We start from the raw sequence: 56,636 nt of genomic DNA, 5'->3' as shown, positions 1-56,636 counted from the left end.
GTCATGCCGTCCGTGGTGCGGTGCACGAGGGCGTAGTCCCGCACTCGTCGCAACAGGCGGTTCGCGATCCGCGGGGTGCCCCGGGAACGCCCGGCGATCTCCCGGAGTGCCGAGCGGTCGATCGACAGCTCGAGCAGGTGGGCCGCACGGATGAGGACCTGCTCGAGCTCGTCCTTCTCGTAGAACTCGAGGTGGGCCGTGAACCCGAAGCGGTCGCGCAGGGGGTTGGGCAGGAGTCCGGCGCGGGTGGTCGCCCCGACCAGGGTGAACGGCGCGAGGTCGAGCGGGATGCTCGTCGCGCCGGCGCCCTTGCCGACCATGACGTCGATGCGGAAGTCCTCCATGGCGAGGTAGAGCATCTCCTCCGCCGAACGCGCCATGCGGTGGATCTCGTCGATGAACAGGACCTCGCCCGGCACGAGGGACGAGAGCACCGCCGCGAGGTCGCCGGCGTGCTGGATCGCCGGGCCGCTCGACATGCGCAGCGGTCGGCCCGACTCGTGCGCGACGATCATCGCGAGGGTCGTCTTGCCGAGTCCGGGCGGGCCGGCCATCAGGATGTGGTCGGGCGTCCGCTCCTGCAGCGCCGCGGCCTTGAGGAGCAGGTCGAGCTGACCGCGCACCTTGCGCTGCCCGACGAACTCGTCGAGCGACTTCGGCCGCAGGGCACCCTCGAACGCGAGCTCCTCCTGTGACTCGGCGCCGGCGGAGGTGATGCCGCTCACCGGCCGGCCCCCGCGGGACGCAGCGTGCCGAGCGCGGCACGGAGCAGCGCCTGCGTGCCCATGGCCGCAGCGGCCGGGTCGTCCGCGACGACGGCGTCGACGGCGGACTGAGCCGCGTCCTCCCGCCAGCCGAGCCCGACCAGCGCCGAGACGACGTCGACGGCGGCCGGGTGCGTGGCAGCGGTGCCACTCGCGACACCCGTCGGGGCCTGCTCGAACGCGACCAGCTTGCCCGACAGCGCGACGGTGATGAGCTTCGCCGTCTTCGGGCCGATCCCCGACACCTTGCGGAAGGCCGCGTCGTCCTCGCTCGCGACGGCGTTCGCGATCTGCGCCGGGTCCATGTGCGCCAACACGCCGAGCGCGGACTTCGGGCCGACCCCGGACACGCTGCGGAGCAGGTCGAACACCTGCAGCGCCTCGTTCGACTCGAACCCGAAGAGCAGGTGCTCGTCCTCGCGCACGATCATCGCCGTCCGCAGGAACACCTCGGCCCCGTGACGCATCGTCAGCGCGTGTGCGGGCGTGACCGTCACGGCGTAGCCCACTCCCCCGACCTCGACCACGACGGCCGATCCGGCGACGTCGATGCAGGTGCCCCGGAGACTCGCGATCATGCTCACGAGCCTAGGGCCGCCCACCGACGAAGCCGGACCGCCGCGCGGCGGCGGCCTCGGCACGGGCGAGCGGGGTGTCCGCCGCGCCGGCCTGCGCGTCGCGCCAGGCGCGCTGCGCGGGGGTGAGCGTCGACGGGCCCGGGCCGACCCGGTCGGGTGAACCGAGCCTCCAGGCATGACACACGGCCAACGCGAGCGCGTCCGCGGCGTCGGCGGGCTTCGGGGCCTCGTCGAGACCGAGCACGCGGGCGATCATCGTCTGCACCTGGCGCTTGTCGGCGTTGCCGTAGCCGGTGACGGCGGCCTTCACCTCGGACGGGGTGTGGAGGCCGACGGGCAGGCCCCGGGCCGCCGCCGCGTGCAGGGCGAGACCCGAGGCCTGCGCCGTCCCCATCACCGTGCGGACGTTCGCCTGGGCGAAGACGCGCTCGACGGCGACGGCGTCCGGGCGGTGCTCGTCGATCTCGGCCTCGATGCCCTGCGCGATGCGCAGCAGGCGTTGCTCGAGGGCCATGTCCGCCGGTGTGCGCACCACCGTCACGTGCACGAGCCGGGCACGCCGGTTCGGTGCGACCTCGACCACGCCGACGCCGCACCGGGTGAGCCCGGGGTCGACCCCGAGCACCCGGAGCATCGGACTAGTCCTCGTCCTCGTCGAGCTCGGCCTGGACGTCCGCGGGGATGTCGAAGTTGGCGTAGACGTTCTGCACGTCGTCGCTGTCCTCGAGCGCGTCGATCAGCTTGAAGACCTTGCGGGCGGTCTCCGCGTCGACCGGGACCTTCACGCCGGGCACGAACTCGGCGTCGGCCGAGTCGTAGTCGATGCCGGCTTCCTGCAGCGCCGTCCGGGCCGCGACGAGGTCGGTCGCCTCGGTGATGACCTCGAAGCCGCCGCCCTGGTCGATGACGTCCTCGACACCGGCGTCGAGGACGGCGCCCATGACGGTGTCCTCGTCGAGACCGTCGACCTTCGTCACCGAGATGACCCCCTTGCGGGAGAAGTTGTAGGCGACGCTGCCCGGGTCGGCCATCGTGCCGCCGTTGCGGGACATCGCCGTCCGGACCTCGGCCGCCGCGCGGTTCTTGTTGTCCGTGAGGCACTCGACGAGCATCGCCACACCGTTCGGGCCGTAGCCCTCGTACATGATGGTGGTGTACTCGATCGACTCACCGGTCAGCCCGGCGCCGCGCTTGATCGCGCGGTCGATGTTGTCGTTCGGCACCGAGGTCTTCTTGGCCTTCTGCACGGCGTCCACGAGCGTGGGGTTGCCGGAGAGGTCGGCGCCGCCCATCTTCGCGGCGACCTCGATGTTCTTGATGAGCTTGGCGAACGACTTGGCACGGCGCTGGTCGATGACCGCCTTCTTGTGCTTGGTCGTTGCCCACTTGGAATGCCCGGACACGGTGCTCCTTGCGTCTAGCGGAAGATCCGGTCCAGCTTACCGGGCCGGGCCCCTGCGGGGCGTTCCCGGCGCGCCAACGGCCCGCGCGGTGGCTGTTCCGTCGACGGCGTCGCCTACGATCGGGAGGACGGACCAGCAGGGGGAAGCATGACCGATCCGCTCGCGGCGCTCGCAGCCGCTGTCGAGGTACTGCCCGACGACGTCGGACTCCGGCTGCGGTACGCGGAGCTGCTCGTCGAGGCCGGACGCCCCACCGACGCCATCGAGCAGGCGGCGGTGGTCCTGCGGACCGACCCGGCGCACGCGGCGGCGCAGGCCGTCGTCCGTCGTGCCGCCGCATCGGCGACCGACGGCGGCGCCGTCGGGTCCGTCCCTCCCGGGGGTACGGACGAGGTGGGGGGTTCGACGGCCGAGACCGGGTCGGGGCCGGTCCGTGACCCGAGCGGCTCGGGGTCCGTGTCGGACCAGACGGGGTCGGCGCAGGACGGTGTCGACTGGCACGCGTTGGAGCGTGAGCTCGCCGACGACACACCACCGCCCTTCGTCGCCGAGGAGGGCACCCGGACCGTCGACGCCGCGGACCAGGTCGTCCCCGCGTCCGAGATCCACCGTGAGACGACGACGCTCGCCGACGTCGGGGGCCTGGATGCCGTCAAACGCCGGATCGACGAGTCGTTCCTGCAGCCCATGGCGCACCCCGAGGTCGCACGGGCGTTCGGCAAGACGCTCCGTGGCGGACTGTTGCTCTACGGGCCCCCCGGTTGCGGGAAGACGTTCATCGCGCGTGCGATCGCCGGCGAGCTCGGGGCGCACTTCCTGACGGTCAGCCTCAGCGACGTCCTCGACCGGTTCCTCGGCGAGAGCGAGAAGAACATCCACCGGGTGTTCGAACAGGCGCGCGCCGCAGCCCCGGCCGTCCTGTTCTTCGACGAGATGGACGCCATCGGCGGAAAGCGCAGCGCCGGGCAGTGGTCCTCGTTCCGGACCGTGGTCAACCAGCTGCTCGTCGAGATGGACGGGATCGACGCGCAGAACGACGGTCTCTACGTGCTCGCTGCGACGAACCACCCGTGGGACGTCGACGCGGCCCTGAAGCGCCCCGGGCGGTTCGACCGGATGGTGTTCGTCGGGCCACCGGACGACGAGGCGCGCGAAGCGGTGCTGCGCGTGCACCTGCGGAAGCGTCCGATCGAGGGCATCGACCTCGGCGCCCTCGTGCGCAGGACCCGTGGGTTCTCCGGCGCCGACCTGCAGCACCTCGTCACGACCGCGGCGGAGAAGGCCATGGCCGACTCGATCCGCGCGGGCGCGGTCCGTCCGATCCGGATGCCGGACCTCCGGGACGCCCTGCGCGAGGTCAAGCCCTCGATCGGTGCCTGGACCCAGGCCGCGCGCAACGTCGCCGAGTTCGCGAACACCAGCGGAGAGTACGACGAACTCGCGGAGTGGTTGCGGACCGAGAAACCCCGGGCGTGAACGACGACGTCGCACGGAGGATCGAGCGCGCCCGGGCGCTGCTGGACTTCCGCCGGCCGGACGACGCACGGACCGAACTCCGACGTGCCCTCGCGGACGCCCCTGACGACCCACGGCTCTGGGGAGAACTGACACGCGTCGAGCGCATCCGGGAGGACCACGTCGCCGCGGTGGACGCCGGACACCGAGCGCTGGCGCTCGACCCCGACCAGGTCAGCGCGATCGACATGCTCGTCACGTCGTGCGGTGCGACCGGCCGGGACGCCGAGGCGAAGCGACACGCCGACCGGCTCGTCGAGCTCCGGCCGGAGTGGGGCCGCGCCCACCTGCAGTGGGCGTTCGCCCACACGTGGTGGTCGGCGCTCGAACGGCGGGCCCAGCAACTCCACGACTGGCCGTACGCGGACGACGACCGGGCGCGGAAGGCGCTCGAGCGAGCTGTCGAGCTCGCTCCGGACCAGCCCGACCTGCTCGCTGACGCAGCCCGCTGTGCTGCCCGACTCGGACGGCCGGACGAGTCGCAGCGGTGGATCACCGCGGCACTCGAGCTCGCGCCCACCGACGAGCGGGTGCTCGTGACGTCAGCCGAACTGGGCGACGAGCGGACCGCCGTCGAACGCTCGCTCAGGGTGCTCGCCGCGGAGCCCACGTCGGCGGGAGCGGCGGAACAGCTCGACAGGGTGCTCTGGCGACGGATCGGTGCACCGGTGCTGTTCGTGCTCGTCGTCGCGTCCGCCACCGTGCTGGGCATCGAGGCGCACGCCGCCATGCCGAACGCCGGGACCGTCGTACTCGGCTGGGTCGTGACGGCTGCCGCGGTGTTGTCGTACACCGCCACCGTGGTGCAGAGCGTGCGGTTCTACCCAGCGTCCGTGTGGCGTCGCGTCCTGCGTGCCGACCCGCACGTCGCCGTGGCCGTCGGCCTCGCATCGGTGGGCATGGCCCACAGCGTCGTCACCGCGGTCACCGTGCTGGTGGGTGGGGGTGGTGACGCCGGCGCGGCCGCCGGGACGGTCGCGGCGGTCGCGCTGGTCCAGGCCCTGGCGGTCGCCGTGCTCGCGGTCACCCGAGCCGCGGTCGACGTCCGGGCGGATCGCTTCCCCGACACACCTGTGGGCCGACAGCGGGTGCGGGCCCGGGACCCGTGGGGGAAGCTCGCGTTCCTCGCCGGCTGTGCGGCGCTCGTCCTGTGGCTCGCCCAGGCGTTGGTGGGCACCGAGGCGACCGAGGCAGCCGGTCGGGTGCTGCCGTGGGCCTGGGCCATCGTGCTGTTCGCCTGCTCGTGCGCCAGTGAGGTCCTGCGTCGCAGGCAGCACCGCTCCCCCGTGCTCCTGGTGCTGTGGGCGACCCTCGGTACCGGTGCTGCGGTACCGGCCGCGATCGCCCTGCTCGGGCAGTTCACCGCGTCGTGAGGTGACGCGGCATCGCAGCACGGAGCTCCGCCCGGCTCCGGAGGCGTCACCGATCGGGACGACCGGCGGGACCTCAGGCGGAGCGGACGAGGTCGAGGAAGCGACGGTGGAAACGGTCCTCGCCGGCGACCTCGGGGTGGAACGCGCTCGCGATGACGTTGTCCTGCTGCACGGCCACCACCTGCCCATCGGTCAGGGCACCGAGCACCTGCACGCCCGCGCCGTGCTCCTCGACCACCGGAGCACGGATGAACACCGCGTGCACCGGGGCCTCGCCGAGCGCCGGCATCGGGATGTCGGTCTCGAAGGAGTCGTTCTGGCTGCCGAACGCGTTCCGACGCACGGTGGTGTCGAGCACGTCCAGCGTCTGCTGCCCCGGTATCCCGGCGGCGATGCGGGAGGACAGCATGATCATCCCCGCGCAGGTGCCGTAGGTCGGCAACCCACCACGGATGGCGTCGGTCAGCGGCTCGGCGACGCCGAAGGCGCGGGAGAGCTTGTCCATCACGCTCGACTCGCCGCCGGGGATCACGACGCCGTCGAGGGCGCTGATCTCCTCCGGCCGGCGGAGCGGCACGACGTCGGCACCGAGCTCCGTCAACGAGGCGATGTGCTCACGGAAGTCACCCTGCAGGGCGAGGACCCCGATGCGGGGTCGGGCGCTCACCATCCGCGCTCGGCGAGGCGGTGCGGCGCGGGGACGTCGGCGACGTTGATGCCGACCATGGCCTCGCCCAGACCGCGGGACACCTCGGCGATGACCTTCGGGTCGTCGTGGAACGTGGTGGCCTTGACGATCGCGGCGGCGCGCTTGGCCGGGTCGCCCGACTTGAAGATGCCGGACCCGACGAACACGCCGTCCGCACCGAGCTGCATCATCATCGCGGCGTCGGCCGGGGTGGCGACACCGCCGGCGGTGAAGAGCACGACCGGGAGCTTGCCGGTCTGTGCGACCTCCTTCACGACGTCGAACGGGGCCTGCAGTTCCTTCGCGGCGACGTAGAGCTCGTCCTCCTTGAGGTGGCGCAGCGCTGCGATCTCCTTCGAGATGGTGCGGATGTGCTTGGTGGCCTCGGACACGTCGCCCGTTCCGGCCTCGCCCTTGGAGCGGATCATCGCCGCACCCTCGGTGATGCGACGGAGCGCCTCACCCAGGTTGGTCGCGCCGCACACGAACGGCGTGGTGAAGTTCCACTTGTCGATGTGGTTGACGTAGTCGGCGGGCGAGAGCACCTCGGACTCGTCGATGTAGTCGACGCCGAGCTCCTGCAGCACCTGGGCCTCGACGAAGTGCCCGATGCGGGCCTTCGCCATGACGGGGATCGACACCGCGGCGATGATCTCCTCGATCATCGACGGGTCGGACATGCGGGCGACGCCGCCCTGCGCCCGGATGTCGGCCGGGACGCGCTCGAGGGCCATGACGGCGGTCGCGCCGGCCTCCTCCGCGATGCGGGCCTGCTCCGCGTCGATGACGTCCATGATGACGCCACCCTTGAGCATCTCCGCGAGGCCGCGCTTGACGCGGTCGGAGCCGGTGATCGAGGTGCCGTTGGTGCCCGAGGTGCTGGTGCTGTCGCTCATGATGCCGACAGTCTAGTCCGCAGTGGGCCAGCCTTCGGCGACGAGTCGGCGGGTGTCACCGAGCAGCTGGGACATCGACTTGGTGCGGGCGATGATCGGGAAGAAGTTCGCGTCGGACTGCCACCGCGGCACGATGTGCTGGTGCAGGTGGGCGGCGACGCCTGCGCCGGCGACCTCGCCCTGGTTCATGCCGATGTTGAAGCCGTCGCAGTGCGACACCTGGCGGAGGACCCGCATCGCGGTCTGCGTGAGCTCGGCCATCTCGGCGGTCTCCTCGGGCGTCGCCTCGTCGTAGAGCGGGACGTGCCGGTAGGGGCAGACGAGCAGGTGCCCGTTGTTGTACGGGTACAGGTTGAGCAGCACGTAGGCGTGCTCGCCCCGGGCGACGATGAGGGCGTCCTCGTCGGACATCCGGGGCGCCTCGCAGAACGGACAGTCGTCCTTGTGGCCGCGCCCGTCGCCCTCGCGCCCGGCGTCGATGTACGCCATCCGGTGCGGGTTCCAGAGCCGCTGGAACGCATCGGGCACCGCGGCACCGGTCGCGGCGTCGCGGATCACCAGCGGGTCCTCGGCGGAACCCGTACCGGCCGAGCCCGCGCCGGCCGGACCCGCGCCGACGGGCCCCGGGCCGGCCCCGTCGACGACGTGACCGGTCCCGGGGACGTGCTCGGTGCCTCCCGTTCGGTCCATCAGACCTGCGCGCGGTCGCGGATGGCGGTGAGGATGCGCTCGACCGCCTCGTCGACGGGCACGCCGTTGTCCTGGCGGCCGTCGCGGAAGCGGAACGAGACGGCACCGGCGTCGCGGTCGTCACCACCGGCGATGAGCTGGAACGGCACCTTCGCCTTGGTGTGCGTGCGGATCTTCTTCTGCATGCGGTCGTCGGAGTGGTCGACCTCGGCGCGCACGCCGTGTGCCCTCAGCTTCGCCACGACCTCGTCGAGGTAGTCGCCGTACTCGGCCGCGACCGGGATCGCGACGACCTGCACCGGGGACAGCCACGCCGGGAACGCACCCGCGTAGTGCTCCGTCAGCACGCCGAAGAAGCGCTCGATCGAGCCGAACAGGGCGCGGTGGATCATCACCGGACGCTGGCGGGAGCCGTCGGGCGCCGTGTACTCGAGCTCGAAGCGCTCGGGCAGGTTGAAGTCGAGCTGCACGGTCGACATCTGCCACGTGCGGCCGATCGCGTCGCGGGCCTGCACGGAGATCTTCGGGCCGTAGAACGCCGCGCCGGCGGGGTCCGGGACGAGCTCGAGCCCGGACTCCTCGGCGACCTCGCGCAGGGTGTTCGTCGCGACCTCCCAGACCTCGTCGTCGCCGACGTACTTCTCCGGGTCCTTCGTCGAGAGCTCGAGGTAGAAGTCGTCGAGGCCGTAGTCGCGGAGCAGCGAGAGCACGAACTGGAGCGTCGTGGTGAGCTCCTCCTTCATCTTCTCCTGGGTGGTGAAGATGTGGGCGTCGTCCTGCGTCATGCCGCGCACGCGGGTCAGGCCGTGGATCACGCCGGACTTCTCGTTGCGGTACACGGTGCCGAATTCGAACATCCGCAGCGGCAGGTCGCGGTAGGAGCGGGCCTGCGAGCGGTACGCCAGGATGTGCATCGGGCAGTTCATCGGCTTGAGGTAGTAGTCCGCGCCCTGCCGCGTGACGTTGCCGTCCTCGTCGCGTGCCTCGTCCATGTGCATGGCCGGGAACATGCCGTCCTTGTACCAGCCGAGGTGTCCCGACTGCTCGAACAGGTCGCCCTTGGTGATGTGCGGCGTGTAGACGAAGGAGTAGCCCTCCTGCTCGTGCCGACGGCGCGAGTAGTCCTCCATCTCGCGGCGGATGATGCCGCCCTTCGGGTGGAAGATCGCCAGCCCCGAGCCGATCTCGTCCGGGAACGAGAACAGGTCGAGCTCGGCACCGAGCTTGCGGTGGTCGCGCTTCGCCGCCTCCTCGAGACGCAGCTGGTACGCCTTGAGCTGGTCCTTGTCCGGCCACGCGGTGCCGTAGACGCGCTGCAGCTGGGGGTTCTTCTCCGAGCCACGCCAGTACGCGGCCGCCACGCGCATGAGCTTCGAGGCGTTGCCGATGATCCGGGTGTGCGGCAGGTGCGGGCCGCGGCAGAGGTCCTGCCAGACGACCTCGCCGGTTTTCGGGTCGACGTTCTCGTACACCGTCAGTTCGCCCGCGCCGACCTCGATGCTCTCACCGGCGTCGCCGGCCTCCGCTGCGCCCTTGAGGCCGATGAGTTCCTGCTTGTACGGCTCCCCCGCCATGCGCTCGCGGGCTTCCTCGTCGGTCACGACGACGCGGCGGAAGCGCTGGGCCTGCCGGATGATCCGGTCCATGCCCTTCTCGATCGCCTTGAGGTCCTCTGGAGTGAAGGGCTCGGCGACGTCGAAGTCGTAGTAGTAGCCGTCGGTGACGGGCGGGCCGATGCCGAGCTTGGCGTCGGGGTTGATCTGCTGCACGGCCTGCGCGAGCACGTGCGCGGCGGAGTGGCGCAGGATGTCGAGGCCGTCCTGCTCCTGCAGCGTCACGGCCTCGGCGGTCTCCCCTGCCTGCACGTCCGCGGCGAGGTCCTTGAGGACGCCGTCGACGCGGATGGCGACGACACCGCGCTCGCCGTCGAAGAGCTCGGTGCCCGTCGTGGCCGTCGTCGCGGTGCGGGGCTCGGGTGCCTGGGGCAGGTCTGCGGGCTCGGGTGCGACTGCGTCGGTCACGATCGTGGTGCTCCTCGGTTCGTTCAGGGGTGGGTCAAGACTAGTGCGCGGCCGCGGCGGTTCAGGCGGGGACGCGGCCGAGCGTGGTCACGGGCAGGCGCGGCTCGAGGCGCTCCCGGCCGGCGAGCCCGTCGAGCTCGAGCAGCGAGGCGAACCCGATGGCCTCGTACCCGGCGCGCTCGAGCAGCGTGATCGTCGCTGCAGCGGTGCCGCCGGTGGCGAGGACGTCGTCGACCACGAGCACCCGCGTGCCCTGGGGCAGCTGGCCAGGGCGGAGCTCGAGCTCCGCCTCGCCGTACTCCAGCGCGTACTGCTCGCTGAGGACCTCGCCGGGGAGCTTGCCGGCCTTGCGGACGGTCAGCACGCCGACCTGGTGCTGCGCCGCGATGCCGCCGGCCAGGGCGAACCCGCGGGCCTCGATGCCGGCGACGGCCTGGAACCCGGCGCCGATCGCGAACGGCGCGGCGAGGGCTTCACACACACGGCCGAACGCCACCGGGTCGGAGAAGACCGGGGTCACGTCGCGGAACAGGATGCCCGGCTTCGGGAAGTCCGGGACGATGGCGGTCAGGCGTTCGACGAGTGCAGCTGCGGTTTCGGTCACCGCACAACGGTACGGGAGGCGCGACGTGCGTGTGCGCGCCGGCCCGGCCCACACGGGCGAGCGGGCGCGCGGCCCGGGGAGTGGTGTGCCAGAGCGACAGTCCCCCGCCGGATCCTTCGGCGGAGGACTGTCGCTCTCGCGGAGTGGTCGCGCATGCGGCGTGCGGCGCAGCGCAGTGCAGCGGCGTCAGCGCCACATGCGCATCGCGGCGGTCTGCACGAGCAGGGCGAGTTCGCGCTCGCGCCGTTCGCGCTCGAGCCGTTGCCGGGTCGCGTGGTCCACGGAGGGCCGGACGTGGCGTGTCCGACGGCTCCAGATGATCAGCGACATGCCGATCCGGAGGGCGATGCGGTCGGCGAGCGTGACCCGGCGGCGCACCGCGCGGGTATCGGGGGGACGGACGTCGATGTCGTTCGACACGGTGGTGCCTTTCGGGAGTGCCCGGTCGTGGGCATGACGGAGTACCCGCATCACCCGACGCGGAATGCATCGGAACGGGTCCGGGAAACGACCACGGAATGCGGGCGAGAATGGTCGCAGGGCGCGCAGGAATGCATGCGGCTGCATTGTCGGGGTGACCGGTTCCGGCCACCGCGTGGAGTCGTCGCGGGAGACGTCCGCCGCTCGCGGTCCGTCCTCGATCCGCCCGCTGCACCCCGCCGGCCGCCGTCAGGAGGACGGGCAGCCGCGGAGCGCGCGGCGCAGGAAGCCCGTCACAGCGGGGCTGCGCAGACCCGACCGGTACGGCGCCTCCGCACTGTCAGAGCAAGGGGTGCAGGTGCCTCGGTCGATCGAGGGAGAACGGCTGGAGCGGGACGTCCCGCGTCAGTGCGAACGGAGCGGGGTGCCGCCGATCCCACGGATTCCACGGAACGGGTTCATCGCGGTGATCATCATTGTCGGCCCCCTCTCGGTCTCGTACAGCCGGTGATGCTCGTGAACACTATCGGTATCGAGAATGCGAGCGCAACCCCTTCCTCGAACATTTCTGGAATTGCATCCGCGAACACTCCCGATGTCGCCGGACGCAGGACGGCCCCGGTACCGCTGGGGTACCGGGGCCGTTCTCGTGTGGGTCGGACTAGACCGCAGCGGGGGCCGACGCCCGGGCCACGATCCCGCCGTCCTCGACGTCGATCCGGACGGTGTCACCGTCGTGCGCCTGCTCGTCGACCACCAGGGTCGCGATGCGGTCGTCGACCTCGCGCTGGAGGAGCCGGCGGAGCGGACGGGCGCCGTACTCCGGCTCGTAGCCGTGCTCGGCGAGCCAGTCGGTCGCCGCGTCGGACACCGACAGGGTCATGCCCTGCGCGAGCAGTCGGAGCGCGGTGTCCTGCAGGAGCAGGTCGACGATCGCGCGGATCTGCGTGCGCTCGAGCTTGCGGAAGAGCACGATCTCGTCGATGCGGTTGATGAACTCGGGTCGCATCGACTCGCGCAGCTTGCCCATCACACGGGCGCGCAGGTCGTCCTCGGAGTAGCCGCCGTCCGCCGATGCCGAGAACCCGAGCGCACCGGAGCGCGACGCGAGGAACTCGGAGCCGAGGTTCGACGTCATGATGACGACCGTGTTCCGGAAGTCGACCGTGCGCCCCTGGCCGTCGGTGAGCCGTCCGTCGTCGAGCACCTGCAGGAGCAGGTTGAAGACGTCGGGGTGCGCCTTCTCGACCTCGTCGAGCAGGACGACCGAGTACGGGTTGCGACGAACGCGCTCGGTGAGCTGACCGGCCTCGTCGTAGCCGACGTACCCCGGAGGGGCACCGACCAGGCGGGAGACGGTGTGCCGTTCGCCGAACTCGCTCATGTCGAAGCGCAGCATCGCGGACTCGTCGCCGAACAGCGACCCGGCCAGGGCCTTGGCGAGCTCGGTCTTGCCGACGCCCGTCGGGCCGAGGAACAGGAAGCTGCCGACCGGACGACGCGGGTCGCCCATCCCGGTCCGGCTGCGCCGGACGGCGGTCGCGATGGCGCGCACGGCGTCGTCCTGGCCGACGACGCGCTCGTGGAGCTCGTCCTCGAGCGCGGCGAGCCGGGAGCGGTCGCCCTGGGTCAGGCGGGTGGCCGGGATGCCGGTCGCGCGGGACACCACCTCGGCGATGTCGCCTTCCGTGATGACACGGTCAGCAGGTGCCGGGCGGGAGGGTCGACCAGCGTCGCCGTCCGCGGCGGCGGTGATCCGCGCCTCCAGTCCGTCGATCTCGTCGCGGAGGCGCGACGCCTCCTCGTACAGCTCCTCGGCCACCGCGCGGTCCTTGTCGGCCTGCAGCTCCGCGACCTGGTCACGGAGCGTCTCGACGTCGACATCGCCCGACAGGGCGAGGCGTCGACGGGCACCGGCCTGGTCGATGAGGTCGATCGCCTTGTCCGGCAGGTGACGGTCGGTGACGTACCGGTGCGAGAGCTCCACCGCGGCGCGCAGGGCGTCGTCGGTGTAGGTCACGTCGTGGTGCTCGGCGTAGCGCGGCGCGAGTCCGCCGAGGATCGCGACGGCGTCCTCGACGCTCGGCTCCCCCACGGTGACCGGCTGGAAGCGGCGCTCGAGCGCGGCGTCCTTCTCGATGCGGCGGTACTCGTTCAGCGTCGTCGCACCGACCAGGTGCAGGTCGCCACGGGCGAGGCGGGGCTTGAGGATGTTGCCGGCGTCCATCGATCCGCCCTCACCGCCGCCACCGGCACCGACGACGGTGTGGAGCTCGTCGACGAACACGATGAGTTCGTCCGCGTGCGCGGCGATCTCGTCCATCGCCTTCGTCAGACGCTCCTCGAAGTCCCCGCGGTAGCGGGTCCCGGAGAGCATGCCGGGGAGGTCGAGCGCGACCACCCGCTTGCCCTGGAGGAGTGCGGGCACGTCGCCGTCGGCGATGCGCTGGGCGAGGCCCTCGACGATGGCGGTCTTGCCGACGCCGGGCTCGCCGATGAGGACGGGGTTGTTCTTGGTCCGGCGGAGCAGGATCTCGACGGTCTGCTCGATCTCGTCGGCGCGGCCGATCACCGGGTCGATGCGGCCGCCGCGGGCGCGCTCGGTGAGGTCGGTGCCGAACTGGTCGAGCGTCGGGGTGTCGCTCTCGGTGGTCTGCGTGTCGGTCGTCCCGGGCATCGGGCGCCCCTCTCGTGCTGCTGCCGCGGCCTGCTGGGCGTGGTCCTGCATGTGCTGCGGGGTGACACCGGCGCTCGCGAGCAGTTGCCCGGTGACGGTGTCCTGGTCCATGACGAGCGCGAAGAAGACGTGCTCGGGGTCGGTGTACGTGCTGCCGAAGCCCTTGGCGGCCTGCGTCGCCTCGAGCAGGATCCGCTGCGCGGTCCCGGTCAGCGCCGGGCGGCCGGTCTGCTCGGGACGGGCGTCGGCGGCGACGGGGAGTCGCTCCTCGACCTCCGCGGCGAACTGCTCCGGGTCGACCCCGGCGCTCCGGACGACCGCGGTGAACGGTTCGGTGCGCACGAGGACGTGCAGGATGTGGAGCGCGTCGATCTCGTGCTGACCCTGCGAGACGGCGTACTCGGCGGTGCGCTGGAGCATCTCGTGGGTGCGACGGCTGAGGAGCCGCGTGATGTCGACCGGTCGTCCCAGCGGTACGGATCGCTGGGCACCGGCCTGCTGGGCCGCGAGGAGCCGTGCGAGGAACGCGTCGAACGCGTCGTCGCCACCGGTCGGGCCGAACGTTGCTGGCAAAGGGACCTCCTGGGAACTTGAGTGCCTTCGACTCAATGCAACGCAGGGGGGCCCGCTCCATTCCCGACGGGCAGGAAAAGTTGCGTCGGTCTGACTCAGGTACGTGCGATCAGCGCGGTCGAGGCCTCCGTCACGCGGACCAGGTCGGCCGGGGCGACCTCGATGTCGAAGCCACGGCGGCCTCCCGACACGAAGATGCTCGGGTACGTCAGCGCTGACGCGTCGACGACGGTGCGGAGCCGGGTCTTCTGCCCGACCGGACTGATGCCGCCGACGACGTAGCCGGTCCGCTTCTCGGCGAGGGCCGGCTGCGCGAGCGTGGCCTTCTTGCCACCGAGGGCCGCCGCGATCGCCTTGAGGTCGAGCCGGTTGGCGACGGGGACGACCGCGACCGCGAGCTGGCCGTCGACCGAGACGACCAGGGTCTTGAACACCTGCTCCTCGCGGAGGCCCAGCGCTGCGGCCGCCTCCTCGCCGAAGTTCGTGGCCGTCTCGTGGTGCTCGTACACGTGCGGAGTGAACGGGATCCCCGCCCGCTCGAGGGCGAGGGTCGCTGGGGTGCTCGGCGATCCTGCGGTCATGCCTGCGATCCTGCCCGCCCGCACCTGCTGGTCCGCGGCGGCACGCGGGGTTACGCTGAACCGACCATGACCGTCGTCGAACTCCTGCTGCGTGCGCTGGCCGCACTGCAGCTCGGCGACGCCTCGGTGCTCGCGCCGGTGCCACTGCTCGCCGTGGCCGCCGTCGGACTCACCGCCGTCGCCGTCACCGTGCTCGTCGTCCGTCTGCTCGCGACCGCACTCGGGATCGATGGCGACCCGACCCGCGCGGGGAGCCCCGGCGCGGCCGTCGAGCGGCCGACGCGCATCGCGTGGAGCCACCCGGACGCCGACGGCCAGGTGCGGTCGCGGGCGCCGGGAGCGGTCACACCCGCCTGACCACCCGCGGGTGGTCGGGTCACGTCGCCGCGTACCCCCTCCACCGAACGGATCGTCATGGACCTCTCGACCCTGCCCGTCGTCGGCAGCCTGCTGCACGCGGGCGCCGACCTGCTCACCGCCCTCACCGTGGGGCTCTCCCCCGTCGCCGGCGGCACCGCCGCCGCCCTCGCCGTCGTCCTGCTCACGCTCGGCGTGCGGACCGCGCTCGTGCCGCTCGCCGTCCTGCAGGTGCGCGCCGAACGGGACCGCCGACGGCTGGCGCCCCGGGTCGCCGCCCTCCGCCGCCGGTACGGCTCGGACAGCCGTCGTCTGCAGGAGGCCGTCCAGCGGCTCTACACCTCGGAGCGGGTCTCGCCCCTCGCAGGCTGCCTGCCGGTGCTCGCCCAGGCGCCCGTGCTCTCGCTCGTGTACTCGCTGTTCACCCACGCGTCGATCGCCGGCACCGCGAACACGCTGCTCGACGCCACGCTCGTCGGCATCCCGCTCGGGCACTCACTGCTCGTGGTCCTGACGTCGCCGCTGTGGACGCACGGATGGGTGGTGCTCGTGCTGCTCGCCGTCCTCGCCCTCACGGTCGAGCTGACACGCCGGTCAGCGGCACGGTGGAGTCCCGACGAGGCGGCGTCGGGGACCCCGGGCACCGGCGCCGCGGCAGCGGTCGCCCGCTGGGTGCCGTTCGTCTCGGTGGTGTTCGCCGCGGTGGTCCCACTCGCCGCCACCGTGTACATCGTGACGAGCGCGGTCTGGACGCTCGGCGAGCGTGCGGCCCTGCGGCGCCTGGTGCGGTGAGCGCAGGTCAGCCGCCCTGGCCCTCCTGCTGCGGCCCCTGGTCGACCGGGTCGTACTCCGTGCCGCGACCCTGTTCCTCGTCGGCGGTCGGCACGTGTCGCTCGGTCCCGGCGCCGTTCGGGCTCGTCGCGACGTAGTCGGCCTCACCGGACTGGGTGTCGTGCGAGAGCGGTTCGAGGGTCTCCGGGTCGGCATCGTGCCGGGAGGCGTCGTGGCGCTCGCCGGTGGCGTCCGTCCCCTGCTGGCTCGTCGGAGGCGTCGTCGGAACGTCGTCCGGGGAGGTCTGGTCGCGGGCCGCTGCGTCGTCGGTGTCGGAGGTCATGGGTCTCGTCTACGCCTCCGGGACTGGACAGCCACCGCATCCGACCGGACGCGCGTGCGGCGCGGTGGGAGCATGGGCGGCGTCCGGCGCGTCCGGACCAGGAGGGCGCATGGCCGACGAGGGCCGCACGGCGGAGCGGGCACGACTCGAGGCACTCGCGTGGGGTGTCGGGGCGTCGCCCGAGGATGCCGCACGTGCTCGGATCGCGCTCGGGGAACTCGACGACCCGGGGCGCTCGGTCCCCGGTCCCGTCGGCGGAGGGGAACCCGCCGGACCGGGTGCCGCGCCCGGGTCGCCGGTCGACACGACCGCCTCGTCCCCGGCCGCCCCCGTGCCGCCCACCGGTCCCCACGATCACGCACCCGGTCCGGGACCGGCCGAGGCGACCGCCGGGGACGGCACGGGCCTCCCGGCAGGCGCCGCGTCGTGGCGGACGTGGGCGCGTGGCCTGCTCTGGACCGCGCGACCACGCGCGTGGATCGCGCTCGGTGCCGCCGCCGCGGTCGGGCTGGCGTTCGCGGCCGGCACGCTGGTGGGCACGTCGCAGGGGCAGCGGGTCGCAGCGCCGAGCACGACACCGACGCCCGGCACCGTCACGCTCGAGGAGCTGCTCGACCTCCCGCAGACCTACGCCGACCAGCTGCCCGGGCCGGTCGAGGCGCCGGTGAGCCTGCGGACGACACGACTCGTGTTCACGAACCGCGCGCTCGACGGGAGCGCCGCCGAGACGCCGTGGAACGTGTGGGCGGGTGTCGGCACGGACCGCGGGACGATCTGCCTGGTGGCGACCGCGAACCGGCTCCAGTCGACCACCGCGTGCTACCCGCGCGACGACGCGTTGCACGGGAACGTCTCGCTGACCGCGCAGTCCATGAGCGGGACACTGACGGTCACGGTCCGTGGAGGCGGCGTCCAGGGGACCGTGACGAACGAGGGCTGACCTGGATGCGCCGCGCCGGGACCGCGTTGGAGCGCTCCGAGGATCTGCCGGGCCCCTCTCGCGCGATCCGGACGGACCGTGCAACACTGGAGGAGCGCACTCGCCGTGGAGTCGTACACAACACCACGTCCGGGTCGACCGGCCCGGACGACGAACCGCGAGCGCGCACCGCACCCCCGCTGACCTGACGGCGGGCTGACGCGTGCTCCGGCATCCCCGGAGGAGGTCAGCAGCGTGTCCACCAACACCACCACCTCGGCCGTGTCGACGCACACGCGGCCGATCACCGTCACCACCCAGTCCGTGGTCGGCATCGCCGTGCTCGGACTCGCGACCTTCTTCGCGATCACCACCGAACTCATGCCGGTCGGGCTGCTCGGGACCATGAGCCGCGACCTCGGCGTCTCCGAGTCGACGATGGGGATCGTGGTGACCGTCTACGCAGGGGCGGTCGCGCTCCTCGCGCTGCCCCTCACCTCGGTCACCGCGCGGCTCCCCCGGAAGGCCGTCCTGGTGTCGACCCTCGTCGGGTACGCGATCTCGAACGTGCTCATCGCCCTCGCACCGTCCTTCGCCGTGGTCTGTGCCGGTCGCGTGGTCGGTGGGGTCGCGCACGCCCTGTTCTTCTCCGTCGCGTCGGCCTACGCCACCCGGATCGTGCCGCCGCGCCTGGCCGGTCGCGCGATCGCCTTCGTCTACTCCGGCAGCTCGCTCGGGTTCGTCCTCGGTGTGCCGCTGGCCACCTGGGTCGCGCAGACCATCGGGTGGCGGCCGGCCGTCGGCGCCGTCGCGCTCGCCGCCGGTGGCCTCGCCGTGGTCGCCCTCGCCTTCCTGCCGAGCGTGCGCGGGACCGCGTCGCCGCACATCGGGTCCCCCCGCGCCTGGGCGCGGACGGGTCTGCTGTCGGTGGTCGTCGCCGACCTGCTGCTCTTCGCCGGGCACTACGTCGTCTACACGTACATCGGGCCGTACGCGATCGATGCCGGGCTCGACGCCGGCATGGTGAGCGGCGCGCTCCTGGTGCTCGGCGGCACCGGGGTCGTCGGGCTCTGGCTGGCCGGGATGTTCGTCGACCGTGCACCACGCCAGACGCTGCTCGCCGCCGTCGCCGTGATGGCCGCCGCCTTCGCGGTGCTGCCGTTCGTGCACGCGTCGCTGCTCGGCACCATGGCCGTCGCGGGTGTCTGGATGGCGGCGAACGGCACGACGGGCACGCTCTTCATGGCCGCCGCGATCCGGACCGGCGGCGTGTCCCCGGACATCGCGGGCGCGCTCGTCAACGGTGCGTCGAACATCGGCATCGCGGGCGGTGCGGCGATCGGCGGGCAGGCCCTCGGCGTCGTCGGACTGCAGTACCTGCCGTTCGCCGGGGTGGTCGTGCTGGTCGGCTCGCTCGGCGTCGTCCTGGCCGCACGCCGCGGCTTCCCCGTGCACACCCACACGCAGGAGCACCTGTCGACGTCGTCCCTCGAGGCCATCACGTCGTCGCTCGCGGTCGTCACGACCTCGGTGCCCGTGGTCGGTCGGGCTGTCCAGACCATCACCGGGTCGGTCGGCGTCGCCACCGGGACGGTCCAGACGGCCACGGGGTCGGTGCGGACCCAGCGTCGGCGCTGACTCCGGTCCGGCGCTGACCTCGCTCCGGCGCTGGCCTCGCTCCGGCGGGCGGACCCGCCGGGACCGGGCCGGCGCCGACCCGCCGGGTACGGGACGGCCGCAGCGCGGGGCTGCCGGGGAGCGCGCAGGGCGGGCGTGTCAGCGAGCGCCCTCCGCGGCGAGCAGCAGGTCGAGTGCCGCGACCTGCCCGGCCACGAGCAGTGCGCGGGCCTCGGCGATCGACATCCACCGCGCGTCGTCCACCTCCGGGACCTCGACGTACCGGCCGGAGCCCCGCGGGAGCTCGAGGCGGACGGTGTTGCTGCGGACCCGGTCGACCGTCAGGTCGTCCGCGTGCAGGGCGAAGACGCGGACACGCTTGCCGGACGCCTGGCGGACCTCGCCGAGGTCGACCACGTCGCCCTCGGGGGCGGGCACGCCGATCTCCTCGGCGAACTCGCGCCGAGCGGCGGCCAGCGGGTCCTCGCCGTCCTCGAGCAGCCCCTTCGGGATCGACCACGCCCGGGGCCGCGTCCGCCAGAACGGTCCGCCCATGTGCGCGACGAAGACCTGCAGGTCCGAACCAGCCGTCGAACCCCGGTGCAGCAGGAGTCCAGCACTGGTGACCACGCCCCCACGGTAGTCCGCCCGGTGCTCCACGACCCGGACCCGCCGAGTCCACCGGACGGCTCGAGCCCACCGGTTTCCACGCCCCCTGCGTCACGGCTCGTCGCACCCACACAGGTCACGTCCGTGAGGGCGAGCCCGAAGCGGGCGGCGATGCGGTGCGGGTGGTCGCGAGCGGACTGCCCGCACGCGTTCGTCGGCAGGTGCGTCGGGTCGGACAGCCCGTACCCGGCGGAGGAGGAGTCACCGAGCGCGACGTACTCGCTGCCGGGGACGCGGCGGCGGGACGGGCGAGGCTACCGGCCCGTCCCGACCGTCGCGGTCAGCGGCGACCCAGGCGCCGCTCGCCCCCGCTGCCGGTCTGGTACTGCAGGCCGTAGTGCTCGTAGAGCACCGGCTCGGTCGACGCCTCGAGCTCGCCGTCGGTCGGGATCGTCGGCGAGTCCTTCACGAGCTTCTTCGGGAAGGCGGTGCGGAGGTGCTTCGGCGCGACCGTGGCGCCGGTGAGCGGGACGAAGAGCAGCTTCTGGAAGCCCGGCAGGCCGGTGGTGACGGCACCGAACGCCGGCTCCGAGGTCGCGGTGTCGTAGTAGATGCTCTCGAGCGTGCCGATCTTGTCCTCGGTCTCGTCGACGACGGGCAGGCCGATCCAGTCACGGATGTTGGCGGCTTCGAACACGGGGTGCTCCCTTCGAGCAGGACAGGTCGCCGCCGAACCTACCGGGCGGTGACCGGCACGTTCACGGCGAAGCGGCAGCCTGCACGGGCAGGGAGTCCACCGCGGCGAGGACGTCGTCCACCCCGACGGCGAGGAGCGCCGGGTCCGGGTCGTCCGCGAAGACGTCGCCGCGCCGGACGGACGCGTCGGTGAGCACGACGTGCGGACCGGACGCGGGCGGGCCCCATGCCTCGGGCGGGGCCGGGCCGAAGACGACGACCGACGGGATCCCGTACGCCGAGGCGAGGTGCGCGGCCCCGGTGTCGACCGTCACGACGAGGGCGGCGGACGCGATGACGCCCGCGAAGGCCTGCAGTTCGAGCGCGCCCGCGAGGACGGCCTCCGGCGGCAACCCGGCCGCCTGTGCGACGGCGGCGGCGCGGTCGACGTCGTCCGCGCCTCCCGTCAGGACGACGTCCAGACCACGCTCCCGCAGCCCGCGCACCACCTCCGCGAAGCGGTCCGTGGGCCAGTGCCGCGCGCCGTGGAAGGCACCGATGTGCACCACGGCCGCTCCGGGCGCGACCGACGGGGTCGCGGGACGGGCGATCGCCACCTCGTCCGGGTCGGCGGGGATCCCGTGCCAGGTGAGCAGGTCGGACCAGCGTTCACGCTCGTGCACGTCGTCCCGCCACGCGGGGCCGTCGTACCCGTGGGTCGGGTCGGCGTGTCCGATCACGCGACGGGCGTCGAGCGCGGCGACGAGGTCGGACGACTCCGGACCCGCGCCGTGCAGGTTCACCGCCACGTCGACGGCCCCGGCGGGCGCGGCGATCGGGTGGTCGAGCCCGTGCTGTGCGAGGTGCACGTCGACCGGGAGCAGCTCGACCACCGGGGCGAGCCAGGCGGTGGTCGCGAGGGTGATGCGGTGGCCGGGGAACGCGCGACGGAGCGCGTGCAGGGCCGGCACGGCGACGAGCACGTCGCCGAGCTTGATGGCGCGGAGGACGAGCAGGTCCGGGCGCCCGTCGGACGGGGGCAGAGCGGGGACGGCGGTCACGGATCGACGCTATCCGCATCCGGCTGTGGCGGTTCCCGGGCGCGGACCGGTACCAAGGAGCATGGCTCTCGCGAAGGACCGTGCCGTGCGCGGTCTGCTCTTCGACCGTGACGACACGCTCGTCATCGACGTCCCGTACAACGCCGACCCGCGCAGGGTCGTGCCCGTCCCCGGTGCCCATCGCGCCGTGGAGCGAGCCCGGGCCGCCGGGCTGCGCGTCGGTGTCGTGACGAACCAGTCGGCGATCGCGAAGGGACTGGCGACCCGCGAGCAGGTCGACGCGACGAACGCCCGGGTCGACGAGCTCGTCGGTCCGTTCGACGTCTGGTGCGTGTGCCCGCACGAGGCCGCGGACGGGTGCTCCTGCCGGAAGCCACGACCCGGCATGGTGCTCGACGCGGCGGAGCGCCTCGGGCTCGATCCGGCCGAGCTGGTCGTCGTCGGCGACATCGGCGCCGACGTGGGCGCCGCCGTCGCCGCCGGCGCACAGGGCATCCTGGTCCCGACGCCGCGCACCCGCACCGAGGAGGTCGAGGCCGCCGGGACGGTCGCCGGGTCCCTCGACGAAGCGGTGTCCCTCGTGCTGGCCCGCGTCCCGGCGGCCCAGGCGTGAGCCCGGGCGAGCGCCCCCGCGTCCTGGTCGTCCGACTCGACTCCTTCGGCGACGTCCTGGTCGCCGGTCCCGCCGTCCGTGCGGTCGCCGCCGGCGCGTCGCACGTCACCATGCTGTGCGGTCCGCAGGGCGCTCCCGCCGCGGACCTGCTGCCCGGCGTCGACCGGGTTCGCGTCTGGGCCGCCCCGTGGGTCACGGAGACCGCCCGTCCGATCGACGACGCCCTGCTCGGCGAGTTCCGTGCGCTCGTCACCGAGGAACAGCCCGACGAGGCGGTCGTCCTCACGTCGTTCCACCAGTCGCCGCTGCCCGTGGCGCTGTTGCTCCGGCTCGCCGGCGTCCCCCGCGTGTCCGGAGCGTCCGTCGACCACCCGGGGTCGCTCCTGGACGTGCGCCTCCGGCCGGGCGAGGACCTGCCCGAGGACCTCCCGGAGCCCGAGCGTGCCCTCCGCATCGCGCAGGCCGCGGGCTTCACGCTGCCCCCGGACGACGACGGGAGGCTCGCGGTGCGTCACGACGCCGTCGCACCGCCCGAGGTGGTCGCCCTGGAGCGGTACGTGGTCGTCCACCCGGGCGCCAGCGTTCCCGCCCGGTCGTGGCCGGAGGGCCACCACCGGGCGCTGGTCGCGGCCTACGCCGAGCGCGGCCTGCCGGTCGTGGTCACCGGCAGCCCGGGTGAGCGCGCCCTGACCGCCGCCGTCGCCGGTGACACCGCGATCGACCTCGGCGGCCGCACGACACCCGCGGAACTCGCCGCCGTCCTCGCGGGCGCCGAGGTCGTCGTCGTCGGCAACACCGGCCCGGCGCACCTCGCCGCCGCGGTGCGGGCCCGCATCGTCAGCCTGTTCTCCCCCGTCGTGCCCGCCGTGAAGTGGGCGCCGTACGCGCCGGACGTCGAACTCCTCGGCGACCAGTCCGCGGCCTGCCGGCTCAGCCGGGCCCGCGAGTGCCCCGTGCCCGGCCACCCGTGCCTGTCCGGAGTGCGCGTGGAGGACGTCCTGGCGGCGCACGAGCGGCTCCTCCTCCGCGCTCAGCGGACAGACGAGGAGAAGCTGCGAGGAGCAGGAGCAGTCGGTGCGTAGCGTGCGGCACTGCTCCTCCTGCTCCTCCTGACCGCTCGGACGCAGCCCGCGCAGGCCGGTCGGGGCAGCTGTCCGGAGGGGCACCGAACCGTCGAAAGGCCCTGCATGCGGATCCTCGTGTGGCACGTGCACGGCGGCTGGATGGACGCCTTCGTCCGCGGCCCCCACGAGTACCTCATCCCGACGACGCCGGCCCGCGACGGCTGGGGCCTCGGTCGGGGCGGCCGGGACTGGCCCGGATCGGCGATCGAGATCGATCCGGCCGACGTCGCGGAGGCCGAGGTCGACGTGGTGGTCCTGCAGCGCAGCGAGGAACTCGAGGAGGCGCGGCGACTGCTCGGCGGTCGACGGGTGCCGATGGTCTTCGTCGAGCACAACACCCCGCGGGTGGACGTGCCGAGCAGCCTGCACCCGATGCGGGACCGCGACGACCTGACGATCGCGCACGTCACGCACTGGAACGCACTGATGTGGGACTGCGGCACGACCCGCACGACGGTGATCGAGCACGGTGTCGTCGACCCGGGCCCGCTGTACACCGGCGAGCTGGAGCGCTTCGGCGTCGTCATCAACGAACCGGTACGCCGCGGTCGCGTCGTCGGCACCGACCTGCTCCCCCGCTTCGCCGAGGTCGCCCCCGTGGACCTGTGGGGCATGGGCCTGGAACGCCTGCCGGAGCTCGGGTTCGGGGACCGCGTCGTCGCGCTCGGCGACGTGCCAGCCGACCCGATGCACGCGGCGCTCGCGCAGCGACGCGCGTACGTGCACCCGAACCGCTGGACCTCGCTCGGCCTGTCGCTCATCGAGTCGATGCACATGGCGATGCCGGTGCTGGTCCTCGCGACGACCGACGCGGCGCGCACCGTGCCCGCCGAGGCCGGCGCGATCGCGACCGACGTCGAGGAACTGGTCCGTGCCGCCAGGACGCTCCTGGAGGACCCCGAGGAGGCCCGCCGCCGCGGGTCCGTCGCCCGTGAGGCCGCACTGGCGCGGCACGCGCTCGGCCGGTACCTCGCCGACTGGGACGACCTGCTCGACGACGCCGTCGCGCGGGGTGCGCGGCGGGAGCACGCGGCGACCGCCGCGCTGGAAGGGAGCCTCCGATGAAGATCGCGATGGTGTCCGAGCACGCGAGCCCGCTCGCCGTGCTCGGCGGTGTCGACGCCGGTGGACAGAACGTGCACGTCGCCGAGCTCTCCGGAGCCCTCGCCGACCGTGGGCACCAGGTGACCGTCTACACGCGACGCGACGACGCCGACCAGCCCATCCGCGTGCTGCTGCGCCCGGGCGTCGAGGTCGTGCACGTCGACGCCGGGCCCGCCCGACCCGTGCCGAAGGACGACCTCTTCCCGTTCATGGACACCTTCGCGTCCGTGCTCGCCGCCGAGTGGTTCATCGACCGACCGGACGTCGTGCACGGACACTTCTGGATGTCCGGGCACGCTGCGCTCGAAGCCGTCAAGCAGGTGCAGACGCGCGCGGGCGGCGTCCGGATCCCCGTCGTGCAGACCTTCCACGCCCTCGGTGTCGTGAAGCGTCGCCACCAGGGTTCCGCCGACACCAGCCCCGCGGAGCGCGAGTGGGTCGAGCCCGCCGTCGGCCGGAGCGTCGACCAGGTCGTCGCCACCTGTTCCGACGAGGCGTTCGAGCTCAAGGCGCTCGGCGTCCCGCTGCACGCCATCTCCGTCGTGCCCTGCGGCGTCGACACGGAGCTGTTCCGCCCGGACGGCCCCGTCGAGGAACGGGGGCGTCCGTTCCGGATCCTCACCGCGTCGCGGCTGGTGCGCCGCAAGGGCGTCGGCACGACGATCGCCGCGCTCGCGAAGCTCCTCGACGAGGGACGTGACGCGGAGCTCGTCGTCGTCGGCGGCGCCGGGGTCGCCGGTGCCGACCTGCCCGACGACCCGGAGTACCAGCGACTCGACGCGCTCGCCCGCTCGCTCGGGGTGCGCGAGCACGTCACCTTCCGCGGCCAGTTGAGCCAGCAGGACATGCCGGCCGTCTACCGCAGCGCCGACGTCGTCGTGTGCGCGCCCTGGTACGAGCCGTTCGGCATCGTGCCCCTCGAGGCCATGGCCTGCGGCCGACCCGTCGTCGCCTCGAGCGTCGGCGGCCTCATCGACACGGTCGTCGAGGACGCGACCGGCCTGCACGTGGCGCCCCGCGACGAGAGCGCGGTGGCCGCGGCGGTCGGTGCACTGCTCGACGACGCCGAGCGCCGGGAGGCGTACGGCCGGGCCGGCCGCGCCCGTGCCGAGTCCCGCTACACCTGGCACAAGGTCGCGGCGGACAGCGAACGCGTCTACGAGCGCCTGATCGCCGGTTCGGTCGGGGGCTCGACCGCTCCGAGCGTCCTCGCCACCGCCAACGGCGGCTCCCCCGCGGCGCCGACCGCGCCCGCCACCCTGACCCCGGGCTCCCGCCCCGGACGCGCCGGACGGACCGCCCGCCCGACGCCCGCGGCACTGCCGCACTCGACGGAGAGGACCGCACGATGACCATCGAGCAGCAGACCGGCACGCGCGAGCCCGGCACCGAGAGCGCCAGCGTCCGCACCGTCGTCGACCACGTCGCCGCCTCCGTCCCCGTGATCGCGTCGCTCGTCGACCACAAGGACCACATCGCCGCCTGGGCCGACGACATCGCCGCGCGCCTGGTCGCCGGACGACGACTCCTCGCCGCGGGCAACGGCGGGTCGGCTGCCGAAGCGCAGCACCTGACGTCCGAGCTGACCGGCCGCTTCGACGGTGACCGCCCCGCGTACTCGGCGATCTCCCTGCACGCCGAGAGCTCGGCCGTCACCGCGATCGGCAACGACTACGGATACGACGAGGTCTTCGCCCGCCAGGTCACCGCGCACGCCCGCGCCGGCGACGTCGTCGTGCTGCTCAGCACGAGCGGGAAGAGCCCGAACCTGCTGCGCGCGGCCGCCGCCGCTCGTGCGGTCGGGGCGCGGTCGATCGCGATGACGGGGCCGCGCCCCAACCCGCTCGCCGAGGCGGTCGACGACGCGATCTGCATCGACGGTCCGTCCGCCAACGTGCAGGAGGCGCAGCTGGTCCTCGTGCACGCGCTCTGCCGGGCGATGGAGCCGGCCCTCCGTCGGGGCGGCCGCCGGTGAGCGGCACGCAGCGCCCCGTCGCGTCCGGCCAGCGGACCGCGGACACCGCGCGGCGTCGGATCGTCGTCGTCGGGGACACCCTGCTCGACGTCGACGTCTCCGGCACGAGCGAGCGGCTGAGCCCGGACGCCCCCGTGCCCGTCGTCGACGTCCGCACCGACGACCGTCGAGCGGGCGGCGCGGGGCTCGTGGCGTCGATGCTCGTGCGCGACGGCCACGACGTCACGCTCGTCACCGTCCTCAGCGACGACGACCGCGCCGACGAGATCCGCGCCCTGCTGCCCGACGTCCACGTCGTCGCCGGTCCGTCCGGGGCGCCCACCCCCGTGAAGACCCGCGTCCGCGTCGTCGACCACGCCCTGGTCCGCATCGACGAGGGCTGCGCGACGCCGCCCGTGCCCGCGACCACCCCGGAGATGACCGCCGCGCTCGAGGGCGCCGACGCCGTCGTGGTCGCCGACTACGGCCGCGGGGTCGCCGCGTCCGAGGGGCTCCGCGAGGCGCTCACCGCCGTCGCACGCACCACCCCGGTCGTGTGGGACCCGCACCCCAAGGGCGCGGCTCCCGTCCCCGGCACGGCGGTCGTGACGCCGAACGCCTCCGAGGCGCGCCGGTTCACCGACCTGCCCGGCGAGGGCGTGCCCTTCGCCACCGACGCGGCCGCCGCACTCGTCGAGACGTGGGGCGTCGACGCCGTCGCCGTGACCCTCGGCGACCGCGGAGCGCTCGTCGCCTCCCGTCGAGGAGGTCCCGGCGACGCGACCCCGGCCGCGCTCGACAGCCGCTTCGTGCCCGCCCCGTCCGTGACCGCCGGCGACCCCTGCGGCGCCGGCGACCGGTTGGCCTCCGGCGTCGCGGTCGCCCTGGCCGACGGCGTCGCCGTCGCCGATGCCGTCGCCGCGGGCGTGCTCGCCGCCTCCGAGTACCTGGCGGCCGGTGGCGTCACCGCGCTCTTCGCCGACGACGGCCCCGCCCCCGTGCAGGTGCCGGGCGCCGACCGCGACGCGATGCGGGTCGTCCACGAGGTCCGGAGCGCCGGCGGCACCGTCGTCGCCACCGGCGGTTGCTTCGACCTGCTGCACGCCGGTCACGCCCGCACCCTGTCGGCGGCGCGGGCGCTCGGCGACTGCCTGGTCGTCTGCCTCAACTCCGACGACTCGGTCCGCGCGCTCAAGGGACCCGAGCGGCCGATCATGAGCCAGGACGACCGCGTCGAACTCCTCCTCGCGCTCGACTGCGTCGACGCCGTGGTCGTCTTCGACGAGCACACGCCCGACGAGGCCCTGCGCCGCTTCCGCCCGGACGTCTGGGCGAAGGGCGGCGACTACGCCGCGAGCGAGCTCCCCGAAGCGGCAACGCTGGCGGAGTGGGGCGGCCGGGTCGTCACCGTCCCGTTCCACCCCGGCCGGTCCACCACCCGGCTCGCGGCGGCACTCGCCGCCGTCGGCTGACCCGGCACCGTCCCGACCCCGCACCGGACGGGAGGCACGGCGCACCGCCGCCGCGTGCCTCCCGTCCGGCGCCCGTCACACTCGTCCCGTCGGCACCGCCGACGGACCCGCACCACGCACCTCCCGGAAGGAAGTCCATGCCCGTCCCCACCACCCCCATCGGCCGCGTCCTCGTCACCGGCGGCGCCTCGGGTCTCGGCGCGGCGGTCGTCGCCGCCGTCGCCGAGGCCGGCGGCACCCCGATCGTCCTCGACCTCCGCGTCGACGCGGTGCCCGAGGGCACCGACGCCGTCGCCGTGGACGTGACGGACACCGCGGCGACAGAGCGCGCCGTCCGCGAGGCAGCGGAGCGCCACGGCGGTCTCGACGCCGTCGTCACCGCTGCGGGCATCGACACGCCGGCTCCGATCGGCGGCATCTCGTCGGGTGACTGGGAGCGCATCGTCGGTGTGAACCTGCTCGGCACCGCCGCGGTCGTCCGCGCCGCGCTCCCCGCGCTCGAGGCCGCGCACGGCCGCGTCGTCACGATCTCGTCGTCCCTCGCGCTGCGCGGCGTCGGCGACGGCACCGCGTACTCGGCGTCGAAGTTCGGCGTGCGCGGGTTCTCGCAGGCGCTCGCGGCCGAGACCGCGGGCCGCATCGGCGTGACGAACATCATCCCCGCCGGCATGCGCACGGCGTTCTTCGAGGGCCGCACCGAGCAGTACAAGCCGGGCCCGGACGCCCAGCTCATCGAGCCGGAGTACGTCGCGAACTCGATCCTGTTCGCGCTGTCGCAGCCGGCCGGCTGCGAGATCCGCGAGCTGTCCATCATGCCCGCGACGGAGCCGAGCTGGCCGTAGGCGGACGCTGACGCGCGGACGGGAGGCGCGGTGCCAGCCGGCACCGCGCCTCCCGTCCGCATGCGCGCCGGTGCACGCGACCCGCTCCCGCCCCGTCCCGCTACCCCGGCTTCTGGTCGCACGACCCGCCGCTCACCTCCCGTCCGAGCGGCGGGTCGTGCGACCGGAACGCCCGCGGGCGGCGGGTCGTGCGACCGGAACGCCCGCGGGCGGTGCCCCGGAGGTCGGGCCTCAGGCGATCGGTACCGCCACGCGCGTTCGCGGACGCACCGTCGCGAGCAGGTCGGCCACGTCGGCGAGCACGGCCTCGGGCTGGACCTCGTCGACGTACGACGGGTCGTGCTCGCAGCGCTCGGCGGACCAGCCGACCTGGGTGACGTCGATCCCGCACACCGGGCACCGGGTCACGAACGACAGGTGCACGCGGTGCCGCCCGCGGTCCACGGGTCCCGCGTTCACGACGTTGCCGAACCAGAACACCCCGACCGTCGGGGTGCCGACCGCCACCGCCAGGTGGCGCGGGCCCGAGTCGTCGCCGACCAGGACGTCGGCGGCGGCGAGCACGGCGGGCAGCTCGGCGAGGGGCAGCGCGTCGGTCAGGTCGTGCAGCCGTTCCTGCAGCGCGGCGGGTACTGCTCCGCGGATGGCCTGCGCCGCCGGCACGTCCGAGGCATCCCCGACGAGCACGACGTCGTCGCCGGCTTCGAGCCGGGCGGCAACGACGGCTGCGAAGCGCTCGGGGCTCCACCGTCGGCGGGGGTCCGTCGCGCCGGGGTGGACGGCGAGCAGGCGCCCGGTCACGCCGAGGCGGTCGCGGACGGCCTGCCGTTCCCCTGACCCGACGTGCACGCGCGGGTCGAGGGTGACGGGAGCGGCACCGGCGAGCGAGACGACCTCGAGCCCCCGGAGCACCTCGTGCTGGTAGTAGACGTAGCGGACCCAGCGCTCGAGGACCTCGGCGTCCTCGGTGGCCGTGCCGACGGTGTGGCGAGCACCGAGGCGGAGCAGGAACGGGTTCGAGTTCCGGCCACCGCCGTGCAGCTGCACCGCGAGGTCGAACCGGCCGCGCAGCCGTCCCACGAAGTCCTCGAGGGTCGGAGCACCCTCGCCGCCGTCCCGCACGCCCGGCACCACGGGCAGCTCCTCGAACGCGTGCACCGCGTCGGTCCGGCCGCGGAGGACGGCCGGGGCCAGTGGACTGCCGAGGAGGGTGATGCGGGCGTCGGGGTACGCGGCGTGCAGGGCCTCGACGGCGGGGACCGCGAAGAGCAGGTCCCCCAGGCCGCCACCGCGGAGCACCGCGATCTCCCGGACGTCGTCGAACCGTTCTCCACCGTTGCCGATCAGTTGCACCCCACCCGTCTACCGGAGCGGTCCCGAGAGGACTGTCGGAGCAGAGCGGTGACGGTCGGCCGGGTGCGCTCCCCGGACGAGCCGCGCGAATCCGTACCGGCACCCAGGAGCAGCAGAGGAACGTGGAGGAACTGCCCGTCTCCCGGAAGGACACCATGACGCTCGCCTCCCCGTCCCCCACCGCGACCGACGCCGACCACCTCGTCGTCACCGACCCGGTCGACGGTTCGATCGCCACGACGACGCCCCGGTCCACGCCGGAGGACGTCGCGAACGCGGTCGCACGCGCACGGGCGGCCGCGCCCGCATGGGCACGCACGGCACCGGCGGAGCGCGGCGCGCTGCTGCACGCGGCAGCGGAGCACCTCCGGGCGCACGCACAGGAGCTCGCCGACCTCAACACGCGCGAGACGGGGAAGGTCCCGGGCGACGCGCTCGGCGGCGTGCAAGCGGGCATCGGGACGCTCGTGCAGTACGCCGAGCTCGGACCGGTCCACCGTGGCGAAGCCCTGCGCGGCCAGTTCGGCGCGGCCGACTGGTCGGTGCCGCACCCCCGCGGCGTGGTCCTCGCCCTGACGCCGTGGAACGACCCGGTGGCGGTCGCGCTCGGGATCCTGGGTGCCGCGATCGTGACGGGCAACACCGTCGTGCACAAGGGCAGCGAGCGGTGCCCGGGGACCATCGCCCGGCTCAACGCGCTGCTCGCCGAGGTCCTGCCCGAGGGCGTCCTGGTCGGCGTCGACGGGGATGCGGCGACCGGTGAGGCACTGCTGCAGCAGGACGGCATCGACGTGTACGCCCACGTCGGCTCGACCGCGACCGGGGACCGGCTCGCCGAGGTCGCGGCGACGACGCGCGCGCACGTCATCCGTGAGAACGGCGGCAACGACGCGGTCGTCGTCGACGCCGACGTCGACCCGGCGTGGGCCGCGGCCCAGGTCGCCCTGGGGGCCTTCGCGAACACCGGGCAGATCTGCACCAGCGTCGAGCGCGTCTACGTGCACCGCGACGTCGCCGAGGAGTTCACGACCGCGCTCGTCGACGAGGCGGAACGTCGCACGGCCGCCCCCGCGGCCGAGTTCGGCCCCCTCGTCGACGACCGGCTCCGCCGCACCGTGCAGGAGCACGTCGACGAGGCCGTCCAGCGCGGCGCCACCGTCCGGACCGGTGGGGTCACCCCGGGCGGCACGGGGACCTTCTACCCGGCGACCGTCCTGACCGACTGCTCGGACGACATGCTCGTGATGACGGAGGAGACGTTCGGACCGATCGCACCGGTCCGGGTCGTCGGATCGTTCGACGAGGGTCTCCGCCTCGCCGCGGCCGACCGCTACGGCCTCGCCGCGACGGTCCTGACCGGTGACACCGGCCACGCCCTCCGTGCAGCGGCGGAGCTGCCGGTCGGCACCGTCAAGGTGAACGCCGTGTTCGGCGGTGCACCGGGTGGCAGCGCCCAGCCCCGCGGCGCCTCGGGCGCCGGCTTCGGGTACGGCCCGCACCTGCTCGACGAGATGACCACCACCACCGTGGTGCACCTCGAGGCGGCTCCCGCCCGGACCGCCACCGGAGGCACCCGATGACCGCCGACGTCCGTCTCGTCCGCGACCTCGTCGCATCCGTCGACGACCGCGAACCCCTCGTCGTCGTCATCGGCGACTGCATCCTCGACCGCTGGACCGTCGGCGAGGCCGAGCGTGTCTCGCGCGAGGCCCCGGCACCCGTCGTCCGCGTGACCGAGACCGTCGCCGTGCCCGGCGGCGCCGCGAACACCGCGGTCAACGCCCGCGCCCTCGGCGCCAGGGTCCGCATGGTCGGTCTCATCGGAGACGACGAGTCCGGTCGGGTGCTCCGCGAACGGCTCGACGCAGCCGGCGTCGACACGACCTTCCTGGTCGAGGTCGCGGGAGCCCGCACCACCACGAAGTCCCGGGTCGTCGGGGGCGACCGCGTGGTCGTCCGCGTGGACGAGCTCGCTGCGACGCCCGACGCGCACGCCGGCACGCGCCTCGGCGAGGCCGTGGCCCGCGCGGTCCGGTGCGCCGACGCCGCGGTGGTGTGCGACTACGGGCTCGGTGTGCAGCCCGAGGACATCGTGCCGGTCCTCGACCGCGATCGCCCCGGCGCCGTCGTCGTCGACGCCCACGACCTCAGCCGCTGGGCGGACCTGCACCCCGACCTCGTCACCCCGAACGCCGGCGAGACCGCCGGGCTGCTCGGTCGCGAGCTCGGTGCGGGCTCCGCGCGGGTCCCCGTCGTCGTGGATGCCCGCGACGAGGTCCTCGCCCGCAGCGGTGCACGCGCCGCGGTCGTCACACTCGACCGCGACGGCACGGTGCTGCTCGAGCCGGGCGACGACCAGGCCTTCCGCACCCGAGCGACCCCCGCCTCCGAGCAGCAGGCCTCCGGTGCCGGCGACACGTTCTGTGCGGCGGCGACGGTCGCGCTGGCGGTGCAGGCGCCGCTGCGCGACGCCATCGCCGTCGCCCAGGCGGCCGCCGACGTCGTCGTCCGCGAGGCCGGCACCTCGGTGTGCACCGCAGCCGCCCTGATCGACTCGGTCACGGCACCGGCGGCCACCGTGGTCGACCACGACGACCTGGCGCTCGCCGTCGAGGCCGCCCGCGCCGCCGGCCGTCGTGTCGTCTTCACGAACGGTTGCTTCGACGTCGTCCACCGCGGCCACACCACGTACCTGCGGCAGGCACGCGAGCTCGGCGACCTGCTCGTCGTGGCCCTCAACGACGACGACTCGGTCCGTCGGCTGAAGGGTCCGGAGCGGCCGATCAACACCGCGGAGGACCGTGCCGGCGTCCTCGCCGCACTCGCGTGCGTCGACCTGGTCACGGTCTTCGCGACCGACACCCCGATCCCGCTCATCGAGCGGCTGCGTCCCGAGGTGTACGTCAAGGGCGGCGACTACTCCCCCGAGATGCTCGAGGAGACGGGCGTCGTGCGTGCGTACGGCGGCGAGGTCGTCATGGTCGACTACGTCCCGGAGCACTCGACGACCGCGGTCGTCCGTCGCATCCGCGAGGCCACCGCCGCGGCCGCGGGTCCCACCCCGGCACCGGAGCCCGCGCCGGCGTCGACGAACGACCCCGACCCGGCACCGTGACGGCGCGCTGGTCCGGCGCCTGGGGCCGCCCGCTCGAGGGCGAGCCCGTGGCGGCCGAGGTCGACGTCCTGGTCCCGACCGTCGGTCGGCCCGCCGAGCTGGCGACCACCCTCGCCGGGCTCGCCGCGCAGACGGACGTGGCGTTCCGCCTCGTGCTCAGCGACCAGTCCGCGGGCCAGGACGCCTCCGCCGAACCGGCGGTCGCCGCGATGCTCCGCGTCCTGGAGGCGCAGGGTCGCCCGGTCACGCTCCTCGCCCACCCGGAACGGCGTGGGCTGGCCGAGCACCGCCAGCACCTGCTCGACCACGCCACCGCTCCGGCGGTGCTGTTCCTCGACGACGACGTCTGGCTCGAGCCGGGCACGGTCCGACGCATGCTGGACGCCCTGCGCGACCTCGGGTGCGGCTTCGTCGGCAGCGCCGTGCAGGGCCTGTCGTACCTGCAGGACCGCCGCCCACACGAGACGGCGGTGTTCGAACGGTGGGACGGTCCCGTGGTGCCCGAGGTGGTCCGCCGCGGGTCCCCCGGGTTCGACCGGCTGTCGCTGCACAACGCCGCGAACCCGGCACACGTCGCCGCGGAGCTCGACGTCGAACCGGGCGGCTGGGTCCCCTACCGGGTGGCGTGGGTCGGCGCGTGCGTGCTGTACGACCGGTCCGCACTCGAGGCGGTCGGCGGGTTCGGCTTCTGGCCGACGCTGCCCCCGGAGCACTCCGGCGAGGACGTCGTCGCGCAGTGGCGGGTGATGGAACGCTTCGGCGGCGTCGGGATCATGCCGTCCGGCGCCGTGCACCTCGAGAGTCCGACGACGGTGACCGACCGCCGGGTCGACGCGCCGGACGTGCTCTTCGCCGACCACGAGACCGCGCCGCACCAGCGCTGACGCCGCGCTGCCACGGGACAGACCGGAGGCACGGGCGGGCTGGAGGCACGGGGCGGGCCGGCGCCGCGCCTCCAGGCCGTCCTCCGGTCACGTCGGATCCGGTGTCGCCCCCGCGATCGTCGTGGCCGGGACCCCCAGCTCCTGGGACAGGAACCGCCACATCCAGGACAGCGCGACCGCGTTCGTGAGCGAGGGCACGCCCTGCGCGATCTGTGTCGCGACACCGTCGCTGTACGCGGCGAGCCGCAGCGCCACCACCTCCGGAGCCTCGTCAGTGCGGAAGACCCCGGCTGCGAGCCCACGCTCCAGTACCCGGACCAGACACGCCTCCCAGACGCGGATGCGTTCGGCGTACTCCGCCGCGACCTCGGGGCGGCGGACGACGGCCGTCCAGTAGTCGGACCAGATCCGCCAGTGCTGCCGGACCTGCTCCGTGTCGCCGAACAGCGGTTCGACGAGCATCCGCAGCCCGGCGACGGCGTCCGGCTCGGCGTCGACGGCGGCGACGATGGCGCCGTAGAAGCGCTCCGTCTCGAGCACCACCACCTCGTTGAGGATCTCCGCGACGCTGCCGAAGTGGTAGGTCACGGTCCCGACCGACACGTCGGCCGCGGCGGCGATGTCGCGGAGCCCGGTCGCGCCGACGCCGCGCTGCACGATCACGGACCGTGCCGCGTCGACGATCATCGCGCGTCGCACCTCGGGTCGCTGACGGACGCGCGCGGGTCCGCTCGCGCCGGCGTCCCCGCTCACGCCGACGTCCGGGGCACGTCGTCGGTGAAGGTGTGCTCGGCGACGAGCACCTCGGGGGTGCCCGGTGCGCCGTCCCGCGCCCAGGCGCGCACGGTGTTCACGAGGTGGAACGCCTCGGCGGAGGCGGTGACCTCCGACGACGTCTCGAGCCGCGCCCTCCAGTCCGGCTGCTCGAGGCCGATCGTCCACCGGGACGACGCCCGCGCACTCGTCGGCTCGTCCTCCCGGATCCGGTAGGTCTCGCGGGCGTCCTCGGTGAAGACGAGCCCGTCCGGGTACACGCGGCCGCCCCCGTAACCCGGGTCGACGTCGAGCGTCCACTCCCCGGTCTCGACGTCGTGCGTGACGGTGCGCTGCGGCATCGGGTCCGCCGGTGCGATCCGCTCGACCGCGAGGGGCGTCGACCGGACCGGCTCGGCGAAGCGGACGCCGTCGTCGGTCGCCCGTGTCCAGGTCGGCAGGGACACCGAGGACGTCGCCGGGTCGATCGTCACGGTCGGTGCCGCGGGGTGCGGCCACACCCACGGCCAGTACGCGGTCGAGACGGCGAGACGCAGGCGGTGTCCGGCGGCGAAGCGGTGGCCCGTCGAGACGAGCCGCACGTCGACCTCGGTCGGGACACCGGTCTCGAGCGGGTCGTCGCGGTCCGCGCCGGCACGCTTCGCCGCGTTGCACACCCCGCGGGTCACGAGCGTCGAGGAGCCGTCCGGCGCGACGTCGCACAACCGGACCGTGAGCGTCGCGCGCGGCAGGTCGCTCGCCACCGTGAGCCGCGCGACGACGTTGCCGAGGACGTCGACCGCCTCGTCCAGCGGCAGGTCGAAGCACGCCGACCGGCCGTCCTCGGCGCGCTGGTCCGGTGGCAGGTCGGTCGCGTTGCCGAACGGGAAGAACCGGCCGGCGTCGGCGCCCGTGTGCTGCGGCGACCGGACGACGACCGGGCCGTGCTCGCCGCCGCGCAACCCGTCGAGCGGGATCGTCCGGTGGGCGGTGGCCGCCGACGGCCACGCCTCGGCGCCGACCCAGCGGCCCCGTCGCTCGGGGTAGTACGTCGCGGGCGGCTCGCCCTCGTTGATCCAGGCACGCAGCGCGGGGTCCCGTTCGACGCCGGTGTCGACGCCCTTCAGCCAGCGGTCCCACCAGCGCAGTGTCTCCTGCAGGAACCCGATCGACGGTCCCGGTGCGAGCCCACGGTCCGGGTACTGGTGCGACCACGGCCCGATGATGCCCTTGACGGGGGCGTCGACGTCCGCGACGAGACGCAGCACGGCATCCCGGTAGGGGTCGGCCCACCCGCCGACCGCGAGCACCGCCGCCTCGATCCGGTCGACGTCCTCCGCCGCGCTGCCGTGCCGCCAGTAGTCGTCGCGCTCCTGGTGCGACAGCCACACGGGGGTCATCGGGCGGTTCCGGTCGAGCCGCTCACGCCACCGGTCGACCCAGCCCGCACCGACGACCTCGGGGCGGGGCGGCCGTGCGTTGAACGCGAACATCGTGGCACCCCACGCGGCCATGTCGATCCCGAGGACCGCGCCGCCGACGTAGTGCACGTCGTTGTCGTACCGGTCGTCGGTGGAGCACACCGTGACGATCGCCCGCAGCGCGGACGGCGCCCGGGCGGCGAGCTGCAGGGCGTTGAACCCGCCCCAGGAGATGCCGAACATGCCCACCGCGCCGCTCGACCACTCCTGGTCGGCGAGCCAGGCGATCACCGCTTCGCCGTCCCGGAGCTCCTGCTCGCTGTACTCGTCCTCGAAGAAGCCGTCGGACGACCCGGTCCCCCGGATGTCGACGCGGACGGACGCGTACCCGTGGGCGGCGTACCAGGGGTGCCGTTCGGAGTCGCGGGGCGCGGTCCAGTCGTCGAGCCGGTAGGGCAGGTACTCGAGGAGCACCGGCAGCGGCCCCTCCGGGGCGGTCGGCGACCAGATGCGGGCGTGCAGCCGGACGCCGTCGGGCATCGGGATCCACGTGTCCCGGACGGCGACGCCGTCGGGCAGGCTCGACACGTCCCCGATCGCGGTCAGGTGTCCGGTGCTCATGCGTCCTCCCAGTTCCTCGTGCGGTGGCCGTCCCCGTGGTCGGTCCAGCCGGGGGCGTCCCGCCAGCGCTGTACCCCGTCGTCGACGTCCGGCAGTTCCGTCTGCCCGGGTTCGAGCGTCGCACGGAGCAGCGTGCTCGTGTACGGGTGGTTCGGGCCGGTGAAGACCCGCTCGGTCGGCCCGACCTCGACGATCCGGCCGCCCGTCATCACCGCGACCCGGTCGGCGACGCCGCGGACGACCGCGAGGTCGTGGCTGATGAACAGGCAGCTCAGCCCGCGCTCGCGGCGGAGGTCGTCGAGCAGGGCCAGGACGCCCGCCTGCACCTGCACGTCGAGCGCCGTCGTGATCTCGTCGGCGATCACGAGTCGCGGGTCGGCGGCCAGTGCCCGCGCGATCCCGACACGCTGCCGCTGGCCGCCGGAGAGCTGGGCCGGCAGGCGGTCGGCGTACTCCGGCCCCAGCCCCACCTGGGTGAGGAGTTCGCCGACGCGCTCGCGCGAGGAGCTCCCCGTGAAGAGGCGGAGCGGTCGCCCGACCGCCGCACCCACCGTGCGGCGCGGGTTGAGCGAGGTGTCCGCGTTCTGGAACACGAGCTGCACGGCCCGGCGGAGTTCCGGGGAACGCCTCGCGACCGGCTCGCGGAGGTCCCCCCGCACGGTGCCGTCGTCGTACGCGAACGTCCCGGACTCCGCGGGCACCAGACCCGCGAGGGCCGTCGCGAGGGTGGACTTGCCGCTGCCCGACTCCCCCACGACCGCGAGCGTCTCGCGGGGCGCGATCGTGACGGAGACGCCGTCGACAGCGGCCGGCAGACCGCGCCCGTACCGCACCACGAGGTCCTCGGCGGCGACCACGGGCCGGGTGGCGGGGCCGGGGCCGGGAGGCGCGGTGACGGTCCGCCGGGCGGCGACCGTCTCCGGGACGGGTGCGGTGCGCCGGAGGCGGCCCGTGCCTCCCGTCCGTCCGCCCGGCACCGCCGCCAGCAGTGCCCGCGTGTACTCGTGCTGCGGGGCGGCGAAGAGCGACGCCGTGGCGGCGTGCTCGACGACCTCGCCGTCGCGCATGACAGCGATCTCGTCGGCCATCGCGGAGACCACCCCGAGGTCGTGGCTGACGAGGAGGACCGCCATGTCGAGCTCGCGGCCGAGGTCCGCGACGAGGTCGAGGACGGCGGCCTGCGTGACGACGTCGAGCGCTGTGGTGGGTTCGTCGAGGACCAGGACGCGGGGACGGGCGGCGACCGCCATCGCGATGGCGACGCGCTGCTGTTGGCCGCCGGACAGCTGGTGCGGGAAGCGCCGCACGATGCCGTCCGGGTCGGGCAGGCGGACGAGCCGGACGAGTCCGGCGACGCGGTCCGGTCCGTCCGGTTCGCCGTGGGCACGCAGGGCCTCGCGGATCTGCTCGCCGACGCGCATCGACGGGGTGAGCGCCTGTCCGGCGTTCTGCGCGACGACCGATGCCGTCCCGCCGCGGAGCGCTCGTCGGCCAGCGGCGGACAGGGCGAAGACGTCCTCTCCGTCGACGAGGACGCGGCCACGGTCGATGCGCGAGCCGGCCCGCAGGTGGGCGAGGAGGGTGCGGGCCACGGTCGACTTGCCGCTGCCCGACTCGCCGACGAGGCCGAGCGTGCGACCCGGGGCGATCGTGAAGGAGACGCCGCGGACCACGGGGACCGAGCGCCGGCCGGCGGCGTAGGAGACGGCGAGGTCCTCGACGCGGACGAGCGGATGCTGTCCTGGCGGCGGCGTCGGCTGGCGGTCGACGGTCTGCTGGTCGGTCATGCGCTCGCTCCCTGTACCGCTCGGTCGACGGCCTGCTGGTGGGTCATGCGCTCGCTCCCTGTCCCGCGCGGTCGACGCCGAGCGACTTGGCCAGCCCGTCGGCGGCGAGGTTCAGGCCGACCACCAGGGTCGCCAGCGCCACGATCGGTGCCAGGGTGCCGAGCGGGACGACCGTGAGCGCCGTGCGGTTCTCCTGCACCATGAGGCCCCAGTCCGGTGTCGGCGGGTTCGCGCCGAAGCCGAGGAAGGACAGGGAGGCGACGAGCAGCACGATCCACGACGCCCGCATCGCGTACTCGACGAGGACGACGTCGAGCACGTTCGGCAGGATCTCGCGGAACACGATCGACAGCGCCCGTTCGCCGCGGGCGCGGGCCGCGGTGACGTAGTCCTGCGTGATCACCGTGCGCGCCGCTCCCCGGACGACCCGCGTGACGGCCGGCGCGTAGACGACGGTCACCGCCAGCACGATCACCCACAGTCCGGCGTCGAAGACCGTCACGACGACGAGCAGCGCGAGGATCGAGGGCACGCTGAGCAGTGCGTCGACGACACGCATGACGACCTCGTCGAACCAGTTGTCCGCGAACGCCGTGACGCAACCCACGACGGTGCCGACGGTGACCGCGATCGTCGTGGCGAGGAACGTCACCAGCAGTGCGTACCGGCCGCCGTTCAGGGTGCGGGACAGCACGTCGCGGCCGTACTGGTCGGTGCCGAGCCAGTGCGCCCAGCTCGGCCCGGCGAGCACGTCGGACGCGTCCGTGGCGACCGGGTCGTGACCGGCGAGGACGGGCGCGAGCACCGCGAGGACGAGGTGCAGGGCGATGAGCGCGGCGCCGACCCGGAGCGCGGTGGAACCGCGCAGCGGGGCGACGGCCGCGCCGAGGACGCTCCGGGAACGTGGGGCGACGGCGGTCATGCGTGGGCCTTCCGGGTGGTGCGGGCGGTGCGCGTCCGGGTCCGTCCGCGGCGCTGCCGGGTCCGGAGCTTCGGATCGAGTGCGAGGGCGACGAGGTCGGCCGCGAGGTTGCAGACCACGTAGACCAGTGCGCTGAGGAGCGCGATCGCCTCGATCGTCGGCAGGTCCCGGTTCGAGACGGACTCGAGCATGAGCTTGCCCATGCCCGGGTAGTTGAAGACGTTCTCCACGACGACGACCCCGCCGAGCAGCCAGGCGACGTTGAGCGCGATGACGTTCAGGGTCGGCAGCAGTGCGCTCGGCAGTGCGTGCTTCCACACCACCCGGCGCATCGAGAGGCCCTTGAGTTCGGCGGTGGTGACGAACTCGGACGCCATCACGTCGATGGTCGACGACCGCGCGGTCCGGAGGATGTACGCGGCCATCGCGAGCGTGAGCACGATGATCGGCAACCAGACGGTCGGCAGCAGCTCGGCGACCGTGGCGTCGCTCCCTCGGAGCACGACCGCCGGGAAGACCGGTAGCCCGATCGCGAACACCAGCACGAGGACGGTCGCGACCATGAACTCCGGGACGCTCATCACGACGAGGCTGACGGTCGAGACGACCCGGTCGGTCGCCCGACCGCGACGGACTCCGGCGAGCACACCGAGTGCGAGCGACAGCGTCACGCCGACGAGCATCGCGGGGACGGCGACGAGCATGCTGTTGCGGAACGCCGTGAGGAGCGTCGGAGCGACCGGTTCCCCGCTGACGAGCGAGGTGCCGAAGTCGCCGTGGGCGGCTCCCGCGAGCCACTGCAGGTACCGGACCCAGACGTTCTGGTCGAGCCCGAGGGTGGCCCGGAGCTGCTGCACGGCGTCGGGCGTGGCGTCCTGCCCGAGGAGCTGTTGGGCGACGTCGCCGGGCAGGGCCTGCACCGCGAGGAACACGAACAGGGAGGCGAGGACCACCGTGAGCACGGCGATGCCGAGCCGGCGGAGGGCGGGCACGAGGACGTTCATCGGCGCAGTCCGATCCGGAGCCAGTCGAACTCGAAGCCGTACTCCGAGTAGTTGACGACGTTCCGGGACAGCCCGACCAGGCGGTCCCCGAACATCGGGGTCATGTCGGCGCCGTCCTCGACGACGAGGCGCTGCGCGTCCTGGTAGAGCGTCCGGCGCTTCACCTCGTCCATCTCGGCGCGGGCGTCGTCGAGCAGGCCGTCGAACGTCGGGTTCGACCAGGCGCTCTCGTTGTACGAGGAGCCGGTGCGGAAGATCTGGTTGAGGAGCTGGTCGATGGGTCGGCCGGTGAACCAGTAGCTCACCATCAGCGGCTCCTGCATCCAGATCTGCGTGTAGTAGGAGTCGGCGCTGGCGTTCCGGATCGTCAGGCGGATGCCCGCCTCGGCGACGGCGTCGCGGTAGGCGACCGCCATGGGCGTGAACACCGATTCGTAGGACGACGTGTAGATCGAGGTCCGGAGATCCTCGCGCCCGGCGGCCTTGAGCAGCGCCCGCGCCTTGTCCGGGTCGTGCTCGCGGTGCTCGTCGACGAACGCGGCGAGCTGCGGCGGCACGGGGTTGTCCCACCCGGGTGACCCGGTGCCCTGCAGGGCGGTCTCGACGACGGACCGCGGGTCGTAGGCGAGCTTCATCGCCTGTCGCACGCGCGGGTCGGCGAACTCCTCGCTCGTCGCGAGCATCGGGATGGTGTACCACTGCGCGTTGGTCGAACGGGCGATCGTCGCACGGTCCGACGCGGCCACGACCCGGGCGGTGGCGAAGTCGAGGTTGGTCTGCGAGATGAGGTCGACCTGTCCGGCGAGCAGGGCGTTCACCCGGGCGGTCGTGTCCTGGATCGAGAAGAAGTCGATGCCGTCGAGCGCCGGCCGTCCCGCGAAGTGGTCCTCGAACGCCTCGACGCTGCCGGCGCCGGCCGGTGTGAAGGACGACAGGCGGAAGGGCCCGGTACCGATGCCGGTACGGCCGATGTCGGCGACGGCGTCCGCGGGCACGATGTAGCACTGGTACGCGGTGAGCAGCGACGGGAACTCGGCGTTCGGCTTCGTCAGGGCGAACCGCAGCGTGTACGGGTCGACGGCCGTCATCGACGAGGCGTCCATCACCTCGCCGAGGACGCCGGCCTGGGGAGACGCGGTGCGCTCGTCGAGGATGTGCCTGATGCTCGCGATCGCGTCGTCGGCCGTGAACCGTCCGCCGTCGTGGAACCGGACCCCGCGACGGAGCCGGAAGGTCCACTCGGTGCCGTCGGCGTTCGGGGACCACTCCTCGGCGAGGTCGGGGACCGTCGTGCCCTGCTCGTCGAGCTTGACGAGGCGGTTGTAGAGCGCGCCGAGGTACTCGTAGGCCGACAGCGAGCTCGCGGAGTCGAGGGTCTCGGCCGCCGAGGCGGCGGGGCGTGCGACGCGGAGCCGACCGCCCTGCCGTGCCGTGCCGGTGGCTGCGGCCTCCGGCAGGTCCGTCGTGCCGGCCGACGCTCCGGAGCTGCAGCCGGTGAGGGTGAGCAGGCCGAGTCCGGCCATCCCGGCCGCACCGCTGAGCAGTGCGCGCCGGCTGGGACCGCGGGCGCCGCGGTCGTCATGGACGATGGGTTGCATTCGGGGTGACCCCTCCTGGTAATCGTTCCGGTGAACGATAGGGGTACGGGAGGCGGAACGCGAGCCCCTCTCGCACGCCGGGCGACATCCGCGCAGGCCGTGGAGGCCCGTGCAGGCGCGGATCGCGGCGCATCGGTACGCTCACTCCGGAGCCGTGGATCTTCACCAACCTGTTACACGGGCGGGGACACCGGCGCACGAGACTGAGCGGTACGGCGAGCAGGTCGTCGTACCGGGACGAGGAGCACCGATGGCGACGTTCACCCGAGGGTTCGGCGGCCGCCGTGACGACCGCGACGACCCCCGCATCCCGCCGGGGCAGACACTCGTTCGGGACTGGCCCGTGCTGTCCGCCGGTGCGACGCCGGAGATCGAGCCGGCCGACTGGAGCTTCTCGATCCGCACCGAGGCGGGCCTGCACACCTGGACCTGGGACGAGGTGCACGCGCTCGGGGTCGAGGACGTCACCGTCGACATCCACTGCGTCACCCACTGGACGAAGCTCGACATGCCGTGGCGCGGCGTGCCCCTCGACCGCCTGTTCGAGGACGTCGAGACGTCCCTCGACTTCTGCATGGTGCACAGCTTCGGCGGCTACACCACCAACGTGCCGCTCGACGAGCTCCTCGGCGGGCGGTCCTGGATCGCCTTCGAGGCGGACGGAGAACCCCTCACCCCCGAGCACGGCGGACCGGCGCGGCTGCTCGTCCCGCACCTGTACTTCTGGAAGAGCGCGAAGTGGGTCCGCGGCATCGTCATGCAGTCCGACGACGAGCCCGGGTTCTGGGAGAACGCCGGCTACAACATGCACGGGGACCCGTGGAAGGAAGAACGGTACTGGTGAGCGCTCCCTCCTCGGTCGACGGTCTGGAGGCACGGATGGCGCCGCGCACGTCGGCCCCCGTCCGCCGCCGCCCCGCCTGGCACCCGGCGACGGTCGCGTCCGTCGCACAGGAGACGCCGGACGCGCGTCGCATCGTCCTCGACGTACCGACCTGGCCCGGCAACGACCCCGGACAGCACCTGGACCTGCGGTTGACCGCCGAGGACGGCTACCAGGCGTCGCGCTCCTACTCGATCGCCTCCGCCGGGGAGGGCACGCAGGTGACGCTCGCCGTCGACCGGGTCGAGGGTGGCGAGGTCTCGCCGTTCCTCGTCGACGCGATCGAGGTCGGAGACGCCCTCGACGTGCACGGCCCGCTCGGCGGGTGGTTCGTGTGGCACCCGGGGCGGTCGGAGCGTCCGGTGCAGTTGATCGCCGGGGGCTCTGGCATCGTCCCGCTGCTGCCGATGGTGACGGCCCACGCCGAGGCAGACGACCCGGCGCCGTTCCGCCTGCTGTACGCCACGCGCACCCCCGACGACGTCTTCTTCCGTGAGGAACTCGACGGGGCCCTCAGGGCACACGCTCCCCTCGAGGTGACCCACGTCTACAGCCGACGGGCTCCCGAGGGTTCGGACGCGCCCGTCGGTCGGCTCACGAGGGCCGCACTCGAGCAGGCGGTCCTGCCGCCGGCCGACGGGGCGCTGGTGTACGTGTGCGGGTCGACGCCGTTCGTCGAGCAGGTGCTGCGATGGCTCGGGGAGCTGGGCCACGACGTCTCGGACGTCCGGGCCGAACGCTTCGGCGGTGCGTGATGGTGGTCGACGGGAACGCCCTGGCCGGTCTCCTCGACGGCGTGCTCGGCGCGGAGCCGACGACGGCCCGCCTGCGGTGCACGGGCTGCGGAGGCGCTGGGCTCCTCGGACGCACGCGTGTCCACCGCTCGGCGATGGGATCGGTCGCACGGTGTCGTGACTGCGACACGGTGCTCCTGACGGTCGTCGAGACGCCGTCCGGGCGGGCGGTGTCGCTCCCGGGCGCTCGGAACGTGGCGGTCGTCTGACCGATCGACCTCCCGCTGCGGCGGGACACGACGAAGGCCCTGGTCACCGACCAGGGCCTTCGTGTTCCGAGCGGATGACGAGATTCGAACTCGCGACCCTCACCTTGGCAAGGTGATGCGCTACCGCTGCGCCACATCCGCGTACACCGACACTCTACCCCGCCACCGCCCTGCAACCGGGATCCTCCGCACCGCCGGGCGCGTCGCGGTCCGCGCAGGCCCGACTTCCCAGCCCGACCGGGTTCACTCGGAGCATGAGCTACGTGCACGACAACCCAGGCGGTACCGAGGCCCACGGGGTCGACCTCGTCGACGGCGACTCCCCGGCGGTGCGGATCCTCGTCCACGGGAACCTCCCGACGACGATCGAGCACGAGGGCCGCACCTGGTTGGCGACGGGAGACGCGCACGACGACGGCGACCCGTCCGCTCCCCCGATCGCCGTCTACCGCCCGGTCTGATCCGCGGTGGCCCCGGTCGGCGCTGCCGAGGACGCGTGCACCTGGACCCGAGCAGACTCGGACGTGCACGCGACCCCAACGCAGAGAGGACGACGCGCATGACCGACGTCTCCAGCCAGCCGCCCGCCGAGGGCGACGACCGCAAGGTCCTGACCAACCGACAGGGCCACCCGGTCTACGACAACCAGAACCAGCGCACCGTCGGTGCACGTGGGCCCGCCACGCTCGAGAACTACCAGTTCCTCGAGAAGATCAGCCACTTCGACCGGGAACGGATCCCCGAGCGGGTCGTGCACGCTCGCGGGGCCGTCGCCTTCGGGTACTTCGAGGCGACGGGCACGTGGGGCGACGAGCCGATCGCGCAGTACACCCGCGCGAAGCTCTTCCAGGAGGCCGGGAAGCGCACCGACGTGGCGATCCGGTTCTCGACCGTCATCGGCGGCCGCGACTCGTCGGAGGCCGCCCGCGACCCCCGCGGGTTCGCGGTGAAGTTCTACACCGAGGACGGCAACTGGGACCTCGTCGGCAACAACCTCGGCGTCTTCTTCATCCGCGACGCCATCAAGTTCCCGGACGTCATCCACTCGCTCAAGCCCGACCCCGTCACCTTCCGGCAGGAGCCGGCGCGCATCTTCGACTTCATGTCGCAGACGCCCGAGTCGATGCACATGCTCGTCAACCTGTTCAGCCCCCGCGGGATCCCGGCGAACTACCGCACGCAGCAGGGCTTCGGCGTGAACACCTACAAGTGGGTGAACGCCGACGGCGACACGAAGCTCGTCAAGTACCACTGGATCCCGTCCGTCGGCGTGAGCTCGATGACCGAGGCCGACGCCGCCGCGGTGCAGGCCGGCGACCTCGGGCACGCGTCGAAGGACCTCTACGAGGCGATCGAGCGCGGCGAGTACCCCGAGTGGGAGCTCCGCGTGCAGCTCATGGACGACCACGACCACCCGGAGCTCGACTTCGACCCGCTCGACGACACGAAGGTCTGGCCCGAGAACGAGTTCCCGCCGAAGCCCGTCGGCAAGATGGTGCTGGACCGGAACGTCACGAACCACTTCGCCGAGAACGAGCAGATCTCCTTCGGCACGGGCGTCCTGGTCGACGGCCTCGACTTCTCGGACGACAAGATGCTCGTCGGCCGGACGTTCTCGTACTCGGACACGCAGCGGTACCGCGTCGGCCCGAACTACCTGCAGCTGCCCGTCAACGCGCCGAAGAACGCGGACGTCGCCACCAACCAGCGCGACGGACAGATGGCGTACCACCAGGACCACGGCGGCGAGAACCCCCACGTCAACTACGAGCCGTCGATCACGGGCGGCCTGCGCGAGGCCGAGTACCCGACGCACGACGACCAGGGGCCGGAGATCGTCGGTCGACTCACGCGCAAGCGCATCCCCCGGACGAACGACTACACCCAGGCGGGCCAGCGCTACCTGCTGTTGGAGGACTGGGAGCGCGACGACCTGGTCGCGAACTTCGTGGACCTCATCTCGCAGGCTGCACGCCCCGTGCAGGAGCGCATGCTCTGGCACTTCTACATGGTCGAGGACGACCTCGGTCAGCGCGTCGGCGAGGGCCTCGGGATCACGCTCGACGAGGTGAAGGACCTGCCGCCGCTGCAGTCGCAGACCCTCAGCGACGACGAGCTCGACCGCTTGGCGAACCTGGGGCACAACGGTCGCCGCGACGTCGACGGTCTCATGATGACCCACTGCGTGCCCGACGAGCGTGCCGTGCGCGTCTGAGACGCGACCGCGGGGCGGACGGGAGGCGCGGTGCCGGACGGTGCCGCGCCTCCCGTCCGTCGCGGTGCGCGTCCGGCGGACGCAGCGCGTCTGCAGGTGTGCGTGAGCACGCTGGACCCGTCGGCGCTCCTTGTTCCCGCCCGGACTGGTGCACACGAGGCTGCTCGTCGGGCCGAGTGTTCGCCACCGCCGCGAACGAGGACGCGGAGACGATTACCGCGAACGACATGGTCATGCAGATGATGGCCCATGACTGATGTCCACCAGCGAGCATCGGGGCGCTGAAGCGGCAGTGAAGCCGACGCGCGCGACCAGCCGGGAGGCGCGTCGGTCCCGGTGCGTCGCAGCGATGGTGCGGCGTGAGGTCAGACTCGAACGCCACGGCGACGACGCGCTGGAGCCCGGTCTCGACGCGTCGCGCAACCGATCGGTGGGAGCGGTCCGACGCGATGCAGCGTGGCGCTGCTCGAAGGGCAGGTCTCGAGGGACAACAGGACGCCGACGCGGCGGGACGGCAGAGCGTGCCGGAACCGTGCCCAGCGCCCTGGCTTGCAGCTGGAGCAGCACCCGGGTACACGAAAACCCCCGGTTTCCCGGGGGTTTCCTGCTGTGGGCGATACTGGGATCGAACCAGTGACCTCTTCCGTGTCAGGGAAGCGCGCTACCGCTGCGCCAATCGCCCAGAGATCTGCTGACCGGAGTCCTGCAGGATCTTGGAGGGTGTTGCTGGAGGTGGGGACGGGATTCGAACCCGCGTGGACGGCTTTGCAGGCCGCTGCCTAGCCTCTCGGCCACCCCACCATCGAGGTTCACGTCTCCGTGAGTACCCGAACGGTGGGATACCCTCTGGTGAGTCGTGGACGTCCGGAGACTCCCACACTCGAGCGGATGACGAGATTCGAACTCGCGACCCTCACCTTGGCAAGGTGATGCGCTACCGCTGCGCCACATCCGCATTTCGGCGACCCGGAGGCCGCTTCTGTCTCTCCGCTGTCGCGGCGACGAGAAGAACTCTATACGAACCGAGCGGCATCCACCAAAATCATACCCGTTCACCGGGCGTGTCCCCCGTGTTCATGCGGATCCATGGGTATCCCGAGCGCCCGATCCTTCCCATTGCGGCTGCGATGCCTGGTGCTTCCGGGCATACCTGACTCGACAGATCGACCAGGTACACCCGGTTCCACCAGGCACGCCCGTTCCGACACGGCGGACGACACGGCGTACCCGTCGCGCCCCCGCGCCACACCCGGGCGGCACTTCGTGTTCGGCGCACTGCCGAACGTCCGCTACTATCGACTGGCACGCAAGTGCAGGGGGCGATTGGCGCAGTTGGTAGCGCGCTTCGTTCACACCGAAGAGGTCATCAGTTCGAGTCTGGTATCGCCCACCCCCGCCGGCCACCACCGGCACCGAGAAGCCCGGCGCCAACCGCGCCGGGCTTTTCGTTTCCCTGGACGACCGGCTGGAAGGACGCATGACCGACGTCGACCTCGAGTTCTCCCGCGTGCGCGCGGTCCTCGACCGCCCGACCCTCCGGCTCATGTCCCGCCCGACGAGCGCCGCCGTCATCGCGGTGTTCCGCACGGTGTTCGACCGTGACGTGCAGTACGTCCCCGCCGACCGCATGCACCTGCAGGTCGAGGAGCACGTCGCCCGTCTGCAGGCGACCGGCGCCCGGGTGCCGGCGAGCGACCAGGGCGAGGGCGAGGCCGACGTGCGCCCGAACGGCCGCGCCCTCTGCCGAGACTGGGTGGCCGCGCAGTGGCTCGTCCGGTCCAACTCCCCCGACGGTGACGAGCAGTACTCCCTGACGAGCCACGCGCTCGAGGCCCTGAGCCTGGTGGACGCCCTGAGCGCCGACCGCGCCCTCATCAGCGAGAGCCGCCTGGCGATGATCGTCGACGCCGTCCACCGCTGGGCAGCGCGAGCCGAGCCGGACCCGGACGTGCAGGTCCGTCGTCTCGACGCACAGATCGCTGAGCTCCAGGCCGAGCGTGACCGGCTGCTCCGCGGTGACGTGGTCGAGACGGTCGACGACGCCCGGATGCGTGACGGCTACACGAACATCTCCGACCTCATCCGGCAGCTCCCGAGCGACTTCAAGCGCGTCGAGGAAGCGGTCGCCACGATGCACCGCTCGATCGTCGAGGACTTCCGGCAGGAGGTCCGCCCGATCGGTGAGATCCTCGACGACTACCTGGCGCGCACGGACAACCTCATGCAGGCGACGCCCGAGGGCCGTGCGTTCGAGGGCGCGTTCGAACTGCTGCGTGACGACGCCCTGCTGCTCCGGCTGCGCGACGACATCGCCACGATCCTCGCCCACCCGTTCGCCGCGGCCCTCGGGGCGGGCGAGCGCAGAGCGTTCCGCAACACGGTGAGCATCCTGCGCCAGGGCATCGAGGACGTCCTCGCCCAGCGTCGCCAGCTCACGGCGACGCTCCGCGACCAGATCGTCGCGCACGACGTGGTGCGTGACCGTGAACTCGACGCCGTCCTCCGCTCGGTGAACCGGGGTCTGGCGGCCTGGATCGACTCCGGCGCGGCGCGTGACCGCGTCCCGCTCGGCCTGCTGCCCGCCACCGCAGAGGTGGGGACGCTGCGCGAGCGCTTCTACGACCCGGACAACGAGGCGGTCCCGCCGCCCATCGAGGAACCCGACGACGACGTCTTCGAGGAGCTCGACGTCGAGTCACTCCGTCGGCACGGCGGTCCGCTGCTCGCCGAACTCCGCAGTGCGCTCGGTCGCGCCACGGACAGCGCGTCCGCCTTCCACGCCCTGCCGCCCGAGCAACGTCGGCCGGTGGAGCTGTTCGGCCTCGCGCACCTGCTCACCGGGAACGACGACTTCGAGACCGCCGCGCACGTGGTGCCGCACCGCACGGTGCGCCCTGACGGTGAGACGGTCACCCTCTACATGCCGACGGCGTCCCTGACAGGCGTCCGGGCGGACGACCAGCACGACGACGACAACGGCCTGGAGGCACGGTGAGCGACACGACGACGGCTCCCGTCGACGAGACGGACGGCGACACCCTCGACCCGCTGCACGGGGACGACGAACACGGGGTCGACGAGCGCGACGAGACGAGCTTCGCCCTCTTCGAGGGCGACGAGGGCCGCCTGGACGAACCGCAGCGGCGTGCCCTGGTCGCACTGCTCCGTCACACCTACGTGAGCGCGCGCACCCACGCGGACGAGTGGCGTGCGATCACGGACGGCGAGCACCAGCTCCGCTCCCGCCTCAACGACCTGTTCCTCGAACTGCACGTCGACCGCGACCGCGAGGTCGCCTGGAAGCGTCAGGCCCGTTCGGAGAGCCAGCGACGGTCCTTCCCGACGCTGCTCCGCGACGTGCCGTACACCCGCGAGGAGACGATCGTCCTCGTCTACCTGCGGATGCGCCTGCGCGCCGACGCGCGGCCCGGGCTCGACCAGGTCGTCGTCGACCGGTCGGAGATCCTCGGGCACGTGTCCGGGTTCCTGCCGGCGACGACCGACCGCACCCGCGACGAGTCGCGGGTGGGGAAGGCCGTCGACCGGCTCGTCACGGCGCGCATCCTGATCCGCACGACCGACCCGGACCGCTTCCGCGTCGCCAGCGTCGTCGAGGTGCTGCTCCCCCTCGAGCAGCTCCGCGACCTCGACCGGTGGCTGCGCTCCGCCGCCGGCGGGGAAGGGGCGGACCGCGGACAGGCGATCGACGACGGCGATGCGCCGATCGACGGAGCCGCAGTGGGCCTCCCGGCCGACACCGACACCGACGACGAAGGCGAGCCGGACGCATGACCGACACCGCAATCGACGACTCCGTCATCCCCGCCCTCTTCGACACCGTCGCGCAGTGGCGCGCGGAGTCGATGCAGGTCGTCAACTGGGGCGGTTTCCACGGCCACCGGCACGTCGAGCTGTCCGGCACCGCAACCCTCATCTCCGGCGCGTCGGGGACGGGCAAGTCGACGCTCATGGACGCCTACCTGGCGGTCATGATGCCGTCCGACGTGCCCTTCAACGGCGCATCGAACGACGCGACGACCGGGCGTGCCCGGAGCGCGGACCAGCGGAACCTCCTCACGTATCTGCGCGGCAAGGTCGACACCCGCCGCGACCCGGAGACCGGCGCCCTGCGCGACGTCAACCTGCGCGGCGAGGACCAGACGACCTGGGGCGCCGTCGCGGTGACGTTCCGGAACGACGACGAGCGGCGTTTCACGGTCCTCCGCGCGTACATCGTGCCGAAGCGGGCACGGGGCGTCGGCGACATCCAGATGACCATGGCGACGGTCGACGACACCTTCGACCTGCGCCGCCTCGAGGAGTTCGTGCCGTCGCGGTTCCACCACCTCGAGCTGACGGGCCGCGTGCCCGGGCTCGTCGTGCGCGACACGTACCAGGAGCTCGCCTACACGCTGCAGACGCGTCTCGGCATCGGCGACTCCGGCGGCGGCAACCGCGCGATGCGGCTGCTCGCGCGGATCCAGGCCGGGCAGCACCTGCCGACGGTCGACGCGCTCTACAAGTCGCTCGTGCTCGAGACGCCCGGCACCTACGAGGCCGCCGACCGGGCACTCGCGCACTTCTCCGCCCTTGACGAGGCGTACGAGGCGATGGACACCGAGGAGCGGAAGGTCCGGATCCTCTCCCCCATCGTCGAGCTCCACGACGAGATCGCCCGGTCGAGGGCCGCCGCGGACGCGCTGGACGGCATCGCCACCGGCGCCGAGGTGTCGCCGTTCGCGCACTGGACGGCATCACGGAAGCGGGCGCTGCTCGACGCCGAGGTCGAGCGGAACGGGCGCGAGCGGACGGCTGCACGAGCCGACGTCGCCGCGACCGAGGCACGGCACGCCGCGGTCGAGATCGAGCTGCGGGAGGCCGAGGCCCGGCTCCGCGACCAGGGCGGCAACGCGCTCGCCCAACTCGAGGACCGCATCGACCGGCGCACGCGGGAGCGCGACGCGGTGGCGCGGGCCCGGGACACCTTCGACGAGCGGACCAGTCCGCTCGGGCTGTCCGCGACGCTGACGTCCGAGTCCGCGTTCGCCGCCGCGCAGCGGGCCTCCCACGAGTTCCTCGGCGGGTACACGACGGCGCGGTCCGACCTCGACGACCGCCGTGACGCCCTGACGCGCGAGGAGTACCCACTCCTCGACCGCGAGCGGACCCTGCGCCAGGAGCGTCGGTCGCTCGAGCACCGGCAGGGGGCCATGCCGCTGCCGATGCACGAGGCACGGCTGGCGATGGCCCGGGCGGCCGGTGTCTCGCCGGACTCGCTCCCGTTCGTCGCCGAGCTGCTGGACGTGCTGCCCGCCGAGGAACAGTGGCGCACCGCGATCGAGTCGGTGCTGGCGCCGGTCGCGCGCACGCTGCTCGTCGACGAGGACCAGCTCTCGGCGTTCAGCGAGGCGATCGACTCGCTGCAGCTGCCGGTCCGCGTGCAGTTCGAGGGGGTGCCGACCGGCCCGCACCTCGACCTCGACGGCGACCCGGCGATGGTGTCCGGCAAGCTGGCGATCAAGGACTCGCCGTTCAGCACCTGGGTGCGCGAACGGATCGAATCGGACCGGATCGACGCCCGGTGCGTCACGTCCGCCGGGGAGCTCGGCGGGGGTGGACGTCGCGTGACCCTGTCCGGCCAGCTCCGCGACGGACGTCGCGGCGCACACGGCGACCGGCGCCAGTCGAACGTCATCGGCTTCACGAACGAGGCCCGCATGGCGTCCGTCGAGCTGGAGCTCGCGGCGATCGCACAGGACCTCGCGACCCTCGAGGCGCGGCGCACCGACGTGGCGCAGGACATCGCATCCCTCGACGCCCTGCGTGCCGCGCACCAGCACGTGGTGGACACGACCTGGGACCGCATCGACGTCGCCGGTGTCGACGAGTCGCTCGCCCGGCTCGACGCCGAACGCCAGGCCTTGCTCGCCGCCGACGACGGCCTCCGGACACTCCGTGAGTCGGTCGCCCGCCTGCGTCGGTCGCTCGACGAGGCCGCCGACCGCCGTGCTGCGGCACGCCTCAGCGTCACCCGGCTCGAGGAGCGCCACGCGGTGCTCGTCGACGGGCAGGACGCGGCGGCCGAGATCCTCGAGCGCTTTGCCGACAGCCCGGCGCTCGTCCCCGACGAGGAGCAGGACCGCCTGCTCGCAGAGGCGTTCGAGGAGGTCGGCGCCCCGGACGGCATCGACGGCTTCGACGATGCGACCAGGCGTCTGCGCCGGCGGCTCGAGGAGCGGCTCGCTCAGGCCCTCGACGGGGCCGCGGCGGCCTCGACCGCGCTGACGCTGACCTTCCAGCGGTACCAGGACGCCTGGCCCGACCCGAACCTCGGGACCGGTGTCGCGTCGTACCCGGACTACCACGCCATCCTCGACCAGATCGTGGCGACGGGGCTGCACGCCCGGCGGAGCGAGTGGCGCCGCCGACTGTCGCAGTGGAGCGGCGAGGACCTCGTCCCCCTCGCCGGGGCCTTCGACCGCGCCGTCGTCGAGATCGAGGAGCGGCTCGAGCCCGTCAACGAGATCCTGCGCGAGCTGCCGTTCGGCGCGAACCGGGACCGGCTGAAGATCCAGATCCGCCGGGTCACCCGCGAGGACGTCACGGCCTTCCGGCGTGAGCTCCGCGCGCTGTCGGCATCGGTCGACACCGAGCTCACCGACGACGTGCTCGAGACACGCTTCCGGCGCCTCCGGCGGTTCATGGCGGTGATCCGCCCCGACCCCGCCGCTCCCCGGGGACGGACGACGCAGCGCGACGCCGTGCTCGACGTCCGTCGGCACATGGAGATCACCGCCGTGCGGTACGACACCGACGGCAACGACCTCGGCGTGTACTCGTCGCTCGGTGACAAGTCCGGCGGCGAGACGCAGGAGCTCGTGGCCTTCATCGTGGGTGCCGCGCTGCGCTACCAGCTCGGCGACGAGACCCGGCCGCGGCCCCGGTTCGCGCCGGTGTTCCTCGACGAGGCGTTCATCAAGGCGGACTCGGAGTTCGCGGGGCGTGCCGTGACGGCGTGGCTCCGACTCGGGTTCCAGCTCGTGGTGAGTGCGCCGCTGGACAAGGTCACCGCGCTCGAGCCGTCGATGGAGCGCCTGCTGTCGATGCGCAAGCACCCGGAGACGGGCCACTCGTCCATCACGGAGATCGCGCGCGGCTGAGCCCGGCTGGCCCGGCCCGGCCCGGCCCGGCCCGGTCGGCTCGGCCGGCCCGGCTCGGCTCGGCCCGGTCCGGTCGCACGACTCGCCGCTCACCTCCAGCGAAGGCGGCGAGTCGTGCGACCAGGAGGTCCGGCTACGGCGAGTCGTGCGACCTGAACACGCTGGCGCGGCGGCCCGTCCCGTGCCTCGGGCCCGGGCCCGGTACGGTGGGCGGGTGTTCGGACGACGCTCCCCCGGCCCCCGCCCCGACGACTCCGGCGGGCTCGGCATCGGTGCCCTGGTGCAGGTGGTCGACACCGACCGGGGCGGCGAGCGGTGGCAGGGCGAACCGATCGGCGTGATCGTCGCGGCCGGCGGCGTCCAGCTCGGTGGCACGCAGCGCACGTGGACGGTGGCCTTCGACGAGCCCGTGTACACGCAGGACGGCCGCGGCCCCTTCGAGCGCGCGACCGTCCTGGGTCGTCAGTTGGTGCCGGTCGAGCCGGCCGCTGCGGACGAGGTCTAGTAGTCCTCGTTGACGCTCTTCAGCATGGCGGCGACCGCCATGCAGAGGCCCACACCCCCGAGCACGCCGATGCCGATGATGACGCCTGCGATGAGTTCGAGCATTGGTGACTCCTTGGTCTGCGGGGCCGGTGTGGCAGTGGCCGTCCTGGCCGAACCCAGGCTACCGGATGCGGCGATCCGCTACCGGATGCCGCGCATGAGCCGGAGCACCGGCTTCGCGCAGACCAGCAGCACCACACCGACCGCGACGGCGACCAGCCCGAGCACGGTGAAGTACGGCACCTCGTCCGTCGGGTCGTAGTAGCGCGAGAGCACGCCGGTGGCCGCGGTGCCGAGCGACACCGACAGGAAGAACAGCGCGACCATCTGCGTCTGGAACCTGGGCGGAGCGAGCTTCGTCGCGACGGACTGCCCCACCGGGGAGAGCAGGAGCTCGGCGATCGTGAAGACGAGCAGGATCGCCACGAGGGCCAGGAGCGGCGTGCCGTTCTCACCGGTGCCGGCGAAGGGCAGGAAGAGCAGGAACGCGATGCCCATGATGCCGGTCCCGAGCGCGAACTTCGTCGGCGTGGACGGCTGGCGGTCACCGAGCTTGGTCCAGATCGCCGCGGCCACCCCGGACAGCACGATGATGAACACCGGGTTGATCGACTGCACCCACGACACCGGCATCTCCCAGCCGCCGAGCGAACGGTCGAGGCGCTGGTCCGAGTACTGCGTGACGACGGTGAACTGCTGCTGGTAGAGCGACCAGAACACGGCGCTCGCGATGAACAGCGGGATGAACGCGAAAACGCGCGAGCGCTCCTCGGCGGTGATGCCGCTGGTGAGGATCACCACGAAGTAGGCGATGGTCGCCACGACGACGATCACCACGACGACGGTCGGCAGGTTGGCGACCGTGAGCAGCCCGGTGAGGACGGCGACGACGACCACCACGAGGGCCACGACGACCAGACCGGCCACGAGCGGCAGACGACGGCGGTCGACCGGGTTCGTGACGTGGCGCACCGACTCCGGGAGCTTCCGGCGCCGGATGCCGTACTGCACGAGACCGGCGGCCATGCCGACGGCGGCGAGACCGAAGCCGTAGTGGAAGCCGAGGGTGGACTGCAGCAGACCGGTGAGCAGCGGGCCGAAGAAGGCGCCGAGGTTCACGCCGAGGTAGTAGAGGGAGAAGCCGGCGTCGCGCCGCGGGTCGTCGCGGCTGTACAGCCCGCCGACGATGGTCGTCGCGGTCGCCTTGAGGCCGCCGGAGCCGAGCGCGATGAGCACCAGGCCCACCCCGACCCCTGGCACACCCGGGATGAGCGCGAGTCCGATGTGCCCGAGCATCACGACGACCGCACTGCCGAACAGGGTGCGGTCGGCACCGATGAGCCGGTCCGCCACCCACGCGCCGATGATCGTGAACAGGTACACGGCGCCGCCGTACGCGCCCATGATGCCGTTCGCGATCCCCTCGTCGATGCCGAGGCCGCCGCGCGTGACGGTGTAGTACATGTAGATGAGGACGATGCCCTGCATCCCGTAGAACGAGAACCGCTCCCAGAGCTCCACCGCGAACGGTGTGGACAGCTCGAACGGCTGCCCGAAGAAGGTGCGTTGCTGCGCAGGAGCGCTCGGTGGGGTGGTGCGAGACATCCGTCCACTGTGCCCCGGTCCACCCCGCACGTCCGAATCGAGGCGCACTGCGTACAAAGCCCGCCCGGCGGGTCTTGGAGGGTTCCCACGACAGGCCGTCGGAGTCGGCCTCCGACTCTTGTCCGTCCGCACGGCGTTCGACCAACACTCGGCCGGAGTGCCTAGCGTGTGTACTGCAACACGGACAGAGCAGTTCAGGAGGGCTCCCCCATGGTCGACACCGCTCCCGCACGCCCCACCTCGACGGACGGCGTCCCCGAGGCCCCGAACGCCGACGCCACGGGCGACCCGGCAGCGGGCACGCCGGTCGGGTCGACGGACACCGACGTCCGCATCGACACCACGCTGCTCGGCGAACTCCTGCTCGGCCGGTGGGCCGAGGACCGTCGGATCTCGCGGCGGCTGACGCTCGACCCCGGCCTGCACAAGATCGAAGGCCAGCCGATCGCGGAACACCGTGCCCGTGCCATGGAGCAGCTCCGGGTGCTCGTCGACGCCGGAGCGATCCAGCGTCCCTACCCCACCGAGTTCGGCGGGCAGGAGAACCACGGCGGCAACCTCGCAGCGTTCGAGGAACTGACGACCGCCGACCCGTCGCTGCAGATCAAGGCGGGCGTGCAGTGGGGCCTGTTCGGCTCCGCCGTGCACCACCTCGGTACCGAGCGCAACCACCGCGAGTTCCTGCCCGGGATCATCCGGTTCGACGTGCCGGGCTGCTTCGCGATGACCGAGACCGGACACGGTTCGGACGTGCAGAGCATCGCGACCACCGCGACGTACGACCCGAGCACGCAGGAGTTCGTCGTCCACACGCCGTTCCGCGGTGCGTGGAAGGACTACATCGGCAACGCCGCGCTGCACGGCAAGGCCGCCGTGGTCTTCGCCAAGCTCGTCACCGCGGGCGTCGACCACGGTGTGCACGCGTTCTACGTCCCGCTCCGGGACGAGGACGGCGCGTTCCTGCCCGGTGTCGGCGGTGAGGACGACGGGGTCAAGGGCGGCCTGAACGGCATCGACAACGGCCGGCTGTGGTTCGACCACGTCCGGGTGCCCCGGACGAACCTGCTGAACCGGTACGGCGACGTCGCCGAGGACGGTACCTACAGCTCGCCGATCGCCTCGCCGGGGCGCCGCTTCTTCACCATGCTGGGCACCCTCGTCCAGGGCCGTGTCTCGCTCGACGGTGCCGCGGTCGTCGCGCAGAAGATCGGTCTGCAGATCGCGCTCACGTACGCGATGGAGCGTCGACAGTTCCCGACCGGCGGCGGTGACGAGGGCGTGCTCCTCGACTACGGGCGGCACCAGCGGCGGCTCGTCCCCCGGCTCGCCACCGTCTTCGCGCAGTCCTTCGCGCACGAGAAGCTCCTGCAGACGTTCGACGACGTCTTCAGCGGCCGCGAGGACACCCCGCAGCGGCGTGAGGACCTCGAGACGCAGGCGGCGGCGTTCAAGTCCCTCTCGACGTGGTCGGCGCTCGACACACTGCAGGAGTGTCGTGAGGCCTGCGGCGGCGCGGGCTTCC

General features: G+C 72.9%; 50 protein-coding genes and 5 tRNA genes (2 of these 55 cut by a window edge). 27 read left to right on the top strand and 28 right to left on the bottom strand.

The window, feature by feature from the left end; all coding sequences use genetic code 11:
* The 4 genes in view from ruvB to DEJ23_RS01320 are tightly spaced (at most 10 nt apart) and all read right to left on the bottom strand, a layout consistent with a single transcriptional unit that may run on beyond the window.
* Positions 1-725, bottom strand: the 5' portion of a protein-coding gene (gene ruvB, locus DEJ23_RS01335; protein WP_111238466.1) for a Holliday junction branch migration DNA helicase RuvB. 304 nt of this gene lie to the left of the window's left edge; only the first 725 of its 1,029 coding nucleotides appear in the window; the start codon lies at positions 723-725; the stop codon falls past the left edge of the window.
* The gene (gene ruvA, locus DEJ23_RS01330; RefSeq protein ID WP_111238465.1) at positions 722-1,342 is read right to left on the bottom strand and encodes a Holliday junction branch migration protein RuvA; all 621 of its coding nucleotides are present in this window, start codon (positions 1,340-1,342) and stop codon (positions 722-724) included. Before ruvA ends, ruvB begins: the two co-directional genes overlap by 4 nt.
* A gap of 10 nt (positions 1,343-1,352) precedes the next feature.
* A complete protein-coding gene (gene ruvC, locus DEJ23_RS01325; protein WP_111238464.1) occupies positions 1,353-1,976 on the bottom strand; it encodes a crossover junction endodeoxyribonuclease RuvC in 624 nt (207 codons plus the stop codon).
* Between the two features lie 4 nt (positions 1,977-1,980).
* Positions 1,981-2,745 carry a YebC/PmpR family DNA-binding transcriptional regulator gene (locus DEJ23_RS01320; RefSeq protein WP_111238463.1) on the bottom strand — a complete coding sequence of 255 codons (765 nt, stop codon included), beginning with the start codon at positions 2,743-2,745 and terminating at the stop codon, positions 1,981-1,983.
* A 147-nt stretch (positions 2,746-2,892) separates the two neighbouring features.
* On the opposite strand from DEJ23_RS01320, the gene DEJ23_RS01315 reads away from it, so the two are divergent.
* Together DEJ23_RS01315 and DEJ23_RS01310 are read left to right on the top strand one after the other, a co-directional pair.
* A complete protein-coding gene (locus tag DEJ23_RS01315) occupies positions 2,893-4,221 on the top strand; it encodes a 26S protease regulatory subunit (RefSeq protein WP_111238462.1) in 1,329 nt (442 codons plus the stop codon).
* A complete protein-coding gene (locus DEJ23_RS01310; RefSeq protein WP_181429059.1) occupies positions 4,218-5,633 on the top strand; it encodes a tetratricopeptide repeat protein in 1,416 nt (471 codons plus the stop codon). Before DEJ23_RS01315 ends, DEJ23_RS01310 begins: the two co-directional genes overlap by 4 nt.
* Positions 5,634-5,706: 73 nt before the next feature.
* Here DEJ23_RS01310 and pdxT read toward each other — a convergent pair whose 3' ends face one another.
* The 8 genes from pdxT to ybaK form a co-directional block, all read right to left on the bottom strand.
* The gene (gene pdxT, locus DEJ23_RS01305) at positions 5,707-6,303 is read right to left on the bottom strand and encodes a pyridoxal 5'-phosphate synthase glutaminase subunit PdxT (protein WP_111238460.1); all 597 of its coding nucleotides are present in this window, start codon (positions 6,301-6,303) and stop codon (positions 5,707-5,709) included.
* Positions 6,297-7,217 carry a pyridoxal 5'-phosphate synthase lyase subunit PdxS gene (gene pdxS, locus DEJ23_RS01300; protein WP_111238459.1) on the bottom strand — a complete coding sequence of 307 codons (921 nt, stop codon included), beginning with the start codon at positions 7,215-7,217 and terminating at the stop codon, positions 6,297-6,299. The genes pdxT and pdxS overlap by 7 nt, the downstream gene beginning before the upstream one ends.
* A 12-nt stretch (positions 7,218-7,229) precedes the next feature.
* A complete protein-coding gene (locus DEJ23_RS01295) occupies positions 7,230-7,907 on the bottom strand; it encodes an HIT domain-containing protein (RefSeq protein WP_111238458.1) in 678 nt (225 codons plus the stop codon).
* Positions 7,907-9,895 (bottom strand): threonine--tRNA ligase, encoded by a 1,989-nt coding sequence (gene thrS / locus DEJ23_RS01290; protein WP_111238717.1) that lies wholly within the window; start codon positions 9,893-9,895, stop codon positions 7,907-7,909. Before thrS ends, DEJ23_RS01295 begins: the two co-directional genes overlap by 1 nt.
* Positions 9,896-9,989: 94 nt before the next feature.
* Positions 9,990-10,532 (bottom strand): adenine phosphoribosyltransferase, encoded by a 543-nt coding sequence (locus DEJ23_RS01285; RefSeq protein ID WP_111238457.1) that lies wholly within the window; start codon positions 10,530-10,532, stop codon positions 9,990-9,992.
* Between the two features lie 186 nt (positions 10,533-10,718).
* On the bottom strand, positions 10,719-10,952 hold the full coding sequence (locus tag DEJ23_RS01280) for a hypothetical protein (RefSeq protein WP_111238456.1): 234 nt from the start codon (positions 10,950-10,952) through the stop codon (positions 10,719-10,721).
* 661 nt (positions 10,953-11,613) lie between these two features.
* Positions 11,614-14,202, bottom strand: a complete 2,589-nt coding sequence (locus tag DEJ23_RS01270; RefSeq protein ID WP_111238454.1) for an ATP-dependent Clp protease ATP-binding subunit — start codon at positions 14,200-14,202, stop codon at positions 11,614-11,616.
* A 95-nt stretch (positions 14,203-14,297) separates the two neighbouring features.
* A complete protein-coding gene (gene ybaK, locus DEJ23_RS01265) occupies positions 14,298-14,783 on the bottom strand; it encodes a Cys-tRNA(Pro) deacylase (RefSeq protein ID WP_111238453.1) in 486 nt (161 codons plus the stop codon).
* A gap of 66 nt (positions 14,784-14,849) precedes the next feature.
* On the opposite strand from ybaK, the gene DEJ23_RS01260 reads away from it, so the two are divergent.
* A complete protein-coding gene (locus DEJ23_RS01260) occupies positions 14,850-15,140 on the top strand; it encodes a hypothetical protein (protein ID WP_111238452.1) in 291 nt (96 codons plus the stop codon).
* Between the two features lie 57 nt (positions 15,141-15,197).
* A complete protein-coding gene (locus DEJ23_RS01255; protein ID WP_111238451.1) occupies positions 15,198-15,932 on the top strand; it encodes a membrane protein insertase YidC in 735 nt (244 codons plus the stop codon).
* 7 nt (positions 15,933-15,939) lie between these two features.
* On the opposite strand, the gene DEJ23_RS01250 is transcribed toward DEJ23_RS01255, so the two are convergent.
* Positions 15,940-16,254, bottom strand: coding sequence for a hypothetical protein (locus tag DEJ23_RS01250; protein ID WP_111238450.1), 315 nt, complete (start codon positions 16,252-16,254; stop codon positions 15,940-15,942).
* Positions 16,255-16,363: 109 nt separating this feature from the next.
* On the opposite strand from DEJ23_RS01250, the gene DEJ23_RS01245 reads away from it, so the two are divergent.
* Positions 16,364-17,194 (top strand): hypothetical protein, encoded by an 831-nt coding sequence (locus DEJ23_RS01245; protein WP_111238449.1) that lies wholly within the window; start codon positions 16,364-16,366, stop codon positions 17,192-17,194.
* 234 nt (positions 17,195-17,428) lie between these two features.
* Entirely contained in the window at positions 17,429-18,811 is a 1,383-nt protein-coding gene (locus tag DEJ23_RS01240; protein ID WP_258375199.1) for an MFS transporter, read from the top strand.
* 138 nt (positions 18,812-18,949) lie between these two features.
* Here the strand turns inward: DEJ23_RS01240 and DEJ23_RS01235 are convergent, their stop codons facing one another.
* The 3 genes from DEJ23_RS01235 to DEJ23_RS01225 form a co-directional block, all read right to left on the bottom strand.
* Positions 18,950-19,420: an NUDIX domain-containing protein gene (locus DEJ23_RS01235; protein ID WP_258375198.1), complete on the bottom strand. Its 471-nt coding sequence runs from the start codon at positions 19,418-19,420 to the stop codon at positions 18,950-18,952.
* 319 nt (positions 19,421-19,739) lie between these two features.
* Positions 19,740-20,096, bottom strand: coding sequence for a PRC-barrel domain-containing protein (locus DEJ23_RS01230; RefSeq protein WP_111238448.1), 357 nt, complete (start codon positions 20,094-20,096; stop codon positions 19,740-19,742).
* A 61-nt stretch (positions 20,097-20,157) separates the two neighbouring features.
* Positions 20,158-21,135, bottom strand: coding sequence for a glycosyltransferase family 9 protein (locus DEJ23_RS01225; RefSeq protein WP_111238447.1), 978 nt, complete (start codon positions 21,133-21,135; stop codon positions 20,158-20,160).
* A gap of 61 nt (positions 21,136-21,196) precedes the next feature.
* Between DEJ23_RS01225 and DEJ23_RS01220 the strand changes: the two genes are divergently transcribed.
* The 7 genes from DEJ23_RS01220 to DEJ23_RS01190 all read left to right on the top strand — a co-directional run bounded on the left by DEJ23_RS01220 (position 21,197) and on the right by DEJ23_RS01190 (position 28,244).
* Positions 21,197-21,748 (top strand): HAD-IIIA family hydrolase, encoded by a 552-nt coding sequence (locus DEJ23_RS01220; RefSeq protein ID WP_111238446.1) that lies wholly within the window; start codon positions 21,197-21,199, stop codon positions 21,746-21,748.
* Complete coding sequence (locus tag DEJ23_RS01215) at positions 21,745-22,830, top strand: glycosyltransferase family 9 protein (protein WP_111238445.1); 1,086 nt, start codon at positions 21,745-21,747, stop codon at positions 22,828-22,830. The genes DEJ23_RS01220 and DEJ23_RS01215 overlap by 4 nt, the downstream gene beginning before the upstream one ends.
* A 105-nt stretch (positions 22,831-22,935) precedes the next feature.
* Entirely contained in the window at positions 22,936-23,937 is a 1,002-nt protein-coding gene (locus DEJ23_RS01210) for a glycosyltransferase (protein ID WP_111238444.1), read from the top strand.
* Entirely contained in the window at positions 23,934-25,328 is a 1,395-nt protein-coding gene (locus DEJ23_RS01205) for a glycosyltransferase (RefSeq protein ID WP_111238443.1), read from the top strand. Before DEJ23_RS01210 ends, DEJ23_RS01205 begins: the two co-directional genes overlap by 4 nt.
* A complete protein-coding gene (locus DEJ23_RS01200) occupies positions 25,325-25,951 on the top strand; it encodes an SIS domain-containing protein (protein WP_111238442.1) in 627 nt (208 codons plus the stop codon). Before DEJ23_RS01205 ends, DEJ23_RS01200 begins: the two co-directional genes overlap by 4 nt.
* On the top strand, positions 25,948-27,402 hold the full coding sequence (locus tag DEJ23_RS01195; protein WP_111238441.1) for a PfkB family carbohydrate kinase: 1,455 nt from the start codon (positions 25,948-25,950) through the stop codon (positions 27,400-27,402). Before DEJ23_RS01200 ends, DEJ23_RS01195 begins: the two co-directional genes overlap by 4 nt.
* 137 nt (positions 27,403-27,539) lie before the next feature.
* Positions 27,540-28,244 (top strand): SDR family oxidoreductase, encoded by a 705-nt coding sequence (locus DEJ23_RS01190; protein ID WP_111238440.1) that lies wholly within the window; start codon positions 27,540-27,542, stop codon positions 28,242-28,244.
* Positions 28,245-28,475: 231 nt separating this feature from the next.
* Here DEJ23_RS01190 and DEJ23_RS01185 read toward each other — a convergent pair whose 3' ends face one another.
* A complete protein-coding gene (locus tag DEJ23_RS01185) occupies positions 28,476-29,597 on the bottom strand; it encodes a glycosyltransferase family 9 protein (protein WP_111238439.1) in 1,122 nt (373 codons plus the stop codon).
* 155 nt (positions 29,598-29,752) lie between these two features.
* Between DEJ23_RS01185 and DEJ23_RS01180 the strand changes: the two genes are divergently transcribed.
* The 3 genes from DEJ23_RS01180 to DEJ23_RS01170 are packed head-to-tail and all read left to right on the top strand — an operon-like array spanning position 29,753 to position 33,596.
* Positions 29,753-31,177, top strand: coding sequence for an aldehyde dehydrogenase (locus tag DEJ23_RS01180; protein WP_111238714.1), 1,425 nt, complete (start codon positions 29,753-29,755; stop codon positions 31,175-31,177).
* Positions 31,174-32,712 (top strand): D-glycero-beta-D-manno-heptose 1-phosphate adenylyltransferase, encoded by a 1,539-nt coding sequence (gene rfaE2 / locus DEJ23_RS01175; protein ID WP_111238438.1) that lies wholly within the window; start codon positions 31,174-31,176, stop codon positions 32,710-32,712. Before DEJ23_RS01180 ends, rfaE2 begins: the two co-directional genes overlap by 4 nt.
* Entirely contained in the window at positions 32,709-33,596 is an 888-nt protein-coding gene (locus DEJ23_RS01170; protein WP_111238437.1) for a glycosyltransferase, read from the top strand. Before rfaE2 ends, DEJ23_RS01170 begins: the two co-directional genes overlap by 4 nt.
* A gap of 87 nt (positions 33,597-33,683) precedes the next feature.
* On the opposite strand, the gene DEJ23_RS01165 is transcribed toward DEJ23_RS01170, so the two are convergent.
* From DEJ23_RS01165 to DEJ23_RS01140, 6 genes are read right to left on the bottom strand one after another with little or no spacing between them, the layout of a single operon-like run.
* The gene (locus DEJ23_RS01165; RefSeq protein WP_258375197.1) at positions 33,684-34,349 is read right to left on the bottom strand and encodes a TetR/AcrR family transcriptional regulator; all 666 of its coding nucleotides are present in this window, start codon (positions 34,347-34,349) and stop codon (positions 33,684-33,686) included.
* Entirely contained in the window at positions 34,346-36,391 is a 2,046-nt protein-coding gene (locus DEJ23_RS01160) for a CocE/NonD family hydrolase (protein ID WP_111238436.1), read from the bottom strand. Before DEJ23_RS01160 ends, DEJ23_RS01165 begins: the two co-directional genes overlap by 4 nt.
* Positions 36,388-38,178 carry an ABC transporter ATP-binding protein gene (locus DEJ23_RS01155; RefSeq protein ID WP_111238435.1) on the bottom strand — a complete coding sequence of 597 codons (1,791 nt, stop codon included), beginning with the start codon at positions 38,176-38,178 and terminating at the stop codon, positions 36,388-36,390. The genes DEJ23_RS01160 and DEJ23_RS01155 overlap by 4 nt, the downstream gene beginning before the upstream one ends.
* A 43-nt stretch (positions 38,179-38,221) precedes the next feature.
* On the bottom strand, positions 38,222-39,100 hold the full coding sequence (locus DEJ23_RS01150) for an ABC transporter permease (RefSeq protein ID WP_111238434.1): 879 nt from the start codon (positions 39,098-39,100) through the stop codon (positions 38,222-38,224).
* Positions 39,097-40,104 (bottom strand): ABC transporter permease, encoded by a 1,008-nt coding sequence (locus DEJ23_RS01145; RefSeq protein ID WP_111238433.1) that lies wholly within the window; start codon positions 40,102-40,104, stop codon positions 39,097-39,099. The genes DEJ23_RS01150 and DEJ23_RS01145 overlap by 4 nt, the downstream gene beginning before the upstream one ends.
* The gene (locus DEJ23_RS01140; protein ID WP_111238432.1) at positions 40,101-41,702 is read right to left on the bottom strand and encodes an ABC transporter substrate-binding protein; all 1,602 of its coding nucleotides are present in this window, start codon (positions 41,700-41,702) and stop codon (positions 40,101-40,103) included. The genes DEJ23_RS01145 and DEJ23_RS01140 overlap by 4 nt, the downstream gene beginning before the upstream one ends.
* Before the next feature lie 250 nt (positions 41,703-41,952).
* On the opposite strand from DEJ23_RS01140, the gene DEJ23_RS01135 reads away from it, so the two are divergent.
* The 3 genes from DEJ23_RS01135 to DEJ23_RS16055 are packed head-to-tail and all read left to right on the top strand — an operon-like array spanning position 41,953 to position 43,588.
* Positions 41,953-42,546 carry a molybdopterin-dependent oxidoreductase gene (locus tag DEJ23_RS01135; RefSeq protein WP_111238431.1) on the top strand — a complete coding sequence of 198 codons (594 nt, stop codon included), beginning with the start codon at positions 41,953-41,955 and terminating at the stop codon, positions 42,544-42,546.
* Positions 42,543-43,340, top strand: a complete 798-nt coding sequence (locus DEJ23_RS01130) for a ferredoxin reductase (protein ID WP_111238430.1) — start codon at positions 42,543-42,545, stop codon at positions 43,338-43,340. Before DEJ23_RS01135 ends, DEJ23_RS01130 begins: the two co-directional genes overlap by 4 nt.
* Positions 43,277-43,588 carry a DUF6510 family protein gene (locus tag DEJ23_RS16055; protein ID WP_375342251.1) on the top strand — a complete coding sequence of 104 codons (312 nt, stop codon included), beginning with the start codon at positions 43,277-43,279 and terminating at the stop codon, positions 43,586-43,588. The genes DEJ23_RS01130 and DEJ23_RS16055 overlap by 64 nt, the downstream gene beginning before the upstream one ends.
* 69 nt (positions 43,589-43,657) lie before the next feature.
* Here DEJ23_RS16055 and DEJ23_RS01120 read toward each other — a convergent pair.
* Positions 43,658-43,729, bottom strand: a tRNA-Gly gene (locus tag DEJ23_RS01120).
* Between the two features lie 113 nt (positions 43,730-43,842).
* Between DEJ23_RS01120 and DEJ23_RS01115 the strand changes: the two genes are divergently transcribed.
* The gene (locus DEJ23_RS01115) at positions 43,843-44,049 is read left to right on the top strand and encodes a hypothetical protein (protein ID WP_111238428.1); all 207 of its coding nucleotides are present in this window, start codon (positions 43,843-43,845) and stop codon (positions 44,047-44,049) included.
* Between the two features lie 98 nt (positions 44,050-44,147).
* The gene (locus DEJ23_RS01110; RefSeq protein ID WP_111238427.1) at positions 44,148-45,803 is read left to right on the top strand and encodes a catalase; all 1,656 of its coding nucleotides are present in this window, start codon (positions 44,148-44,150) and stop codon (positions 45,801-45,803) included.
* Between the two features lie 610 nt (positions 45,804-46,413).
* Here DEJ23_RS01110 and DEJ23_RS01105 read toward each other — a convergent pair.
* The 3 genes from DEJ23_RS01105 to DEJ23_RS01095 all read right to left on the bottom strand — a co-directional run bounded on the left by DEJ23_RS01105 (position 46,414) and on the right by DEJ23_RS01095 (position 46,758).
* Positions 46,414-46,485, bottom strand: a tRNA-Val gene (locus DEJ23_RS01105).
* Between the two features lie 45 nt (positions 46,486-46,530).
* Positions 46,531-46,604 (bottom strand) — tRNA-Cys (locus tag DEJ23_RS01100).
* An 82-nt stretch (positions 46,605-46,686) separates the two neighbouring features.
* Positions 46,687-46,758 (bottom strand) — tRNA-Gly (locus DEJ23_RS01095).
* Positions 46,759-47,120: 362 nt separating this feature from the next.
* Between DEJ23_RS01095 and DEJ23_RS01090 the strand changes: the two genes are divergently transcribed.
* The 5 genes from DEJ23_RS01090 to DEJ23_RS01070 all read left to right on the top strand — a co-directional run bounded on the left by DEJ23_RS01090 (position 47,121) and on the right by DEJ23_RS01070 (position 53,468).
* Positions 47,121-47,193: transfer RNA gene (locus tag DEJ23_RS01090), tRNA-Val, on the top strand.
* 87 nt (positions 47,194-47,280) lie between these two features.
* Positions 47,281-48,798, top strand: a complete 1,518-nt coding sequence (locus tag DEJ23_RS01085) for a DUF3375 domain-containing protein (RefSeq protein WP_111238426.1) — start codon at positions 47,281-47,283, stop codon at positions 48,796-48,798.
* Entirely contained in the window at positions 48,795-49,595 is an 801-nt protein-coding gene (locus DEJ23_RS01080) for a DUF4194 domain-containing protein (RefSeq protein ID WP_111238425.1), read from the top strand. Before DEJ23_RS01085 ends, DEJ23_RS01080 begins: the two co-directional genes overlap by 4 nt.
* Positions 49,592-52,963: an ATP-binding protein gene (locus DEJ23_RS01075; RefSeq protein ID WP_111238424.1), complete on the top strand. Its 3,372-nt coding sequence runs from the start codon at positions 49,592-49,594 to the stop codon at positions 52,961-52,963. The genes DEJ23_RS01080 and DEJ23_RS01075 overlap by 4 nt, the downstream gene beginning before the upstream one ends.
* 214 nt (positions 52,964-53,177) lie before the next feature.
* On the top strand, positions 53,178-53,468 hold the full coding sequence (locus DEJ23_RS01070; RefSeq protein ID WP_258375196.1) for a hypothetical protein: 291 nt from the start codon (positions 53,178-53,180) through the stop codon (positions 53,466-53,468).
* Positions 53,469-53,650: 182 nt separating this feature from the next.
* On the opposite strand, the gene DEJ23_RS01065 is transcribed toward DEJ23_RS01070, so the two are convergent.
* Positions 53,651-55,114 (bottom strand): peptide MFS transporter, encoded by a 1,464-nt coding sequence (locus DEJ23_RS01065; RefSeq protein ID WP_111238423.1) that lies wholly within the window; start codon positions 55,112-55,114, stop codon positions 53,651-53,653.
* A gap of 210 nt (positions 55,115-55,324) precedes the next feature.
* Between DEJ23_RS01065 and DEJ23_RS01060 the strand changes: the two genes are divergently transcribed.
* Positions 55,325-56,636: the 5' portion of an acyl-CoA dehydrogenase gene (locus DEJ23_RS01060; protein WP_111238422.1), read on the top strand. 797 nt of this gene lie beyond the right edge of the window; only the first 1,312 of its 2,109 coding nucleotides appear in the window; it begins with the start codon at positions 55,325-55,327; its stop codon lies off the right edge, out of view.

Origin of the sequence: Curtobacterium sp. MCSS17_008, from assembly GCF_003234185.1 — a bacterium.
GTDB lineage: Bacteria > Actinomycetota > Actinomycetes > Actinomycetales > Microbacteriaceae > Curtobacterium.
This window is presented reverse-complemented; position numbering and strand designations above follow the sequence as displayed.

Bases quoted from the DNA above. Each gene is read 5' to 3' on its own strand.
- ybaK (WP_111238453.1), bottom strand. From the start codon at position 14,783: ATGACCGCAGGATCGCCGAGCACCCCAGCGACCCTCGCCCTCGAGCGG.
- DEJ23_RS01210 (WP_111238444.1), top strand. From the start codon at position 22,936: ATGCGGATCCTCGTGTGGCACGTGCACGGCGGCTGGATGGACGCCTTC.
- DEJ23_RS01140 (WP_111238432.1), bottom strand. From the start codon at position 41,702: ATGCAACCCATCGTCCATGACGACCGCGGCGCCCGCGGTCCCAGCCGG.
- DEJ23_RS01200 (WP_111238442.1), top strand. From the start codon at position 25,325: ATGACCATCGAGCAGCAGACCGGCACGCGCGAGCCCGGCACCGAGAGC.
- DEJ23_RS01145 (WP_111238433.1), bottom strand. From the start codon at position 40,104: ATGAACGTCCTCGTGCCCGCCCTCCGCCGGCTCGGCATCGCCGTGCTC.
- ruvA (WP_111238465.1), bottom strand. From the start codon at position 1,342: ATGATCGCGAGTCTCCGGGGCACCTGCATCGACGTCGCCGGATCGGCC.
- DEJ23_RS01295 (WP_111238458.1), bottom strand. From the start codon at position 7,907: ATGGACCGAACGGGAGGCACCGAGCACGTCCCCGGGACCGGTCACGTC.
- DEJ23_RS01155 (WP_111238435.1), bottom strand. From the start codon at position 38,178: ATGACCGACCAGCAGACCGTCGACCGCCAGCCGACGCCGCCGCCAGGA.
- pdxT (WP_111238460.1), bottom strand. From the start codon at position 6,303: ATGGTGAGCGCCCGACCCCGCATCGGGGTCCTCGCCCTGCAGGGTGAC.
- DEJ23_RS01160 (WP_111238436.1), bottom strand. From the start codon at position 36,391: ATGAGCACCGGACACCTGACCGCGATCGGGGACGTGTCGAGCCTGCCC.
- pdxS (WP_111238459.1), bottom strand. From the start codon at position 7,217: ATGAGCGACAGCACCAGCACCTCGGGCACCAACGGCACCTCGATCACC.
- rfaE2 (WP_111238438.1), top strand. From the start codon at position 31,174: ATGACCGCCGACGTCCGTCTCGTCCGCGACCTCGTCGCATCCGTCGAC.
- DEJ23_RS01220 (WP_111238446.1), top strand. From the start codon at position 21,197: ATGGCTCTCGCGAAGGACCGTGCCGTGCGCGGTCTGCTCTTCGACCGT.
- DEJ23_RS01110 (WP_111238427.1), top strand. From the start codon at position 44,148: ATGACCGACGTCTCCAGCCAGCCGCCCGCCGAGGGCGACGACCGCAAG.
- DEJ23_RS01315 (WP_111238462.1), top strand. From the start codon at position 2,893: ATGACCGATCCGCTCGCGGCGCTCGCAGCCGCTGTCGAGGTACTGCCC.
- DEJ23_RS01260 (WP_111238452.1), top strand. From the start codon at position 14,850: ATGACCGTCGTCGAACTCCTGCTGCGTGCGCTGGCCGCACTGCAGCTC.
- DEJ23_RS01115 (WP_111238428.1), top strand. From the start codon at position 43,843: ATGAGCTACGTGCACGACAACCCAGGCGGTACCGAGGCCCACGGGGTC.
- DEJ23_RS01075 (WP_111238424.1), top strand. From the start codon at position 49,592: ATGACCGACACCGCAATCGACGACTCCGTCATCCCCGCCCTCTTCGAC.
- DEJ23_RS01245 (WP_111238449.1), top strand. From the start codon at position 16,364: ATGGCCGACGAGGGCCGCACGGCGGAGCGGGCACGACTCGAGGCACTC.
- DEJ23_RS01255 (WP_111238451.1), top strand. From the start codon at position 15,198: ATGGACCTCTCGACCCTGCCCGTCGTCGGCAGCCTGCTGCACGCGGGC.
- DEJ23_RS01135 (WP_111238431.1), top strand. From the start codon at position 41,953: ATGGCGACGTTCACCCGAGGGTTCGGCGGCCGCCGTGACGACCGCGAC.
- DEJ23_RS01190 (WP_111238440.1), top strand. From the start codon at position 27,540: ATGCCCGTCCCCACCACCCCCATCGGCCGCGTCCTCGTCACCGGCGGC.
- DEJ23_RS01205 (WP_111238443.1), top strand. From the start codon at position 23,934: ATGAAGATCGCGATGGTGTCCGAGCACGCGAGCCCGCTCGCCGTGCTC.
- DEJ23_RS01250 (WP_111238450.1), bottom strand. From the start codon at position 16,254: ATGACCTCCGACACCGACGACGCAGCGGCCCGCGACCAGACCTCCCCG.
- ruvC (WP_111238464.1), bottom strand. From the start codon at position 1,976: ATGCTCCGGGTGCTCGGGGTCGACCCCGGGCTCACCCGGTGCGGCGTC.
- DEJ23_RS01180 (WP_111238714.1), top strand. From the start codon at position 29,753: ATGACGCTCGCCTCCCCGTCCCCCACCGCGACCGACGCCGACCACCTC.
- DEJ23_RS01065 (WP_111238423.1), bottom strand. From the start codon at position 55,114: ATGTCTCGCACCACCCCACCGAGCGCTCCTGCGCAGCAACGCACCTTC.
- DEJ23_RS01150 (WP_111238434.1), bottom strand. From the start codon at position 39,100: ATGACCGCCGTCGCCCCACGTTCCCGGAGCGTCCTCGGCGCGGCCGTC.
- DEJ23_RS16055 (WP_375342251.1), top strand. From the start codon at position 43,277: ATGGCTCGGGGAGCTGGGCCACGACGTCTCGGACGTCCGGGCCGAACG.
- DEJ23_RS01085 (WP_111238426.1), top strand. From the start codon at position 47,281: ATGACCGACGTCGACCTCGAGTTCTCCCGCGTGCGCGCGGTCCTCGAC.